Genomic DNA, 54,578 nt, shown 5'->3' with positions numbered 1-54,578 from the left:
GTGAAGGTGTTGGTGCCGAACATGGTGCCGGCCGCCACCGTGCCATGGCGCGTGAACTGCAGGTAGAGCTGCGCATCGCGCGGCTTGTCGCTGACATTGACGATCTGGTGCTTGACGCGGATCGAGTAGTCGCCGCGCTGGAACACGTAGGTCTTGACGTACTTCAGGCCGCCCACGGGCTGCGACTCGAAGGCCACCTCGAGCGTGTTCTGGCCCTCGGCCAGTTCGCGCGGTCCGGGGCGCGCAGTCATCAGGCTCAGGTGATTCGGGAAGCGATCGCCGGTGTCGACGGTGTTCAGCAGGCCGGTCTGGGCCACGTAGCGGGTGGCGGGAGAACCGTTCTCCATCAGCAGCACGGGCCGGACTTCGTTCTGCGGCACCGGCAGGCCGACCAGGCGGCGGAACCACTCGACAAGGCCACCATGGTTGGTTTGGTCGAGGAACTGCAGCAGCTGCAGCTCGGACAGCGTGCCGCCCTCGCCGTCGATGGTGGCCTTGAAGACATCGGTGGAGACCGTGACCTTCTCGCCGATGGCAGGCGCGCTGCCCTGCACCGGCACCGCGCCTGCCGCAGGCGCGGCGGCCGCGGGGACGCCATTGGCGTTCGCGGCGGCGGGCGTCGCCGACGGATCGGCTGGAGCGCTGGTCTTGGTCGAGGGCAGGAAAGTCGGCTTGTGGCCGTTGTAGACCTGCCATTGGTCCCACAGCAACACCAGCGAGAAGCCAAAAATCACCCACAGGATGGTGCGGCGGATATCGTTCATGAAGAAGACTTCTTGTCGTCGGAAGAGAGAAAGGCGAACAGCGATCCTTGCCTTGGCATCGGTCGCTGTGTCTTCGGGGGAACCGGATCGTGGCCGCCCTCGCACCAGGGCTGGCAGCGGGCGATGCGGCGCAGCGTGAGGTAGCTGCCCTTGGCCGCGCCGTGCTGCTCGAGCGCACCGATGGCGTAGACGGAGCAGGTCGGCTCGAAGCGGCAGGACTGGCCGAGCCACGGGCTCAGCAGCAGCCGATAGCCCTTGACGAGACCGATCAGGATGCGCCGCATCATGCGCGCGCCGTCGCGGCCCGCTCCAGCAATTGCTGGAGTTCGGCACGGACGGCGGCCTTGAGCTTGTCGGATGCCGCGCTGACGAATTGCTTGCGATCGAATGCCGCGCGCAGGCGCACCACATGCGCCGCGCGCGGCAGCGAGGCTTCTGTCGCGGCAGCGCTCACGGTGTAGATCTGGCGTTTGATCGCGTTGCGGGTGACCGCGCGGCGGGCCCAGCGCTTCGGAACCATCGCGCCGAGCCATACGTCTTCGATGGCGAACAGCGGCGCAGCCCCGGACGGCGCGTCGAGCGCGCAGCGGTGCAGTGCGAAGTGGGCTGTGCGCGCCACGGTGGCACCTGCGAGGACGGCCTGGAACTGCGCGCGGGTCTTGAGCCGCTGCATGGAAGCCAACCGCGGGACGCCGTCGGACGGTGAAGGCGGCAGCGGGTCGACTGGCAACGGTGCCGGCGAGTCTTAGACGGCCAGGCGCTTGCGGCCCTTGGCGCGGCGTGCGTTGATCACGGCGCGGCCACCGCGGGTCTTCATGCGGACCAGGAAGCCGTGGGTACGGGCGCGGCGGACTTTGGATGCTTGATACGTGCGTTTCATGATGATTTCCTGATTCACCGGCAAGGCCGGCGTGTGAGCCTCCGGGCCCCGAAGGCCGTTGGCAGTTTTTATTACCGGGCGGGGAGGCCCCCACAGATACGAATTCCCCGGATACCCCGAAACACACAAAGAAGGTTTTCAGGGAAACCCGCGATTATCGCAAAGTTTCAGCTGGCCGACAATCTCGGTCGCATCCGCAGGTGATTCGGCGACCGTGGAGACCATGTGGATAAGGTTTTGACAAGTTAGAATCCAGGGCGCATCGCGGGTGCGACTATCCACAATACCAAGACGAGAGAATGGCTGAGGGACAAACCACTTTTCAGAGCGCCCATGCCGGGTGAAGGCATCGGTGACAGCCTCTGGCAGGCCTGTGTCGACCAGCTCGCACAGGAACTGTCCGAACAGCAGTTCAACACCTGGATCAAGCCGCTGACCGCCAAGGTCACGGACGATCTTTCACGCGTCACGGTCTTCGTCGCCAACCGCTTCAAGCTCGACTGGATCCGGGCCCAGTATGCCGGCAAGATCGCCGCGATGGCCGAGAAGCTCTACGGTCAGCCGGTCATCATTGAGTTAGCGCTCGCTCCTCGGGAAATCATTAGCAGGCCAGCCTCGATGGCCATCGTGTCGGAAACCGATGTGCCGCGCGACATGGCGCCGCCGAGCGAGGATCTGGCGGCGGCCGCGTTCAAGAACCGGCTCAACTCGGGGCTCACCTTCGACACCCTGGTGGAGGGCACGGCGAACCGCATGGCGCGCGCCGCGGCGATGCACGTGGCCGGCATGCCGGGCCACCTCTACAACCCGCTTTTCATCTACGGCGGCGTCGGCCTCGGCAAGACCCACCTGATGCACGCCGTGGGCAACCGCCTGCTGGCCGACCGGCCGGACGCCAAAGTTCTCTACATCCATGCCGAGCAGTTCGTCTCGGATGTGGTCAAAGCCTATCAGCGCAAGACCTTCGACGAGTTCAAGGAGCGCTACCACTCGCTCGATCTGCTGCTGATCGACGACGTCCAGTTCTTCGCCAACAAGGACCGGACGCAGGAAGAATTCTTCAACGCCTTCGAAGCCCTGCTGGCCAAGAAGTCGCACATCGTGATGACCAGCGACACCTACCCCAAGGGCCTGGCGGACATCCACGAGCGACTGGTCTCGCGCTTCGACTCGGGCCTCACGGTGGCGATCGAGCCGCCCGAGCTCGAGATGCGCGTGGCCATCCTGATCAACAAGGCCCGCGCCGAGAGCGCCGAGATGCCCGAGGAGGTCGCCTTCTTCGTCGCCAAGAACGTCCGTTCCAACGTGCGCGAGCTCGAAGGCGCGCTGCGCAAGATCCTGGCCTATTCGCGCTTCAACCAGAAAGAGATCTCGATCGCGCTGGCACGCGAGGCACTGCGCGACCTGCTGTCGATCCAGAACCGGCAGATCTCGGTCGAGAACATCCAGAAGACGGTGGCCGACTACTACAAGATCAAGGTCGCCGACATGTACTCGAAGAAGCGGCCGGCCTCGATCGCCCGGCCGCGCCAGATCGCGATGTACCTGGCCAAGGAGCTGACCCAGAAGAGCCTGCCCGAGATCGGCGAGCTGTTCGGCGGCCGCGACCACACCACCGTACTGCACGCGGTGCGCAAGATCTCGGGCGAGCGCCAGCAGCTCACCGAACTGAACCAGCAGCTGCATGTGCTGGAGCAGACGCTGAAGGGATAGCATGCTGCTCATCGATGCTGTCAAAGGACAACCCTGTGGACAGATCCCGCACAAGAAGGCACTTATCCACAGGCTGGGCACGCGGCCCGAAGTTGTGCGCCTTGGCGCGACAGCAACGAAGCGCGGCTGCGCACAGCCGAGCGGCAGCGCCAAGTCCTTGTCGCACAAGCGGAAAACGACGCTGTCCACAGAACAGTGCGTCCCTTATCTACTACTACTAATTTGAATTAAAGAAATAAGGAAGAGGTAAGACAATGATCGTTTTGAAGGCTACACAGGACAAAGTCCTTGCCGCGCTGCAGTCGGTGGCGGGCATCGTCGAGCGGCGCCACACGCTGCCGATCCTGGCCAACGTGCTGATCCGCAAGACCGGCGGCCAGTTGCAGCTGACCACCAGCGACCTCGAGATCCAGATCCGTACCCATGCCGAGCTCGGCGGCGACGAGGGCAACTTCACGACCACCATCGGTGCCCGCAAGCTGATCGACATCCTGCGCACCATGCCGGCCGACCAGACCGTGAGCCTCGAATCGAGTGCCAGCAAGCTGGTGTTGAAGGGCGGCAAGAGCCGTTTCACGCTGCAGTCGCTGCCGGCCGAGGATTTCCCGCTGGTGCAGGAGTCGGCCAACTTCGGTCCCGTGTTCAGCGTGCCGCAGAAGACGCTCAAGGACTTGCTCGGCCAGGTGTCCTTCGCGATGGCGGTGCACGACATCCGCTACTACCTCAATGGCATCCTGTTCGTCGCCGAAGGCAAGCAGCTGAGCCTGGTCGCCACCGACGGCCACCGGCTGGCTTTCGCCTCGGCCACGCTCGACGTCGAGGTGCCGCGCCAGGAAGTGATCCTGCCGCGCAAGACCGTGCTCGAGATGCAGCGCCTGCTGTCCGACGCCGAAGGCGCGATCGAGATGCAATTCGCCAACAACCAGGCCAAGTTCAGCTTCGGCGGCATGGAATTCGTCACCAAGCTGGTCGAGGGCAAGTTCCCCGACTACAACCGCGTGATCCCGAAGACCCACAAGAACACCGTGACCCTGGGCCGCGCGCAGCTGCTGGCCAGCCTGCAGCGCACCGCGATCCTGACCAGCGAGAAGTTCAAGGGCGTGCGGCTCAACATCGAGCCGGGTACGCTGCGCATCGCCTCGAACAACGCCGAGCAGGAAGAGGCGCAGGACGAGCTCGACATCGACTACGGCGGCGACGCCATCGAGATCGGCTTCAACGTGACCTACCTGATCGACGCCCTGGCCAACATGAGCCAGGACATGGTGAAGCTGGACCTGGCCGATTCCAACAGTTCGGTGCTGATGACGATTCCCGAGAACGCATCGTTCAAGTACGTCGTCATGCCGATGAGGATCTAGCACACCCCCAGGTTGGCTCACTTCGTGTAGCCGCCCACCCCCTTGCAGGGGGCGATACCAGCGGCCCGGCAAAGCCGGTTCCGCGGTATCTCCCGAACAGACGGTGCCCAGCCCGGCGCCAGAGAGAAAGACAGTGATGAGCGAAGAAAACAAGCCGGACGTGCCGCACACCGAGCCGGTTTACACCCCTGAAATCGACAGCGCGATTCCGATCGAGGTGACACCGGCCGGCGACACGTCCTATGGCGAAGGCTCCATCACGATCCTCGAAGGGCTCGAGGCGGTGCGCAAGCGGCCGGGCATGTACATCGGCGACACCTCGGACGGCACCGGCCTGCACCACCTGGTGTTCGAGGTGGTCGACAACTCGATCGACGAGGCGCTCGCGGGCTACTGCGACGACATCGTCGTCACGATCCACACCGACAACTCGATCTCCGTCACCGACAACGGCCGCGGCATTCCGACCGGCGTCAAGATGGACGACAAGCACGAGCCCAAGCGCTCGGCGGCCGAGATCGCGCTGACCGAACTGCACGCCGGCGGCAAGTTCAACCAGAACAGCTACAAGGTCTCGGGCGGCCTGCACGGCGTCGGCGTGAGCTGCGTCAACGCGCTGAGCAAGATGCTGCGCCTCACGGTGCGGCGCGAGGGCAAGGTCCACACGCTGGAGTTCAGCAAGGGCTTCGTGCAGAACCGCATCGTCGACGTCGTCAACGGCGTCGAGGTCTCGCCCATGAAAGTCACGGGCGAGACCGAGAAGCGCGGCACCGAGGTGCACTTCCTGCCCGACACCGAGATCTTCAAGGAAAACGCCGACTTCCATTACGAGATCCTGAGCAAGCGGCTGCGCGAGCTGAGCTTCCTCAACAACGGCGTGCGGATCCGGCTGATCGACGAGCGCAGCGGCAAGGAAGACGACTTCTCGGGCGCCGGCGGCGTCAAGGGCTTCGTCGAGTTCATCAACAAGGGCAAGACCGTCCTGCATCCCAACGTGTTCTACGCGATGGGAGAGAAGCCGGCCGACACCTACGGCGGCATTCCCGGCACTCACATCGGCGTCGAGGTCGCGATGCAGTGGAACAGCGGCTACAACGAGCAGGTGCTGTGTTTCACCAACAACATCCCGCAGCGTGACGGCGGCACCCACCTGACCGGCCTGCGCGCCGCGATGACCCGGGTCATCAACAAGTACATCGAAGAAAACGAGTTCGCCAAGAAGGCCAAGGTCGAGGTCACCGGCGACGACATGCGCGAAGGCCTGTGCTGCGTGCTGAGCGTCAAGGTGCCCGAGCCCAAGTTCTCGAGCCAGACCAAGGACAAGCTGGTGTCGAGCGAGGTGCGCGCGCCGGTCGAGGACATCGTCGGCCGCCTGCTGACCGACTACCTGCAGGAGCGCCCGAACGACGCCAAGATCATCTGCGGCAAGATCGTCGACGCGGCGCGTGCGCGCGAAGCGGCCCGCAAGGCGCGCGAGATGACGCGGCGCAAGGGCGTGCTCGACGGCATGGGCCTGCCGGGCAAGCTGGCCGACTGCCAGGAGAAGGATCCGGCGCTGTGCGAGGTCTACCTGGTCGAGGGCGATTCCGCCGGAGGCTCGGCCAAGCAGGGCCGCGACCGGAAGTTCCAGGCCATCCTGCCGCTGCGCGGCAAGATCCTGAACGTCGAGAAGGCGCGCTACGAGAAGCTGCTGACCAGCAACGAAATCCTGACCATGATCACCGCTTTGGGCACCGGCATCGGCCGTGCCGGCGCGACGACCGCGGGCGGCGGCGCCGACGACTTCAACGTCGCCAAGCTGCGCTACCACCGGATCATCATCATGACCGACGCCGACGTCGACGGCGCCCACATCCGCACGCTGCTGCTGACCTTCTTCTATCGGCAGATGCCCGAACTGGTCGAGCGCGGCCACATCTACATCGCGCAGCCGCCGCTGTACAAAGTCAAGGTCGGCAAGGAGGAGCAATACCTCAAGGACGGTCCGGCCCTCGATGCCTTCCTGCTGAAGGTGGCTTTGAAGGATGCGAGCGTGTCCACCGGCGGCGCCAACCCGACGACGCTCGGCGGCGACACGCTGGCCGAGCTGGCGCGCAAGCACCAGCTGGCCGAAGCGGTGATTGCGCGGCTCGGCGTGTTCCTCGATGCGGCGGCGCTGCGCGCCATCGCCGACGGCGTGTCGCTCGACCTCGACACCACGGCCGGCGCCGAGGCCTCGGCCGTGGCGCTGCAGAACAAGCTGCGCGAGCTCAACACCACCGGGGCGCCGGCCGATGTGTCGAGCGAGTTCGACACCCGCAGCGACAAGCCGCTGCTGCGCATCAGCCGCCGCCACCACGGCAACATCAAGAGCAGCGTGCTGACGCAGGACTTCGTCCACGGCGCCGACTATGCCGCCCTGGCCGAGGCCGCCAAGACCTTCCGCGACCTGCTCGGCGAAGGCGCCGTGGTCAAGCGCGGCGAGGGCGAGCGGGCCAAGGAAGAAAAGGTCAATGACTTCCGCGAGGCGATGCGCTGGCTGATCGGACAGGCCGAAAACGCCACCGCGCGCCAGCGCTACAAGGGTCTGGGCGAGATGAATCCCGAGCAGCTGTGGGAGACCACGATGGACCCGGCGGTGCGCCGCTTGCTGCGGGTGCAGATCGATGACGCGATCGAGGCCGACCGCGTGTTCACGATGCTGATGGGCGACGAGGTCGAGCCGCGGCGCGAGTTCATCGAGCAGAACGCGCTGCGGGCGGCGAACATCGACGTCTGAGCGCTCAGCTTCGTTCAGCGTGCCCTCGCTGACCTGCAGACCGGCGCCGATGTCGGTCAGGCGTCCGATCGGCAGAAACTCGGTCGTGACCATCGCGAACGTGCCGACTGCGATGGAAGCGACCGCGAGCCAGGCGGATCGGGAGGTGTCGGGGGTGGCGGCCAGTGCATCGGCGCAGGGAGAGCAGGGTGCGTTCATGGGGCGATTCCGGAACCGGCTGGAGCGCCTCGGAGGCGCCAATTCGCGTAAACGCTATTCCTAGCCCGACTCTTGCTAAGCAGAATGGCCGGCGATGAGTCGCCATCTATGAGCAAGGACAGCACAGCAATGAACCCGATCCGGTTTTGGCGCCCCGCCGCCGCCCTGGCGATCTTCGGCATGTTCAATTCGGCGCAGGCGGTCACCAATCCGCCGATCCGGATGGCCCAGGGCATCGAATACATGTGCGGCGGCAAAAGCAGCGCGGAAGCGGCCTTCATGCAGACGGTGGCGCCGCGCTGGGCCGCCACCCTCGAATTCGCGGTCAGCCGCGGCCGCCCGGGCCAGTTTCCGAGCGATGTCAAAGTGGTGGTGCGCGACCGCTATTCCGGCCGGCTGGTGATGGAGGCAGCCACCGGTTCGCCGTTCATGCTGGCACGGCTCGACCCCGGCGCCTACGAGGTCGAGGCCACGCTGGCCGGGATCACGCTGCAGCAGTCGCTGACGGTGTTCAACGGACTGAGTTCGAAGGCGCAGTTTGTCTGGCCGTCGAATGTCGATTTCGCCGCCGCGATGGGATTGCCGCGGCCCGAGCAGCAAGCTTCGGTGCAAACCGGCCGCTGAGTCGCCCATTTCGGGTGCGCCGGCGATCAGGTTGGCTTAAGTTTCATTGCCGACAGTGTTGGCATGAGGCTTTCCTCATGCCAACCCGAGCAAAGGACTCCGCGATGATTGCACATCGTTCCTGGCGGCCGCAGGTCGCCCTCGCATTGGGCGCCGCGGCGCTTTCCGGTGCGCTGGCGGCGCATGCGGTCTACAACCCGCCCATCCACATGGCGAACGGCGTCGAGTACATGGGCGGCGGCACCAGCAGCGAGGAAGCGGCGCTGATGCAGAGCATCGAGCCCCGGTGGCCGGCCAGTTTCGAGTTCGCGGTCAAGGAGGGCAAGCGGCAGGTCTCGGCCGCCGATGTCGTGCTGACCGTTCGGGACGCATCGGGCCGTACGCTGCTGAGCCAGGTCGCGACCGGCGGCCCGTTCCTGGTGGCGCGGCTGGATCCGGGCCGCTACGAGATCGAGGCCTCGCGCGCGGGCCAGACCCTGACGCAGCAGATCGAAGTGCTGCCGTGGCAGCCGAAGCGGACCGTGTTCGTCTGGCCCGGTGGCGCGGAGCCCGGCACGCGTTCCTGAAACGCGAGGATCCTGCGCCGCTCTTTGAGAAAATGTTCAGTGCGGCGCGAGATGGGGCGTGGGAAAATGCAAAGCTGCCTGTGCATGGCACGCACCTTGAATGTGGAGCGTATCGCTCGCACATGGTGTGTCCGGGCGCTGCCCGTCTTCCTAGGCCCTGATGCCGCTTCGCCCCCTCATTCTTCTCACCACGCTGCTGCACGTCTACATCGGGCTGCGCCTGTTGCCGGCGCTCGCGAGCCTGCCGCTCGCGTGCTCACTGCTGGCGCTGGCGCTGCTGGTGTCAGCCGCAACCATGCCGCTGCCCTTCGTCGGCATGCGGTCCGGGAGGCGGCCGTTCGCCGATGGCTGGAAATGGATCGGGCTCGTCAGCATGGGCTGGTTCTCGTCGCTCATGCTGCTCACGCTGGTGCGCGATGCCGGCCTGCTGCTGGGCTGGCTCGGGGCGTCGGTGTCCGGGGCGACGCTCGACTGGGCGCGCTGGCGTTTCTGGAGCGCCGCCGCCGTGCCGCTGACGGCGAGCGCGACTTCGTTGATCGGCCTGTTGAATGCGCGCCGTACCGCGGGCGTGGTGCGGGTCGATGTGCCGATCCGCGACCTGCCCTCGGCGTTGAGCGGCTTCACGATCGCACAGCTCAGCGACATCCACGTCGGGCCGACCATCAAGCGCGGCTATATCCAGCGCATCGTCAATGCGGTGAATGCGCTGGGCGCCGACATGATCGCGATCACCGGCGACCTGGTCGACGGCACGGTGGCCGAGCTGCGCGAGCACATCGCCCCGCTGGAGCAGCTCAAGGCCCGGCATGGCACTTTCGTGGTGACCGGCAACCACGAGTACTACGCCGGCGCCCATGCGTGGATCGAGGAGCTGCGGCGGCTCGGCCTGCGCGTGCTGCTCAACGAGCACGTGGTGCTGCAGACGCGCAACGTGAAGGGCGCGCAGACCGACGAGGAAGTGCTCGAGAGTGCGCTGCTGGTGGCCGGCGTGACCGACTACACCGGGGGGCACTTCGATGCGGCGCATGCCAGCGACCCCCACGGCGCGCTGGCCGACGCGCCACCGCTGGTGCACACGCGGGTGCTGCTGGCGCACCAGCCGCGCAGCGCGCCCGAGGCCGCCGAGGCGGGCTACCACCTTCAGCTCTCGGGCCACACGCACGGCGGGCAGTTCTTTCCGTGGAACCTGTTCGTGCCACTGCAGCAGCCCTTCACGGCCGGGCTGCACAAGCTGAGCGAGATGTGGGTCTACACCAGCCGCGGCACCGGCTACTGGGGGCCACCGAAGCGCTTCGGCGCACCCTCCGAAATTACTTTGCTGCGACTGATGCCGGAGTGAGTTTCAAGCCGGCTCGGCGTTGTGCGCGCTGCTCACCAAGCGGCGTGGCATCGCGTCAGTCCTGTTCGGTGGACAGCCGGCGCGCGTTCGAGGTGGTCTTCGCATGGATCGGCTTGAGGCCGCGCTGGACGATGCGCGCGCTGGCGCTGGAAAGCTGGCTCACCGTTTCGGCGGAGCGTGCGGCGGCGCTTCCGAAGGCTTCGGCATGGCCGACTGCCTGTGCCGGGGTGGTGCTGGTGGCGAGCGAGAACAGGGCCAAGCCGCTGCCCAGCCAGTGTTTCACCGCACGGTTCACGAGGGCGAACTGGGTGGTGTGCAACTGGTTTGCCATGGCGACGCCGGATTCGCTTGCCGCCGCCAGTTTCTCGTGGCTCATGAGCTGGAATTCGGCCATGTCGACCTCGCTGGGCGAGAGGCCGGCCTTGGCCATGCGCTCGGTGCGCATCTGGATCACCGAGCCGGCCGACAGCAGCATCTCTTGGGTCTTCAACGCCACGTCGACCCACAACATGAGCGGGTTGAAGAAGCGCGGGGAGGAGAGACTGTGGGTCATGGAAGTCTTGGACTTTGTGCGGGGGGACGAAGCAGACTATAGACCTCCCACGGCCTTTTTGCTGCACTGCAACATCACTTTGGGGATGCCGTCCTACCTGGGGGGCGGGGAAGCACCAATCGATGTTTCACACCGCCTTTGAGAAGCTGGGTACGTTCGAATCTGCAACGCGTGCTTACAAAATGTCCAACACACCGCGCCGAGCCCGAATGCTGCTGAGCGCGGCATGCTGTTCGCTTTCCATTGCCGCCACGGCCGCCGGAATGGACAACGCGCCAGGTGCCTACATCGACCTGGGGCAGTCGCTTCAAGGCCCTGGGGACACCGATTCGCTGACTTTCGGCGCGGTGCTCCCGTGGACCCACGGACAGTCGGTTCAAGAGGGCGCGCGCTCCTTCTATTGGGATTTTTTCCTCAGTTGGTGGCGCGCGCCGGCCCCCCCCGACGGCGTGGACCGGCGCAGCTACACGCAACTCGGCGTGGTCGCCAACTGGCGCTACCGTTTCGAGCAGGGCGACTCGCCGTGGTTCGTCGAGGCCGGTTTCGGCGGGACGCTGATGAACAGCATCTACCGCACGCCCGACCGGGAGTTCAGCACGACCTTCCAGTTCACCGAGCAGCTCGGTGTGGGACGCAGCTTCGGCTCCCAGGGCGAGCATGAGCTGTCAGTGCGTCTGCAGCATGTCTCGAACGCGGGCCTCAAAGAGCCGAATCCTGGCGAGAATTTCGTCCGGCTCCGCTATCTCCATCGCTTCTGAACACGGTCCGGGCACGCGTGCGCAGCCTTCTGGCGCGCAGTTCGGTGGCCACGTAGGCCAGCGCAGCGAGCGCGAGGGGCAGCAGGTAGTAGATGACCCGGTAGGCCAGCAGCGCACCCAGCAGCGTGCCTTGCGGCAACCGGTGGCCGAGCAGCGCGAGGAACACGGCCTCGAGCACGCCCAGCCCGCCCGGCACATGGGTGATGACGCCGGCGACCGCGGCGACCCCCATCGCGGCCAGCACCTCGGGATAGGGCAGCCGGCGCAGCAGCAGCATCCAGACCACGCCGCCGATCGCCGACCAGTTGAGCGTCGACATCGCGAGCTGCAGCAAGGCCATGCGCAGCGAGGGCGTGTCCAGTTCATGGCCGCGCAGGCGCCAGGTGTGTTGCCGCGCGATCGCGCACAGCCCGAGGTAGGCTCCGCCCGCCGCCAGCAGCAGGGCGCCGAGGATCCGCAGTCCCTCGCCGTCCATCTTCCAATCCGGCGGCAGCGTCATCGGAAAGAAGCAGAAGACCGCGCCGGCCAGCACCAGGTAGCCGAGCCAGTTGGTCAGCATGCTGAAGCCGAGCACCCGCGTGATCGTCGGGTTGTCCAGGCCCAGCCGGGAATAGAGGCGGTACCTGAAGGCGACGCCCCCGACCAGGGCACCGAGGTTGAGGTTGAAGGCGTAGCTGATGAAGGTGACGCGCATGACAACGCGGGTGCCGAGCCGGTGCCCGGTCATGCGGCGGCCAAGCAGGTCGAAGGTGCTGTAGAGCAGGTGGCTGGAGGCGGCGAGCGCGGTGGCCGCCAGCAGTGCCGGCAGCGGAATGGCGCGCAGCGACGCCAGCACGTCGCGCCAGTCGACCATGCGGGCCTGGCGCACGACCAGCACCAGCACGAGCGCGAAGAAGAGCCATGCGGCCGCGTGTTTCACCCGGGCCCAGCCGCCGGCCCTCACAAGGCAAGCTCCGTGCTGTGCACTGCGGTGCGAGCTTGCCTGGGGCGGCCCGGCGCGGCGCATTCGGATGCCTTCGTGCTTCGCACTACGGTGCGAGCGCCTTCGGGCGGCCGGGCGGCGCTCATGCTGCGTCCGTTCGCGTGGCGCCGCCGGCCTCCGGCTTCGGCGCATGCAGGGGCTCGAGCTTCGGTGCGTGGCGCGGCAGCCAGCCGACCCACGAGGGATACCAGCGCAGCAGGTGGAAGATGATGAAGCTGCGCACCAGCCGCCAGCCGCTCCATTCGCTGAGCTCCGACGCCTCGATTTCCCTGCAACTCTTCTGCATCAGCGTGTCGAGCCGCTCCCACAGCACCTGGTTGAAGGCCTTGTCGCGCACGATCACGTTGGCCTCGAGGTTCAGCGACAGGCTCAGCGGGTCGAGGTTGCTCGAGCCGACGGTGCTCCACTGGTCGTCCGCCAGTGCCACCTTGCCGTGCAGCGGGCGCTCGCAGTATTCGTAGATCCGCACGCCGGCATGCAGCAGGTGGTGATAGAGCATGCTCGCTGCCGTCTTGACGATCGGCATGTCGGGTTCGCCCTGCAGGATCAGGCGCACGTCAACGCCGCGCCGCGCGGCGCGGTGCATTGCGTTGATCAGCCGGTAGCCGGGGAAGAAGTAGGCGTTGGCGATCACGATGCGCCGCCGCGCGCTACGGATGGCGGCCAGGTAGTGGCGCTCGATGTCGTTGGTGTGGTGCCGGTTGTCGCGGGTCACGAACTGCGCGGCGGCATCGCCTGCGGGGGCGTTGTCGACCTGTGCGGAGGCCTTGATCCGGCGCCGGAACCAGCTCGGGCCCTTGCCGCCGACCGCGATCGCCTGCAGCACGAAGCGATGGATCTCCGAGACGATCGGGCCGACCAGCGCGACCGCGTAGTCCTGCTTGGCCTTGGGGCCGAAGTCGAGCAGGTGGTCGGCCGCGTAGTTGATGCCGCCGACGAAGGCCAGCGCGCCGTCGACCACCACGATCTTGCGATGCATGCGCCGGAAGACGTTGAGCCGCTGGCCGAAGAAGCGCTTGCCGGGATCGAACACCCGGACCTTGACGCCGGTGGAGGTCAGCCCCGAGATGAACTCGGGCGAGAGCGAGGGCGAGCCGAAGCCATCGATCATGAGGTCGACCCTCACGCCGCGTGCCGCTGCCGCGCGCAGGGCCGCATGCAACTGCGCGCCGACCTTGTCCTCGAACAGGATGAAGGTCTCGACGATGACTTCGCGCCGGGCCTGGCGGATGGCGTCGAAGACGCGCGGGAAGAACTGATCGCCGTTTTCCAGCAGTTCCACGCGGTTGCCGCCGGTCCAGCGCCCGCCGGCGGCCGGCTCGCCTGCCGTGGTGGCGTCGTTCACAGCGCGATCTCCGCCACCAGCGGCGCGTGGTCGGACAGATGCGACCAGGGCTTGCGCGGCAGCACCATCGGCGAATGCACGCCCGCATTGCGCACGTAGATGCGATCCAGGGGCAGCAGCGGGAAGCGCGAAGGAAAGGTCCGGGCGGCGCTGCCATGGGCCTGCACGAAGACTTCGCGCAGCGACACCCCCTGCTCGAGGATTTCGTGGGCGCGGCCGCGCCAGTCGTTGAAGTCACCGGCCACGATCAGCGGTGCGTCCGCGGGGACCTCGTCGCGCACGATATGGCACAGCAGCTCGAGTTGCTGGAGCCGGTGGTTCTCGGCCAGCCCGAGGTGGGCGCAGATCACGTGGACATCGATCGGCCGCGCCGGCAGCCGCAACACGCAGTGCAGCAGGCCGCGCTTCTCGGGCCCGGCGATCGAGACGTCGTGGTTGCGGTAGTGGACGATCGGGAACTTGGACAGCACCGCGTTGCCGTGGTGCCCCCTCGGGTACACGGCGTTGCGGCCATAGGCGAACTGGGGCCACATGGTGTCGGCCAGGAACTCGTAGTGCGGGGCCTCCGGCCAGTTGTCGATCTTGCGCGAATGGCGCGAGTGGGTGCCCAGCACCTCCTGCAGGAAGACGACGTCGGCCCCGACCGTGCGCACCGCCTCGCGCAGCTCCGGCAGGATGAACTTGCGGTTCAGCGCCGTGAAGCCCTTGTGGGTGTTCACGGTCATGACCTTGAGCGAGGTGGGTGGCGCGGCCACGGCGGTCGAATGCGAAAGAGGCTTCACAGGAAGGGTTGTAAGCCGGGAGGCGCGACCCTGCTGTAGGAACGCACCACCTTCTGCACCCGACCGACAAGTCCGGCACGCCTCGGTGATCGAAGCCGCCCGCACAGCGAAAAGCCCCGGGGCGCGAGCGCCGGGGCCTTTATCCGTGAGGCCTTTCAGCTTTTTGCGGGCGCAGGGGCGGGGTGGTGGTGATGTCCGCCAGGACCGCCAGGGCCGTGGGGTCCGACGCGCGGCATCGACTCGGCGTCGAAGGTCGTCTGCTGCTCCGGCGTCAGCGCAGCGTAGAAGCTGCGGGTGGCGTCGGCGCGCTTGGCGAACATCGCGCTGCGTTCGGCCTGGCGGGCCTGCATGCGGTCGAGGCGCTGCGGCGTGGTCAGCTTGGCGAACTCGGCGCGCTCGGCGTCGGCTTGCCCCGCCGGTCGGGCCGGCGGCTGTTGCGCCGCTGCAAAACTGTTCCACGCGCTTTCCTGCGCCGGGGTCAGCTTGAGCTTCTCCTTCAACGCAGCCAGGCGCTGCGCCCGTTGGGCCTGCATGCGCTCGAAGCGCTCGGCGCGCTGGAGCTGGGGCTTGGCGGGCGCCTGGGCGCCTGGCCGGGCTTCGGCGGCGGGCGGCGGGGGAGCCGTCAGCGGCGCCTGCGCGAAGGCACCGGACGAAGCGAAAGTGGCCGAGGCCAGCAGACCGGCCCAGAGAAGGCTTTTGCGAGACGGGATCATGAGAGTGCTTCCTTTCGAAGAAGCCTGCCACCGAGGGGCAGCAGGTGAGACGAAGTCTGCGGCCGCGATGTATCCCGATCGTGATCCCGGTGTCAGCGCCGGTAAAGAAGAATGAACGGCCCGACGCGCTCGGGACGGGCCGCCTCGGCGGTTCAGCCCAGCTTGCCGTTCTGGAAATCGTGCACCGCCTGCGTGACCTGCTCGTGCGTGTTCATCACGAACGGCCCGTACTGGGCGATCGGCTCGTGCAGCGGCTTGCCGGCGATCAGCAGGGCGCGGGCCGGGCTGTGGTTCGATGCCGGTGCGCGCAGCACGACCCCGTCGCTTCCGGGCTCGTTGGCCAGGATCGCCATGCGCTTGGTCGGAATCTCGGCGCTGCCGATGTAGAGCGACTCGCGGAACACGTAGACGAGGGTGTTGTGGTCGTCCGGCAGCGGCTGCGCGAACTCGGCCCCGGGAGGCAGCGAGACATCGAGGTAGAGCGGCTCGGTGTGCGCGCGCTGCACCGCGCCCTGGACGCCGTGGCTTGCGCCCGCGATCACGCGCACGTGGACGCCGGCCGGGGTGGTGAACTCGGGAATCTCGGGGCTCTGGATGTCGCGGTACGAGGGCTCGCGCATCTTGTCCTTGGCCGGCAGGTTGAGCCACAGCTGGAAGCCTTCCATGAGGCCCTCTTCCTGCTCGGGCAGCTCGCTGTGCACCAGGCCGCGGCCGGCGGTCATCCATTGCACGCCGCCATTCGACAGCAGGCCTTCATGGCCGGCGCTGTCGCGGTGGCGCATGCGTCCGGAGATCATGTAGGTCACGGTTTCGAAGCCACGGTGCGGGTGGCTCGGAAAGCCGCCGATGTAGTCGCCCGGGTTGTCGCTGCCGAAGGCATCGAGCATCAGGTAGGGGTCGAGCCGCTGCTGCAGCGTCTGGTGCAGCACGCGCGTGAGCTTGACGCCGTCGCCGTCGCTGGTCGAGACGCCGGCCACGATCTGGTCGATGCCGCGCGGTTGCGAGAGCGACAGCGGCTCGATGGCGTGGGAGGGATGGGCATGGGAGGGGGTGCTCATGGCGGCATGGTGGCACGGTTGGGGCGACCGCGCTGCCGGTGGGGCTGTCGCAACGGTCAGCCCAGCGCCTCGAGCTCCCAGGAGACGCTCTGCCAGGCGACGCCGAAGCCACTGGCGGCGCCGGCGGGTGCGGCGCTCCGGATCGCCTCGAGCGCCCACTCGCCGCCGGCGCTCACGCTGTCGATCAGCGGCACCGGCACGGCGCCAGCAATGTCGGCGGCCATGCCGGCGAGGGCGGCGCCGCCCAGGATCACGGCCCGAGCCTGGAAGCGCTTCGCCGCTTCCAGGCAGGCATCGGCCAGCAGGCTGCGCGCGCCGACCGGGTCCTGCGCGAGCTGGGCACCGCTGGGCGCCACCGTGTGGATGCCGGCCAGCGAGGCGGAGAAGCCGAGCGAGGCCGCCAGACGCTCGAGCATCGGCCGCCAGCGCTCGCCGCCGGTGACGATGGCGAAGCGGCCATGCCGCGCCGCCGCCGCGAAAGCGGCCTCGGCCAGGCCGCCGACCGGCACGCCGGCGCCGTCGCGCAACGCGAACAGCCCCGGATCGCCGAAGCAGCCGATCAGGACCGCGTCGGGCCGCTCGCCGTGGGCGTAGGCCGTGGCCCAGGCGTCGAGAACCGCGTGCTGTGCCACCGCGTAGGTGGCCTCGCTGGCGATGTAGGGGGCACCGAAGCGGGCGGTGACGGCGTGGACCTCGAGGGCGCCTGCCAGCTGCGCCTGCAGATGCTGCTGCAGCAGCCCGCTCACCGTCGCCGAGGTGTTCGGGTTGATGACGAGCAGCCTGGCCATCATCCTCGGCGCGACGACCGCCGCCGCAGCAGGGCCGCCGACCCCAGCGCGATCGCCATCACCGCGAAGGACACGACGGTGGTCACCGTGCCGAGCGCGTAGATCGATGGCGTGGTCACGGTCGAGGTCAGCGCCTGCAGTTCGAGCGGCAGCGTGTTGACGTCGCCGATGGCCTGCGAGGTGCGCGCGATCTCGTCCCAGCTCAGCGTGAAGCCGAACATGCCGATGCCGACCACCGACGGCCCGATCAGCGGCAGCACCACGTGCAGGAAGCTCTGCCAGGGCGTGGCGCCGAGGTCGCGCGCGGCCTCCTCGTAGGCGGGATTGAAGCGGTTGAAGACCGCGAACATGATCAGCAGGCCGAAGGGCAGCGTCCAGGTCAGGTGGGCGCCGAGTGCCGAAGTGAGGAGGCCGAGCGCCGTGCCGTAGCTCTCGAGCGTGCCGTCGGCGCCCATCGCGCCGAGCGCGCCCTTGATGCCGCTGTCGAGCAGGCGGAACTGCAGCCCGATGCCGAGCGAGACGATGATCGACGGCATGATCAGGCTCGCCACCGTGACGAAGAACAAGGCGTTGCCGCCCTTGAGCCGCTTGCGGAAGGCGAGGCCGGCCAGCACCGACAACACCACGGTGAACCCCATGACCACCGCGCCGAGCATCAGCGAGCGGCCGAAGGCGGCGCCGATGTCGACCGTGCCCAGGCCCTCGGCGAGCTTGCGGAACCAGTGCAGCGAGACGCCGCGCAAGGGGAAGGTGAGTCCACCCTCTGGGCCCTGGAAGCTCAGCACGAAGATCGTGACCATCGGGCCGTAGAGGAAGATCACGAACAGCGCGAAGATGATCGCCAGGGGCCAGTATCCGGGGCTGCGCTGCTCACCGATCATTTTCGCTCCCCCGGCGCGCCCCTGGTCCAGAGTTGCCGTGGAACCGGCTTTGCCGGGCCGCAGGCGACGCCCCCTGCAAGGGGTGGGCGGCTACACGAAGTGAGCCAACCTGGGGGTGTTTCATAGTTCTTTGCGGATGTCGACCAGCCGGGTCAGGCCCCAGATGATCATCAGCACCACCGCCAGCAGGATCATCGCGTTGGCGGCGGCCAGCGGGAACTGCAGGTAGGAGGTCTGGACCTGGATGATCTTGCCGACCGAGGCGATCTGCTGCCCGCCCATCACGCCGATGGTGACGAAATCGCCCATCACGATCGTGATGACGAAGATCGAACCGATCAGGATGCCGGTGCGCGACAGCGGCACGATCACGTTCCACAGCGTCTGCCAGCCCGAGGCGCCGGAGTCGCTGGCGGCTTCGAGCAGCGAGCGGTCGATGCGCATCATCGAGTTGAAGATCGGCACGATCATGAACATCGTGTAGAGGTGCACGAAGGCCAGCACCACCGAGAAGTCCGAGAACAGCAGCCACTCGACCGGCGCGTCGACCAGGCCCATGCCCATCAGCCCCTGGTTGACGAGCCCGTTGCGGCCCAGCAGCGGCACCCACGAGATCATGCGGATCACGTTGGAGGTCCAGAAGGGCACCGTGCACAGCACGAAGAGCAGCGTTTGCATGCCCGGCGAGCGCACGTGGAAGGCCAGGAAGTAGGCCACCGAGAAGCCGATCAGCAGCGTGATGCCCCAGACCAGCAGGCAGAACTTGAGCGTGCTGATGTAGGTCGACAGCGTGACGCAGAAGTCGCCGTTGTCGGTGAGGTGCGAGCAGCCTTCGAAGATGCTCAGGTAGTTGCGCGGCGAGACCGCCGGGATCAGCTCGTACTCGTTGAAGTTCCACAGGCTGACCATCGCGATCAGCGCCAGCGGGATCAGGAAGAACAGCAGGAACACCACCCCGAACGGCGCCGCCTGCCACCAGGCTTTGATGGCTTTGGTGGGCGGCGATGTGGCGTGGCCGGTGGTGGCAGTTGCACTCATGAATGAAGGGGAAGATGGAGTGTTTCCTCAGGCGAGCAACGCGATGCCCGTGGGTGGGACACCGCGGAACCGGCCTTGCCGGGCCGCTGGTGTCGCCCCCCGGCAGGGGGGTGGGCGGCTACACGCAGTGAGCCAACCTGGGGGGCGAGCTCATGCCGCCACAAATTCGTTCCATTTCTTTACCATGTACTCGTTCTCGTCCATGACCGCGTTCCAGCAGGCGATGCCGCCCATGCGTTCTTCGTAGCTGCCGCCGTCGCGCAGCGCGCCGACCTTGGCGATGACGTCGCCCTGCGGGCTCTTGATGTCCTGCGTGGCGGGCTTGCCTTCCATCCAGTAGGCCCATTCGTAGGGCGCCATCTTGGCCTTGGCGGTTTCCAGTACGGCGCTGTAGTAGCCCTGGCGGTTCAGGTAGGCGCCGGCCCAGCCGTCGAGGAACCAGTTGATGAACTCGTAGGCGCCGTCGAGCTTCTTGCCCGACAAGGTGGCCGGCAGGCCGAAGCCCGAGGCCCAGGCGCGGTAGCCTTCCTTGAGCGGCTGGAAGGTGCAGGCGATGCCCTTGCTGCGCACCGCGGTCACGGCCGGCGACCACATCGACTGGATCACCACTTCGCCCGAGGACATCAGGTTGACCGACTCGTTGAAGTCCTTCCACAGCGCCCGAAACTGGCCGGCCTTCTTGGCCTCGATCAGGGTCTTGATCGTCAGGTCGATCTCGGCCTTGGTCATGTTGCCCTTGTCGGCGTACTTGTGGATGCCCTTGGCCTCGACCACCATCGCCGCGTCCATGATGCCGATCGACGGGATGTTGAGGATCGCGGCCTTGCCCTTGAACTCGGGGTTCAGCAGCTCGGCCCAGGAGCCGATCGGGCGCTTGATCAGGTCGGGCCGGATGCCCAGCGTGTCGGCGTTGTAGGTGGTCGGGATCAGCGACATGAACTGCGTCGGCGTCTTCGAGAACACCTTGCTCTTCTCGCCTTCCAGGAAGATCACCTTGATCGGCGCCGTGCCCTGGCTGCCGATCTTCTTGCCCGCGACCTCGCCCTTGGTGAACACGCTGGTGATCTTGTCGGCGTTCTTCACGCGCTGGGTGTCGATGCCCTTGAGGTTGCCCGTCGGCACGATCTTCTTCAGCGAGAAGTACTCGGTGTCGATCAGGTCGAAGCTGTTCGGCGCGGTCACGGCGCGCTTGGTGACGTCGTCGGTGGTGACGGCCACGTACTGGATCTCGATGCCGGTGTCGGCCTTGAACTTCTCGGCGATCGCCTTGTCCTGGTTGACCGCGGTGCCGAGGTAGCGCAGCACGATCTTCTCCTGCGCATGGATGGCCGGGAACACGCCGGCCGCGAGGATGCCCGCGGTGCCCTGCAGCAGCGTGCGGCGCTGCACGCCGGTGGAGGGGGTTTCGATTTTTTTGGACATGGGAGGTCTCCTGGGAGGCGGGTGGTGAAGAAGGGGAGGAAAGGAAGAACCGGATGCGGGACCAGCGCCGAGGGCCCTTTCAGGCCGCCATCGCCGCCAGGGCCGCCAACGGCGCGTTGCGTGGCGCGGGCGTGCCGCCGTCGCGCGCCGCGGGACGTACGGCGCCCGGGCCCAGCGTCCGGGCGTCCGACTCGGCCCAGGAAATGCGCACGCTCTCGCCGACTTCGTAGCTGCGGACGGCGAAGTCCTTTTCCGACAGCAGCACCGAGATGCCGCTGAGTTCGGGGCGCACGCCGGTGAGGCGCAGGCCGAGCAGCACGTAGGTGCCCTGGTATTCGACGTCGGTGACATGGGCCGGGATGCCCGGATCGCCGGCGGCGCCGGTCGCCGGCGCGATCCGCGTGTGGTCGTTGCGCACCGCGACCAGCCCGTCGTTCAGCGCGAACACGTTGTGGCCGCCCATGAAGCGCGCCACGAATTCGCTGGCCGGGTGGTTGTAGACCTGGTGCGGCGAGCCGACCTGCTCGATCAGCCCGTTGTTCATGACCACCATGGTGTCGGCCAGCGCCATCGCCTCTTCCTGCGAGTGCGTGACATGGATGAAGGTCAGGCCGAGCTCCTTCTGCCAGCGCCGCAGCTCGGCGCGCATCTGGATCCGCAGGAAGGGGTCGAGCGCCGACAGCGGCTCGTCGAGCAGCAGTACGCGCGGTTCGGTGATCAGTGCGCGTGCCAGCGCCACCCGCTGCTGCTGGCCGCCCGACAGCTCGCCGGGCTTGCGTTCGGCCAGGTGGCCCATCGCCACCCGCTCGAGCAGGTTGGCGGCGCGCTTGTGGCGCTCGCTCTTCGAGACGCCCTTCATCTTGAGGCTGAAGGCGACGTTGTCGAGCGCCGACAGGTGCGGGAACAGCGCGAAGCTCTGGAACATCATCGCAGTGCCGCGCGCCGCCGCCGGCAGGTTCGTGATGTTGCGGTTGTCGAGCAGGATGTCGCCGCCGGAAGCCGACTCGTGGCCGGCGACCATCCGCAGCGTGGTGCTCTTGCCGCAGCCCGAGGGTCCGAGCAGGCAGCAGTAGCTGCCGCTGGCGATGCGCAGGTCGATCTGGTCGACGGCAGGGGGCGTGCCGGCGGCGTAGCGCTTGCTCAGCGCGACGATTTCAACGGCTGCGGGCGGGGGGGCGGTGACAGCATCCATTGGGGATGCCATCGCAAGACATGTGCCAGCGGCCCGGCCCGCGGCCGGTCGTCCGATGCGCCGGGTTGGTGCGCGCGCCGGCCTGCGTCAAGGTGGTGCGAAGCGCGCGGCCGCGACATTGCGCAGCAGGGCGTCGCGCTGCGGCTTGCTGATGCCGCGCACGCCTTCGGCGACCCACTTGGCCCGTTCGACGTTGATGTTGCCGTCCTGCTGCCACTTGCGCACCGCGGCGGCCGGGTTGTTGAGCATGGCGGCCAGCCAGACCGCCTGCGCCGGCTCGAGGTTGCGGGCCGAGCGCTTGAAATAGGTGCGCGCCGCGGCTTCGGCGCCGCAAATCTGGGCGCCCCAGGGCGCGTTGTCCAGGTAGAGCTGCAGGATGCGCGCCTTGCCCAGCGTCTGCTCCATCTCGACCGCGTAGAGCAGTTCGCGCAGCTTGCGGTCGGCGCTCTGCTCGGCGCCGGTGACCAGCATCTTGGCGAGCTGCTGGCTCAGGGTGCTGCCGCCACGCTCGGCCTTGGCCGCCTTCTGGTTGACTTCGAGCGAAGCGCCCAGTTCGGCGATGTCGTAGCCCGGATGGGTGAAGAAGCGCTGGTCTTCGGCCGCGATCACGGCGCGCGCCAGCCAGCTGTCGCTGCCGAGGCGGCTCGGTGCGCCGCAGCGGCTGCGCGCATTGGTGAACGCCTCGGTGCCCAGCCCGTCGACGGAGAAGTCGGCGATGCGCGGCTGCAGCGCGAAAGTGCCGGCTGGCAGCGCCGCCTGGGCGTTGAGTGCCAGCGTGCCGCCGATGCGGGCGCGCTGCAGTTCCGGCAGGCCGGGCGACAACACCGCGTACCAGCGCGTGATGGGCGTCTCGGGCACGCGGATGTCGATGTGCAGCGCTTGTTGCGAGAGCCGGCCGGTCCAGCGCCCGCGCAGGATCCCGTCGTCGCTACGGCCTTCCGCCAGCAGCGGCCGGGCGGGCGGCGCGGCTTCGAGCGCGCCGCTCAGCGTGCCGGCGTCGCGGCGCACCGTGGCGCGCAGGCTGTCGAGCCGGATCGGTGCAGTGCCCAGCGCCGGCACGGGCGCGCTGCAGGGTGCGCACCGGAGTTCCAGGGTCTCGGTCGCGGCGTCCCAGCCGAACTGCACTGGTCCATGGGCGGTCTCCATCGTGCGGCCGGCGAGCCAGGGGGCGAACCAGGAGGAGGTGGCCAGCCGGATCGCGGTCGGAACACCGACATCGATCGCCACCGGGCCGGCCTGGATGCGCGCCGGCCATTCGTCTCGACCGGGCGCCAGCGCCAGCTTCAGGATCAGGAACACCGCAACTGCCGCCGTCAGGAGCAGGGCCAGGGTCGCGAAAAGCAGGTAGACCAGCGCTTTCTTCAGCAAATCACTCTCACTCTGTCAATGTTCCATCACGCCATCGTGTGACCCGCGATGCATAAAACCGGCGTCTCCCGATGTCAGGGATACCGCGGAACCGGCTTTGCCGGGCCGCTGGTATCGCCCCCTCGAGGGGGCGGCGCCGCAGGCGCTTCGGGGGTGTTTCCATGCGCGTCACTCGATCTCTCTTGCCAGGGTCACAGCTTGCCATGGCCCGCGCGAGCGGCCGCTGCCCGCCGCCCAGTACCAGGCTGAAGTGTCGGTGAAAGCGTCGCCCCCGGCGTCGACGATGCGCTCGCAGACCCGGATTTTTTTCCTGTTGTCGCGTTCGGCGACGAAACAGCGCCACAGTCGCTCGTGCAGGTCGCGCTCGAGGCGGGCCTGGGCGATGCCGTAACCCAGTGCGCGGTAGCAGTCGGCGGCCGGGTGCAGCATGCGGGTCGGCGCGTTCACCTGGCGCAGCACCAGCACCTGTTCGCCGTCGGTGAGGCGCGCGATGGCGCCGGGGAACTGCTCGGCGAAGCGGCGCTCGACGGCGCTCATCGCCAGGGGCCGCAGCGGCGCACCGTCCCACTCGCTGGGCCATTCGGTGGAGGCGGCAGCCGCAGCGGCGGTCGGCGGCCGCTGCAGCGCCGCGCTGCCCGACCAGGCCAGGCAGAGCAGCATGGCGAGCGCGAACAGCGCCTTGTGCAGCATGCGATGCACGAAGCGGTTGGCGAAGCAGCGGTCAAGCAGCGCGATGGCCACGCCGTTCTCCCTGGTTCATCACCCATGCGATGCCACCGCAGACCGCCGCCAGCAGTGCCAGGCCGAAGGCGTCGTGCAGCCACGGTGCCGGCGCGAGCCCGACGGCCTCCAGGGCGATCAGCAGGCTGTTGCGCACGATGTTGCCCAGCAGCACCAGTGCGCCGACGGCCGGCAGCCGGGCGAGGAAGCCGCGGTCGTCGCGGCGGGCCCAGAGCGCGACCACGCAAGCCGTGAAGTAGCCGAGCCAGACCATCTGCACGCCCGAGCAGGGCGCGTCGACGATCACCAGCTGGCCGCCGACCCGGAGGCTGCTGCCCTCGCGCGCGATCTCGAAGCCCGGCGCCAGCAGCCAGCGGCTGGCCTCGGCGGTGGCCACACGCAGCGGATAGCCGGCGTAGAACTGCAGCGAGGACAGGAGCGGCAGCGCCAGCACCGCCAGCCCGGCGACCGGCCCCGCGGCCACCTGGCGCGGCAGGAAGGCCAGCAAGCCGCAGGCCTCTGCGAGCATGGCCACGAGCGCCGCGGCCAGCGGCGGCAGCGCGGGCAGGGCGCCGACGCCGGTGCGTGCCAGCGTGGCGGCCACCGTTGCCAGGGCGGCGAGCGCCAGCCAGCCGAGGCGCGGCGCCGCGCGCAGTTCGCCGCGCAAGGCCATCACGAGCACGGCCAGCGCCGCGAGCGCCAGCAGGCCGAGCGGATCGTCGGAGCGGTCCAGCATCCGCCGCCCCATCCAGAGCCAGGTCGGCGCCAGCGCGGCGGCCTGCAGCGCGAGCCAGCCCAGGGCCGGTGCGCGGTCGAGCCGGATCCCGGCCTCGAACAGGCGCGGATGGCGGCTGGCGAGAGTGTCGAGGGTCATGGTCATGGTCATGGTTTCTTTTGGTCTTCTTGAGCAGTCTTTCTGATCAGTTGAGGACAGAGCAAAAACTGCTTCGCAGTTTCTTGGTCTGTCCCGCAAGGTCTCAGGAAGTCATCCGGCGCGTGTCGGTTCGGCGGGCACGGCGGCGCAGCATCGCCAGCATCGAGAGCAGCACCGCGATCGCGCCCAGCATCTCCGGCTCGGGCGTGCTCGGCACCTCGACGCCCAGGCTTTGGCCGAGCGCGAGCTCGCCGACGCCCTGCGGCAGCGGCAGCGGCTGGTCGACGCCGGCTGCGTTTTGCGGCGCCGGGTTGCGCACCACGCGGTCGATGGCGATGAAGCTGGTGTATTGCGTGAGCAGGCCGTAGCGCAGGCCCAGGTCGGTGATGCGCTGGCGCAAGTCGTCGCCGCCCTCCAGCGCTTCCTGGTCGGAGAGGCTCGCGATGCGATGCCGCGCCCACAGGCTGCGCAGCGCGGCCGCGTCCCGGCGCGCCTGCGGGTCCACCTTCAGCGTCTGCCGGTACGGACCCTCGGCGCCGCGGCCTTCGATCACGAGCCGGCCCTTGGCCTCGCCGCGCCACTTGCCGAACAGGATCACCGGGCGCTCGCCGAGCACGTCGGGCAGCGACATCGGCTCCACCTCGTAGACATCGAGATCCTCGAAGCGCGCCTTGACCTGCGTCAGCACCGGCGACTCGACCAGGCGGCGGAAACGCGCGGCCTGCTCGGGTGCCTGGACCGGATCGGTGATCACGAAGGGCTCGCCCATGCCGGCGCGCGCCAGGCCCTCGATCAGGTGCCGGTTGACCGAGGAGCCGATGCCGAAGGCGAACAGGTTGGCCCGGCCGAGGTTCCGGCGCACCAGTTCGAAGGCTTCGCGCTCGACGGTGACGTAGCCGTCCGTGACCACCACCAGCGTGCGCGAGACGCCCTCGGCCTTCGGCTCGGCATAGGCCCGCTTCAGCGCCGGGATCAGTTCGGTGCTGCCGCCGCCGCCGTGGTTCTGGATCGTCGCCAGCGCCTGCGCGATGTTGGCGCGGGTGGCCGGCACCGAGTGCGGCGACAGCATGCGGTTGCTGCCCGAGAACAGCAGCACGTTGAAGGTGTCGCTGGGCCGCAGGCCGCCGATCAGCCGCTCCAGCATGGCGCGGGTGGTGTCGAGCGGGAAGCCGTGCATCGAGCCCGAGATGTCGACCACGAAGAGGTAGTCGCGCGGCGAAATGGCGTTCGCGGCCACCGATTTCGGCGGCTCGACCATCGCGAGGAAGAAGTTCTCGGAACCGTCGCCGTGGCCTTGGTAGAGCATCAGCCCGGACTGGATCCGCTCGCCCGCGAGCCGCCAGTCGAGCACGAAGTCGCGGTTGTCGGCCGGCCCGGCGCTGCGGGCCAGCGTGACGTCGGCATGGGCATCGCCATCGCGCCGGGCGAGCTCGATCGCATGGCTTTGCGAGCGCACTTCCTGCAGCGCCATCGGCATGTCGAGCGCGACCTTGAGCTTGAAGGCGGTGCCCGGTGCGACCGCCGCGCGCAATGTGGGCTGCGCCACCCAGCGGGCCTGCGCGTTCTCCGACTGCGGGCTGTTGTAGCGCGGCCCGACCACCGTCGGATAGACGAACTGGTAGTTGCCGCCCTGCGGCACCAGCAGCTCGGTGTAGCGCAGCGTCACCCGGACCTCGTCGCCCGGCAGGATGTTGGCGACGTTCATCTGGAACACGTTGGGCAGGTGCTGCTCGAGCAGCGCCGCGGTCTTGCCTTCCTTCTTCGCGGCGTCGTAATCGATGCGGGCCTGTGCCTTTTCGCGGATCTGCGCCGTGATCAGGCGCTCGCCGATCCGCATGTCGAGGGCGCCGACTGCGGCGCGGGTCGAGCCCGGGAACACGTAGCGGGCCTCGATCGCCCGCTGCCCCTCGTTGCGGTAGGTCTGCGTGACCGTGACGTCGGCGATCACGCCGGAGATCTTCACGTCGACCTCGGTGCCCTTGAGCGGCAGGCGGTCGAGCTCGGGGTCGTCGCTCTTGACGAAGAAGTACGGGCTCTCGGTCTTCGCGCGCGGGCCCGGCGCTTCCTGCGCATGAAGCGGGCGCAGGCTCAGCGCGAGGAAGCTCGCGGCGGCCAGCGCCACGGTGACCAGCCAGAGCCGGCGGCCGGGGCGACAAGGGGTGGCGGTGGTGTCCATGGTGTTGTTCCTTCTCCTTCTTCTTGTGCGAACTTGCACGGTGCCCAATGTCGACAGCGTCCAAGAAGGGAGTTGGAAGGCTTCTTGAAGTCCGGCGCGGCCGACGCAGGCTTGTGTGAAGTCCGTGTGAAGTCCCGGGCCAAGGGACTTCACACGGGCATCGCCCGGATCGGGAACCATCGCTGCCTGTTCCTGCTCCCTCCCTGCCATGACCTCTCCCTGCGCAACTCCCTCCCGCGCGCCGACCTGGCGCCGTACGGCCGCCTGGCTCGCGGCGCTGTCGACCGGCACCGTGGTGGTGCTGGCGATCGCCGGCGGCATTGCGGTGGCCACGATCTACCCGCGCCTTCCCGACCTGTCCGCGCTCCTGGACTACCAGCCCAAGCAGCCGCTGCGGGTCTATTCGGCCGAAGGCACCCTGATCGGCGAGTTCGGCGAGGAGCGCCGCAACCTGACGCCCTTCGCGCAGATTCCCCAGGTCATGAAGGACGCAGTGCTGGCGGTGGAGGACGCGCGCTTCTACGAACACGGCGGCGTCGACTACAAGGGCTTCGTGCGGGCCGCGGTGGCCAGCCTGCAGGGCGGCCGCAAGCAGGGGGCTTCCACCATCACGATGCAGGTCGCGCGCAACGTCTACCTGAGCTCCGAGCGCACGGTGCAGCGCAAGACCTGGGAGATCCTGCTGGCGCTGCGCATGGAGCGCCAGCTCACGAAGGATCAGATCCTCGAGATCTACCTGAACCAGATCTACCTGGGCAACCGTGCCTACGGTTTCGCCGCTGCGGCCGAGACCTATTTCGGCAAGCCGCTGCAGGACATCACGATCGCCCAGGCGGCGATGCTGGCCGGCCTGCCGAAGGCGCCGGGCACCAACAACCCGGTGGCGAATCCGCGCCGCGCGCGCGCCCGCCAGCTCTACGTGATCGATCGCATGCAGGAAACCGGCTTCATCACCGCAGCACAGGCCGAGGCTGCGCGCAAGGAACCGCTGCAGCTGCGCGACGCCGCCGACCCGTCGCGGCTGCATGCCGAATACGTGGCCGAGACCGTGCGCCAGATGATGCATGCGCAGTACGGCGACAGCATCTACACCAGCGGGCTCAAGGTCTCGACTTCGCTGGTCGCGGCCGAGCAGCAGGCGGCCTATCGCTCGCTGCGCAAGGGCATCATGGACTACGAGCGGCGCCAGGCCTATCGCGGTCCCGAGGCTTTCGTCGATCTGCCGGAGGACCCGAAGGCGCTCGACGACGCGGTGGACGACGCCCTGGCCGAGCACCCGGACAACGGCGACCTGGTGGCCGCGGTGGTGCTGCAGGCCAGCGCCAGGGAAGTCAGCGCGCTACGTGCGAACGGCGAGGCGCTGCAGATCAGCGGCGAAGGCCTGAAGCCCGCGCAGTCGGGCCTGGCGGAGAAGGCGCCCCGCGACATCCGGATCCGCCGCGGCGCGGTGATCCGGGTCGCACGCACGCCGAAGAACAGCTGGGAGATCACGCAGCTGCCCGAGGTCGAAGGCGCCTTCGTCGCGCTCGATCCGAGGAGCGGCGCGATCCAGGCGCTGGTCGGCGGCTTCGACTTTGGCAAGAACAAGTTCAACCATGCGACACAGGCCTGGCGCCAGCCCGGCTCGAGCTTCAAGCCCTTCATCTATTCGGCGGCGCTCGAGAAGGGCTTCGCGCCGGCCACCGTGATCAACGACGCCCCGCTGCACTTCGAGGCCGGTGCCGGCGGCACCGCCTGGGAGCCGAAGAACTACGACGGCGGCTACGACGGCCCGATCACGCTGCGCCGCGCGCTGCAGCAGTCGAAGAACCTGGTCACGCTGCGCGTGATGCAGTCGATCGGCGCCGACTACGCGCAGGACTGGGTGACGCGCTTCGGCTTCGAGCGCGACAAGCAGCCGGCCAACCTGCCGATGGCGCTGGGCGCCGGCTCGGTGACGCCGATGCAGATGGCCGCCGGCTATGCGGTGTTCGCCAACGGCGGCTACCGCGTCAACCCCTACCTCGTGACGCGCGTCACCGACGCCCGCGGCAAGGTGCTGATGGAGACCGAGCCACCGGTGCTGGACGAGGCCCGGCGCGCGATTCCCGAGCGCAACGCCTTCGTCATGGATTCGCTGCTGCAGAGCGTGGTGAAGGGCGGCACCGCGTCGCGGGCCTACCAGGCGTTGCGGCGCGACGACCTGTACGGCAAGACCGGCACCACCAACGACTCCTTCGACACCTGGTTCGCCGGCTTCCAGCCGACGCGCGTGGGCATCGCCTGGGTCGGCTACGACACGCCGCGCCAGCTCGGCGTGCGCGGCGAGACCGGCGGCAGCCTGAGCCTGCCGATCTGGACCGGCTACATGCAGTCGGCGCTCAAGGGCGTGCCGGTGGCCGCGCTGAAGGCGCCCGATGGCGTGCTGCAGGTCGATGGCGAGTGGTACTTCGACGACTACGCGCCGGGCCGCGGCGTGGCCAGCCTGGGCCTGGACCCCGCGCTGGCGCCGCTGTCGGCCGAGGACCTGGCCGGCGTGCCGGTGAGCCCGCCCGCGGCGCCGGAGCAGCGAAGCCGCATCCTCGATTTCTTCAGGTAGCTGTTGCTCGCCCCCAGGTTGCCCCGCACTTCGTGTCGGGGCGCCTCGAGTCGCTGCCAGAGGCAGCGGCTCTTCGGGCCGTCCAAGCCTGCCAGTGCAGGCTTGGAGCCGCGGCCCTCAGCCCCCTGCCGGGGGCAACACCAGCGGCCCGGCAAAGCCGGTTCCGCGGTGTTTCACGAACGGGCCGCGCTTCGCCGGCCGCGCGGCAAGCCACAGTGCCTACACTCCGGGCTGCCCAACGCCTGTTCTTGCCTTGAAGCTCCATGGAAACTCTCACCCTGGTGACGCTGATCGTCATCGGCGCCTACCTCGTCAAGTCCCAGCACCAGCGACAGCGCATCGCGCTGCTGGGCAGCCACCTCGGCCACTATCAGATCGAGAAGCTGATGGAGAACCTCACCGAAGGCTATCTTCGCTGCCTCGGCGAGGACGACCCCGAGCGCCGGGCGCAGATCTGGCGCCTGCTCGACAGCACCGAAGAAAAGCTGTCGGCCCAGTTCGACAGCTTCGCGGCCGAGTTCGCGCGCATCGGCGAGAAGGAGGCGCGGGTCAGCAAGCTGCCGCTCGCGCTGCCCTTCGCGCCGCAGTTGTTCCCTGGCGCGACCTTCGACCTGCGCCAGGCCTTCGCGATCCATGCCCGCGGCATCGCCGCCGTGATGCGCAACGAGCGGCATCGCGCACCGAAGGCCAAGGCCTTCATGATGTCGGCCGAGCTGTTCCTGATGCAGCACAGCTGCCACTGGTACTGCAAGTCGAAGGCCGTCGCTTCTGCGCGCCTGCTGGCACGCCACCAGACCTCCTACCAGCAGGTGCTCGACGCGGTGAGCCCCGAGACCCGCAAGGCCTATGGAGAGCTCACCGGTCAGTGATGTGACAGCAGCGGCAGCGTGAGCGTGGCCAGCGCGCCGCCGCGCGGCGCATTGGCGAGCTCGACCCGGCCGCGGTGCAGGGTGGCGATCTCCTTCACGAAGGCCAGGCCGAGGCCGGTGCTCTTCTTCTGGCTGTGCGGCCGCGCGAGCGAGTAGAACTTCTCGAACACCTTGTCCTTGGCGTAGTCCGGGATGCCCTCGCCGCGGTCGCGCACGCTGACGATGGCACGGCGCGAGCTGGCTTCCAGAGCCAGCAGCACCTCGGCGCCCGGAGGCGAGAAGTCGATCGCGTTGTCGAGCAGGTTGCTGACCGCGCGGCGCAGCAGGAATGGGTCGCCCTCGACGCGCGCCTCGGCATGGATCGCCACCTGCACGCGGACATCGCGCCGCGCCGCCGCGGCCTGGGCGCTGGCCGCCACCTCGCGCAGCAGCGGTCCCAGCGCCACCGGCTCGCTGCGGTCCAGCGCGCGCCGGGTCTCGAGCGCGGTGAGCTCCATCATGCGGTCGACGATCTCCTGGATGCGCTGCGTCTCGTGCGCGATGTTGCCGAGGAAGCGCTCGCGCTCGGCCTGCGGCATCGAAGGCTCCTGGATCAGCTCGGCGGCGCCGCGGATCGCCGACAGCGGGCTCTTGATCTCGTGCGTGAAGGTCTGCACGTAGTCGGCGACGTAGTTGCGGCCGGTGAAGGCGTCGCGCATTTCCCCGAAGCCGCGGCGCAGCGTGTCGACCGCGCGGCGCAGCATGCGCCCGAGGCTCGGGCTGCGCTGCGCGCGCAGCCAGCCCACGTAGTCCGAGATCAGTCCGAAGGGGCGCACCAGCCAGATCGAGACGATGATCGCGCCCACCAGCAGCGCCAGCGCCGAGCCGCCGCCGACCCACAGCGTGCGCGCCCGCGCGTCCTCGACGAACTGGCCGAAGCTCTGCACCGGCTTGCCGACGCTGACCACGCCGACGATCTCGTTGCCCCAGCGCACCGGTGCGCCCACGTACATCACCGAGCTCAGCGGATCGCCCGCGATGTCGCGCGTGGTGCGGGCGCCGTAGGTGCCGGCCAGCGATCGCTTGACGTCGCTCCACTGCGAGAAGTCGGCGCCCAGGTTGCGGCCCTGCGAGTCGAACAGCACGCGGCCGTTGCGGTCGGTGACGTACATCCGCAGCTCGACGTGGCGCTTGTGCAGGTTGTAGATCTGGGCCGAGAACTGGCGCGCATAGACCGATCGGAACAGCGGCTCGAGCCGCGCGGTGTTGATCGCGCCGGCGATCACGTCCTGCTCGACCAGGCTGGCCATCAGCTGCGAGGCCTCGACCAGCGACTCCTCGGCCGACTCGCGATAGCGCGGGTCGATGTCGATCACCACGCGGTAGAGCAGGAAGGCAATGCCTGCCGTGTAGATCAGCAGGATGCCGAGGAAGATGCGTGTCCTGCTCGTCATGTCGTGGCCCCCACGCTCCCCACTTCGTGTGGTCGCTGCCCCCCGAGGGGGCCGCAGGCCGCCTTGGGGCGGCCCGGCGCCGGCCTGGATGGCCCCCACGCTCCCCCACTGCGTGTGGGTCGCTGCCCCCCGAGGGGGCCGCAGGCCGCCTTGGGGCGGCCCGGCGCCGGCCTGGTACTCATGGGGTGGGCGGCAGGTCTTCGTTCAACGCGTAGCCCGTCCCGCGCAGCGTGCGGATCGGGTCGACCTCGGGCGCGATCGCCTTGAGCTTGGCGCGCAGGGTTTTCACGTGCGCGTCCACGGTGCGGTCGAAGCTGTCGCTGGCCTCGTCCCAGACCAGGCGCAGCAGGTCGTCGCGCGTATAGACGCGGCCGGGCCGCTGCACCAGCAGCCGCAGCACGCCGTACTCGTAGCGCGAGAGCTCGAGCAGGCGGCCGTAGTAGCGGATCTGCATGCGCTCGAGATCGAGCGCGAACGGCGTGGACGGTGTCGCCGCAGCCGCTGCCGGTGTCGGCGCTGCGGGCGCCGGCGCCCCTTGCGCGCCCCGGCCGCTGCGGCGCAGGATGGTCCGCACCCGCGCCACCAGCTCGCGCGGCGAGAAGGGCTTCGCGATGTAGTCGTCGGCGCCGAGCTCGAGGCCGACCACGCGGTCGATCTCGTCACTGCGCGCGGTCAGGAACAGCATCGGCACCTGCGCCCCCCCGGGCAGGGCCTGCAGCCGCTTGAAGAGTTCGAAGCCGTTCATGTCGGGCAGGCCGACATCCAGGATCGCGAGGGCCGGCGGCTCGGCCGTGAACTGGGCGATGGCCTGCTCCGCGGTGGCGCACCAGACCGGCACGAAACCATCGGTGCGCAGCACGTACTGCAGGGTGTCGGCGATGCCGGACTCGTCTTCGGCAATCAGGATCCGCGGGTTGAAAGGCATGGGCCGGATGGTAGCGGGCGCCGGCCGGCTTCCCGGCAGCGCGGCTCAGCGCAGGTCGAAGCAGCAGCCGGAGCAGAAGGCCTTGTCACCGCCCTCGACGAACGGGATCATTTCCGAGATCCGCTGCCGGATGGCGAACGCCCGCCCGGTCTGGACGACGCTGGGCAGCAATGCCGCCCCCCTTGGCGAGGCCACGATGGCTATTTGGCTTGGTAGCCGGCGTTCTCGATCGCCACGATGATGTCCTGCCGTGGGTGCTGGCTGACCACATCGACGTGCCCGGTCTCGAGGTCCACCGTGACCTGCGCACTGGGATCGATGGTCTGGACGGCGCTCTGCACCACGCCGGCACAATGACCGCAACTCATGCCCGTGACCTGGAATTTCTGGCTCATCGTGTTTGCTCCTTCATGTGAACGAATGGGCAAGTTTGAACCTTTCCCCCATGTCAATGTCCAGCGAGGGGGTGCTCTGTGCGGTACAAACGGGAAGTTTCCTTTCATCACGTCCCATGCGAATTCTCCTGGTCGAAGACGATGCGGTGCTGCGCGGCGTGATGCTGCGCAGCCTGGGTGACGCGGGCCACCGCGTCGATGTGGCAACCAGCGTCGAGGACGCCGATCACCTCTGGCGGGTGCAGTCCTTCGACGCCGTGCTGCTGGACTTGAACCTGCCGGCGACCGCCAGTCCGACCAGCGGCCTGGCGAGCGGCCTCGTGGCGCTGCGCCACGCGCGCGCCCGCGGCGACCGCACGCCGGTGCTGGTGCTGACCGCGCGCGACCGCACCGACGAGCGTATCGCGGGCCTGGATGCCGGTGCCGACGACTATCTCGGCAAGCCCTTCGACCTGGCCGAGGTCGAGGCCCGCTTGCGGGCGCTGGTGCGCCGGGCCCAGGGCACCGAGGACATCGCGCTGCTCGGGCAGTTGCGGCTCGATCGGCGGGCGCGCCGTTTTGCGGTGGGGGGGGTGCCGCTCGACCTGCCGGCGCGCGAGTTCGAGGTGCTGTGGGAGCTGATGAGTCCACCGGGCCGCACGGTCAGCAAGCGCGAGCTGTCGGACAAGCTGTCGACCTTCGACGAGTCCCTGGGCGACAACGCGCTCGAGGCCTTCATCTCGCGGCTGCGCAAGAAGCTGGTCGCCAGCGGCGCGGCCATTCGCACGCTGCGCGGCATCGGCTATCTGATGGAAGCCGAGACGTGAATTCCGGCGCGGCGGCGGCAGCGCCGTCGCTGACCGCGCGGGTCCTGCGCCGCGTGCTGGTGCCATTGGGCCTGACATGGCTGCTGGGCACCGCGGTGGCCGTGGTGGTCGCCAGCTATTTCACCGAGCAGGCCTTCGACCGCGCGATGCTGGACGACGCCTACTCGGTGTCGGCGAACGTGCGGGCGGGCGAGCGCGGCGCCGAGCTCCTGCTGTCGCCGCGCGAGGTCGGCAACCTGCTGTTCGACCAGTCGGAGACGGTCTTCTTCGCGGTGCTGCGGCCCGACGGCTCGCTGCTCGCCGGCGACGCCGGGCTCGACGCGCCACCACCGGGCGAAGGCGCGCGCCACCGCTTCTCGCGCATCGACTATCGGGGCCAGGCGCTGCGCGCGGTGGTGCTGGAACCGGGAGCGCCGGCCGGCTACCGGGTGATCATCGCGCAGACCACGCGGGCCCGGGCGCTGCTGATCGAGCAGCTTCTGGCGTACTCGCTGGCACCGCAACTGGTGCTGCTCGCCCTGCTGGCAGGCTGGCTCTGGCGTGGCATCGGGCGCGAACTGAATCCACTGGGCGAACTGCGCCGGACGCTCGAGACGCGCGACGCCCAGGACCTCGCCCCGGTGCCCGTGGCGCGCAGTTCGCGCGAACTCGAGCAGCTCGGCGATACGCTCAATGCACTGCTCGAGCGGCTGGCCCACAGCGCCGCGGCGCAGCGCGAGTTCGCCGGCAACGTGGCGCACGAACTGCGCACGCCACTGGCGGGCATCCGCGCGCTGGCCGACTATGGCCTGGCGCAGCGGAATCCTGCGATCTGGCGCGAGCAGCTGCAGCAGATCGCGACGAGCCAGGCGCGCGCCAGCCGCCTGGTGGACCAGTTGCTGGGCTTGGCGCTGGCCGACGAAGGGCGGACCCGCCTGCAGCGCGAGACCCTGCGCCTGGACCAGCTGGGGCAGCAAGCCGTGCTGCGGCACCTGGCACGTGCCGATGCCAAGGGCGTGGACCTGGGCGGGCTCGGGCTGGAAGATGCGGTGTCGGTGCAGGGCAATGCCGCGCTGGTCGAGGGCATCCTCGACAACCTGATCGACAACGCGCTGCGCTACGGCGGCCGCACCATCACCGTGGAGCTCGATGGCCTGACGCTGAGCGTGGCGGACGATGGTCCCGGCATCCCGGCCGAGGCCCAGCCCGACCTGCTGCAGCGCTGGGCGCAGGGCCCGGCGGGCCAGAAGCTCGGCCAGGGCGCGGGGCTGGGCCTGGCGATCGTGGCCCGCTACGCGAAGCTGCTGGGCGCCGAACTCCGCTTCGCCCGGGCTTCGGAAGAGGGCGGGCTGCGCGTCAGCGTGGCCTTCGCCCCCGACGCTCAGGCCAGTGCCGGATAGTCGATGTAGCCGGCCTCGCCGCCGCCGTAGAAAGTGGTCTTGTCCCACGGGTTCAGCGCTGCGCCTTCGCGCAGGCGGCGTACCAGGTCCGGATTCGAGATGAAGGGCCGGCCGAAGGCGACCAGGTCGTCGCCCTCCTTCAGCGCCTCGTCGGCCAGTGGCTTGTCGTAGCCGTTGTTGACCATCCACGCGCCTTTGCCGCCGGCCTCGCGATAGGCGGCTTTCAGGGCCTCGTAGTCGAAGGGCCGGTCGTCCAGCTCGCGCGGGCCGCCGGTGGCGCCCTCGATGACGTGGATGTAGGCCAGGCCGAGCGGCGCCAGCTGCCGGACCACGTAGTCGAACAGCGGCTGCGGGTCGGCGTCATGCACGTCGTTGGCGGGCGTGACCGGCGACAGGCGGATACCGGTGCGGCCGCCGCCGACGGCGTCGACCACCGCGCGCGTCGCCTCCAGCAGCAGGCGGGCACGGTTCGGGATGCTGCCGCCGTAGTCGTCGCTGCGCTTGTTGCTGCCGGTCTTCAGGAACTGGTCGAGCAGGTAGCCGTTGGCGCCATGCAGTTCGACGCCGTCGAAGCCGGCAGTCTCGACCGCGCTGCGCGCCGCGGCGGCGTACGCGTGCACGATGCCGGGCAGCTCGGCGGCATCGAGCGCGCGCGGTTCGGAGGTTTCGACGAAGGTCGGCACGCCGTCCTTGATCAGCACGGTCTTGGTCTTGGCCGTGATCGCGGAGGGCGCCACCGGCTTGCCGTTGTCGGGTTGCAGTTCGGTGTGCGAGACGCGGCCGACATGCCACAGCTGCACCACGATCTTGCCGCCCTCGGCGTGCACGGCGTCGGTCACGCGCTTCCAGGCGTCCAGCTGCTCGGTGCCGTAGAGGCCGGGCACGTCGGCATAGCCTTGGCCCTGCTGGCTGATCGCGGTGGCTTCGGTGATCAGCAGGCCGGCGGAGGCGCGTTGCGCATAGTAGGTGGCCGTGATGTCGCGCGGCACCGCGTTGGGTGCACGGTTGCGCGTCAGCGGCGCCATCACGATGCGGTTGGCGAGCGCCAGGTCGCCGGCCTGGACGGGGTCGAAAAGAGAAGACATGAAAGAAGTGCCTGTTGTTGTCGATGAAAGAAGGAAGACGGCCAAAGGGTAAACCCCAGATCGCAACCTTGCTGTCACGGGGTTGTCCCTTTGCTGCTATGGGCTGCAGCAGAATGGGTGCGCCCCATGTCCTTGCCTGCCGCCACGCTCACGTCTTCCCAAGCCCTCCGTCTCGCACTGGCCCTGTCGCTGGGGGCGGCCGTCTCGCTCGGCATCACCCGCTTCTCGTACGGCCTGCTGTTGCCGCCGATGCGCGCCGATCTGGGTTGGAGCTATGCGTTGGCTGGCAGCATGAACACCGCCAACGCCGCCGGCTACCTGTTGGGCGCGCTGCTGACGCCGGCCCTGATGCGGCGTGCGGGCCCGGTGCGGCTGCTGGTCGGCGGCGCGGTCGCGGCCAGTGCCTTCATGGCGGCCAGCGGCTTCTTCAGCTCGGCGCCGGCGCTGTTGCTGCAGCGCCTGCTGGCGGGGTTGGCGAGCGCCTGGGTGTTCGTCTCCGGCGGCTTGCTGGCGGCGCGGCTCGGCGCTTCGCAGCCGTCGCGTGCGGGCTTCCTGCTGGGCCTCTACTACGGTGGCACCGGCTTCGGCATCACGCTGTCGGCACTGCTGGTGCCGGCGGTGCTGCAGGCCGCCGCGGGAGCACCGCAGGGCTGGGCCTGGGCCTGGTGGGCGCTGGCGCTCGCCAGCTTCGCTGGCACCGCCGTGCTGGCGCTGGCCGTGCGGGCCATGCCGGGGGAGGGCGCTGCCTCTGCGTCGATGACGCCCTCACCTGCGCGGGGAACGGCAACCGCTTCCTCCTGGCCGGTGATGCGCTTCGGCTGGGCCCTTGCGGGCTACGCGCTGTTCGGTGCCGGCTACATCGGCTACATGACCTTCGTGATCGCGCTGCTGCGCGAGCAGGGTGCGAGTCCTGCCGACATCACGCGCTTCTACGCCCTGCTGGGCATGGCCTGCGTCGCGTCGTCGAGGCTCTGGGCCGGGCTGCTGGACCGCTACCGCGGCGGCGGCCCGCAGGCGCTTCTGAATGCCTTGCTGGGGGTGGCGACCCTGCTGCCGGTGCTGAGTCCGGCGTGGCCGGTGACGATGGCTTCCGGCCTGATGTTCGGCGCTGTCTTCCTGTCGGTGGTGGCGTCGACCACGGCGCTGGTGCGGCACAACCTGCCGTCCGCGCAGTGGGCCGCCGGCATCAGCGTCTTCACGATCGTCTTCGCGCTCGGCCAGATCGTCGGCCCCGCGGTCACCGGCTGGATCTCCGACGGCCGGGGCGGCCTGGCCGGCGGCCTCGTGGCCTCGGCCCTCACGCTGTGGGTCGGCGCCCTCCTGGCCTGGCGCCAACGCCCGGGCCAAAGCGGCGAAGCGACCCCGGTGCCCCACGGCCGGCGTAGCCAGGCCCGTTGGTGAAACACCGCGTGGGGGCGAGCTATTTCATGCCTTCGACTTTCAGTGCTTCCTGGACGGCCGGACGCGCTGCGATCCGCGCATGCCAGGCATTCACGTTTGCCAGATCGGAAAGATCGACACCGGTGGGCTTGGCCCAGTTGGTGACCGTGAACAGGTAGCCATCGGCGACGCTGAAGCTGTTGCCCATCAGGAACTCCTTCTCTGCGAGCTGGCTGTCGAGCCACTCGTAGCGCGACCGCAGCCGGGTCTTGAAAACGGTCTTGGCTTCTTCCGGCATGTTCGGATTGAACAGCGGCGAGAAGCCCTTGTGGATCTCGGTGCCGATGAAGGTGAGCCATTCCTGCAACCGGTAGCGCGGCATCGTGCCGTTGGCCGGAGCCAGGTTCTTGGCCGGTGCCAGGTCGGCGATGTACTGCAAGATGGCCGGACCTTCGCGCAGGCGTGTACCGTCGTCGAGTTCGAGCATCGGCACGTAGCCCAGCGGGTTGATGCCGTAGTAGTCGGTGCCGTCCTGCAGCTTGTGGCTCTTGGTGCTCGCGAGCACGGGCTCGAAAGCCAGGCCGGCTTCGCGCAACGCGATGTGGGGCGACAGCGAGCAGGCGCCCGGCGAGTAGTACAGCTTCATTCGAAAAACTCCAGTGAATAGGCAAAACGCGTTCTTGGCGACGCGAGCGCGATGCTAGCGGTTTCACGGTGCGCGCGTTGTTGTCCTACGGTGCCTTGGGCGTCCCGACGATGCCGTCGCCGGCCGCGCGTTTCTAAGCTTCCGCCCACTGCGGCGGGAGTCCGCCCTGCAAGGAGTTCTTTCATCATGTTGAAGTACGCCATCGTCTTCGCGGTCATCTCGCTGATCGCCGGTGCCCTGGGCTTCGGCGGCGTGGCGGCGGGCGCAGCCGGCATCGCCAAATTGCTGTTCGGCCTGTTCCTGATCCTGGCAGTCGTCTTCGTGGTGCTCGCGGCCTTGGGCGTGGGCGCGGTGAAGAAGGCGCTCGACTGATGCCGTCCCCTTGGCAGCGCTGGCCGCGCGTGCGGCCGCTGGTGCGCCTGCTTCAGAGTCCTGCGCATTGCGTGATGCGCGTGCTTCACGTCACCCGCTCGAATTGGCAACGGCAACAGTCACCCGACGGATCTCGCGGAGCTGCCGTTGAATGCCGTGCCTATGTCGCTTGCGGGGCGCGACGCTTCGGCTCACGAGCGCTCGGTTGGCGGCTGAGGACATGGCGTTGCTATCAAAATCATAGCAATCGGCCCAATGCCGATGGCCTGTGAGCGGTGGCTGCGGCCGAGTCGGCTTGTCCTCGAGGCAGCACGGAAACACGGCGGCGATTAAAATTGCCGCCCCTTTCCGAGAGCGCACGCTTGCTGCGCCCCATTCCATGCTGTACCCCGAAGAATTCGATGTGATCGTCGTCGGCGGCGGCCATGCCGGCACCGAAGCTGCGCTGGCCTCCGCCCGCATGGGCGCTCGCACGCTGCTGCTCACCCACAACATCGAGACGCTGGGTCAAATGAGCTGCAACCCCTCGATCGGCGGCATCGGGAAGGGCCATCTCGTGAAGGAAGTCGACGCCCTCGGCGGCGCCATGGCAATCGCGACCGACGAGGGCGGGATCCAGTTCCGCGTCCTCAATTCGAGCAAGGGACCGGCCGTGCGTGCGACGCGGGCCCAGGCCGACCGCGTCTTGTACAAGGCGGCCATCCGCCGCCGGCTGGAGAACCAGCCGAAGCTGTCGCTGTTCCAGCAGGCGGTGGACGACCTCATGATCGAGGGCGACCGCGTGGTGGGGGCGATCACGCAGGTGGGCATTTCCTTCCGCGCACGCGCGGTGGTGCTGACGGCCGGGACTTTCCTGGACGGCCGCATTCACGTCGGCCTGGACAACTACCAGGCCGGGCGCGCGGGCGACCCGCCGGCAGTGAGCCTGTCGGCCCGGCTCAAGGAACTCAAGCTGCCGCAGGGGCGCCTGAAGACCGGGACACCGCCGCGGCTCGATGGCCGGACCATCGACTTTTCGAAGTGCACCGAGCAGCCCGGCGACGGCATGCCGGGCGGGGCTGGCCCGATGCCGGTGTTCAGCTTCATGGGCCGCAAGGAAATGCATCCGCAGCAGATGCCTTGCTGGATCACGAACACCAACGCCCGCACCCACGACATCATCCGCTCGGGCTTCGACCGCAGTCCGATGTTCACGGGCAAGATCGACGGCATCGGGCCGCGCTACTGCCCGAGCGTCGAGGACAAGATCAATCGCTTCGCCGACAAGGAAAGCCATCAGATCTTCCTCGAGCCCGAAGGCCTGACCACCCACGAGTACTACCCGAACGGGATCTCGACCAGCCTGCCTTTCGACATCCAGTACCAGCTGGTGCGTTCGATGGTCGGACTGGAGAACGCCCATATCCTGCGGCCCGGCTACGCGATCGAATACGACTACTTCGACCCGCGCGAGCTCAAGAGCAATTTCGAGACGCGAGCGATCCAGGGCCTGTTCTTTGCCGGGCAGATCAATGGCACGACCGGCTACGAGGAGGCCGCGGCGCAGGGCTTGTTCGCCGGCGTCAATGCTGCACTGCAATGCAGGGGCGAGGACGCGTGGCTGCCGCGCCGCGACGAGGCCTACCTCGGCGTGCTGGTAGACGACCTGATCACCAAGGGCGTGACCGAGCCCTACCGCATGTTCACGAGTCGTGCCGAGTTCCGGCTGCAACTGCGCGAAGACAACGCCGACATGCGCCTGACCGAGACCGGTCGCAAGCTGGGGTTGGTCGATGATGCTCGCTGGGACGCCTTCTCGCGCAAGCGCGATGTTGTTTCACGTGAAACAGAACGGTTGCGTTCGATCTGGGTGAATCCGCGCAACCTGCCTGCCGCCGAATCCGAGCGGGTGCTGGGCAAAGCCATCGACCACGAGTACAACCTCGGCGACCTGCTGCGGCGCCCGAATGTCAGCTACGAGTCCTTGATGTCGCTGGACGGTGGGAAGTACAGCCCTTCGGTCGTGCCGGGGCCGGTGGAGATCGAGCAGATCGAGATTGCCGCCAAGTATTCCGGCTATATCGATCGCCAGCATGACGAGGTCGAACGCGCGGCGCATTTCGAAAACCTCAAGCTGCCCGCTTCCTTCGACTATGGGCAGGTCAAGGCCCTGAGTTTCGAAGTGCGGCAAAAGCTGTCGAAACATCGGCCCGAGACCCTGGGAATGGCGTCTCGCATTTCAGGTGTGACCCCGGCGGCGATCTCGCTGCTGATGATTCATCTTCGCAAGGGCGGGCACCAGGCCTTCGTGCGCGACACGGCTGAGGCTGCGGAATCGCCGTCCGCCGAATGAGCCAGGAACAACAACTGCGGGAAGGCGCGCGCGCCTTGGGCCTGCGCCTGAGCGATCTGCAATGCGAGCGCCTGCTGGCCTACGGCGCTCTCATCTTGAAGTGGAACAAGGCCTACAACCTGACCGCACTGAGGGATCCGGCGACGGTACTGACGCACCATCTGCTCGACAGCCTCTCGGTGATCGAGCCGCTTCGGCGTGAGTGTCCAGGCGGAGCGAATCTTCTGGACGTTGGGGCAGGGGCAGGATTGCCTGGCGTGGTGATCGCGATCCTGCGGGACGACATCCAGGTCACCTGCCTCGACGCGGTGGCGAAGAAGGCGGCCTTTGTCCAGCAAGTGGCCTCGGAACTGCGCCTGAAGAATCTTCGAGGCCTGCACGCGCGCGTCGAGACGCTGTCGGGCCGTTACGAGCTGATCAGCTCCCGTGCGTTCGCCTCACTGGCTGATTTCGTCCAGGGCTCGCATCACTTGCTGGCGCCGAAGGGCATCTGGATGGCCATGAAGGGCAGGGCGCCGGACGATGAAATCGCCCAACTCCCTGCGGATGGCGAGGTGTTTCACGTGGAACAACTGACGGTCCCCGGTCTGGATGCCGAGCGATGCATCGTCTGGATGCGAAAACCCGACGCCTGATTGGCGCTCTGCGCGTCGACCTCGCTTAGACTCGACGCACTCCCTTTTGAGGCACTTCCCATGTTCGGCATCGCTGACTACGGCGCATTCGTCGCGGCCATCATTCTTTTTCTTGCGATTCCCGGGCCTGGCAACCTCGCACTGATCACCTCGACCGGCAAAGGCGGGGTTCGCGGCGGACTGGCCGCCACCTTCGGTGTGATTGCCGGCGACCAGGTGCTGATGTGGGCCGCCGTGGCCGGCGTCGCCGCCATGCTGGCCGCCTACCCGGCCGCCTTCAGCGCGGTGCAATGGCTGGGTGCCGCCTACCTGGCCTGGCTCGGCTACAAGATGATCCGGGCCAAGCCCGGCGCGGCGCCCATCCTGAATATCCGGCCCCGACAGTACTTCCAGCAAGCCGTCACGATCACGCTGTTGAACCCGAAGGCCATCGTGTTCTACATGGCCTTCTTCCCGTTGTTCATCGATCCCACCCGCCACCAGGGCCTCGCGACCTTCGGCGCCATGGCCGCCACGATTGCTTTCCTGACCTTCTTGTACGGGCTGATCGTGACGCTTCTGACCTACTTTCTCGCGGAGCGGCTTCGTGCCAATCCACGAATCTCCGGTGCGCTGGGCAAGCTGGCCGGCGTCTTCCTGATCGCCTTCGGCTTCAAGCTGGCCATTTCCAGATAAACATGGCCAAGATTTTTTGCATCGCGAACCAGAAGGGCGGCGTCGGCAAGACCACGACCACCGTGAACCTGGCGGCCGGCCTGGCCAAGGTCGGCCAGCGGGTCCTGATGATCGACCTCGATCCGCAGGGCAATGCCACCATGGGCTCGGGCGTCGACAAGCGCCAGCTGGAAACCACGGTGTACGACGTCCTTCTCGAGTCGGCGTCCGTGGCGGAAGCGCGTGTCAACTCCGAAAAATGCGGCTACGACATCCTGGGTGCCAATCGCGAACTGGCCGGCGCCGAGGTCGAGATGGTGGCGCTCGACCGGCGCGAGAAGCGCCTGCGCACGGCCCTGGCTGCGGTCGGTGCCGAGTACGACTTCATCCTGATCGATTGCCCGCCCAGTCTGAGCCTGCTCACCCTCAATGGCCTGTGCGCTGCCCACGGTGTGATCGTCCCGATGCAGTGCGAGTACTTTGCACTCGAAGGCCTCACCGACCTGGTCAACACCATCAAGCAGGTGCACGCCAACCTCAACAAGAACCTGCAGATCATCGGCTTGCTGCGCGTGATGTTCGACCCCCGCATTACGCTGCAGCAGCAGGTGAGCGAGCAGCTCAAGGCCCATTTTGGCGACAAGGTGTTCGACACCGTGATCCCGCGCAACGTGCGGTTGGCCGAAGCACCGAGCTACGGACTGCCGGGCGTGGTGTTCGACCCGCTGGCCAAGGGCAGCCTGGCGTTTGTCGCCTTCGCGCAAGAACTGGTCGAAAAGATGCCCCCGGCCAGCGCACTGGCGTCCGAGGCGGCCGCACCGCCGGTGCCGGCCCCGATGGACGCTCCGCCCGTGGCGGTTCAGATGCCGGACGGCCTTTGAGCGCGCCAAAGATCCTGCTGCTGCCCGGTTGGCAGAACAGCGACCCAGACCACTGGCAAAGCCGCTGGGAGGCGGCCCACGGCGATCATCGGGTCGACCAGCACGACTGGATGCGGCCGCTGCGGGGCGACTGGTGCGCCCGGCTCGAGGAAGAAATCCTGGCGGCGCCAGGCCCGGTCGCACTCGCGGCGCACAGCCTCGGGTGCATCCTGGTGGCGGCCTGGGCCGCCCACTCCGGTCACACGCACCGGGTGCGGGCGGCGCTGCTGGTGGCGCCCGGCGACGTCGAGCGCGACGACCTTCGGCAGATGATCCCGGGTTGGGCGCCGATCGTGCGCCGCCCGCTGCCATTCCCGGCGCTGATGATTGCCGCCCAGGACGACCCGTACTGCGAGGCCGGGCGTTCCCGCCAGATGGCGGCTGATTGGGGGGCACGCTTCATCGATGCCGGTGCCCGCGGACACATCAACAGCGAATCCGGCCTGGGCGGCTGGCCCGAAGGCCGCGAACTGCTGAACGACCTACTGAAAGACGAATGACCTCCATGGCGACCAAAAAACCCAAGGGCCTCGGCCGCGGCCTCGAGGCCCTGCTGGGCCCGACCTTCAATGGCGCGGACAACGCGGTCAACGACGACTCGGCGTGGCCGAACCCGACCACGCTCCTGCTCGACCAGATGGTGCCGGGCATCTACCAGCCGCGTACGCGGATGGACGAGGGTGCGCTTTACGAGCTGGCCGAGAGCATCAAGGCGCAGGGCATCATGCAGCCGATCCTGGTGCGCCGGCTGGATGCCGATGCGGCGCGCGAGAAGAAGGCCGAATTCGAGATCATCGCGGGCGAGCGCCGCTTCCGCGCGGCCGGCCTGGCCGGCCTCGACAGCGTGCCGGTGCTGGTGCGCGACGTGCCCGACGAGGCCGCCGCGGCCATGTCCCTGATCGAGAACATCCAGCGCGAGGACCTCAATCCGCTCGAAGAAGCCCATGGCCTGCAAAGACTGGTGCAAGAGTTTGGGCTTACTCACGAATCTGCGGCCCAGGCCGTGGGACGCTCCCGCAGCGCCGCCAGCAACCTGCTGCGCCTGTTGAACCTGGCCGAACCCGCCCAAGCCATGCTGATGGCCGGCGACATCGACATGGGCCACGCCCGCGCGCTGCTGTCGCTCGACAAGGGCACGCAGATCACCGCGGCCAACCAGATCGCGGCCAAGAAGATGTCGGTCCGCGAGGCCGAGGCCCTGGTCAAGAAGCTGGCGGCCGAGTTCAGCCTCACGCCGTCGCCGCGGCGCGGCAACGCCGAGAAGTCGCGCGACCTGCTGCGCGTCGAGGAAGAGCTCGCCGACCTGCTGGCGGCCGAGGTCGAAGTCCGCATCAAGAAGCGCACCCGGCGCGGCGGGAAGGTGGAGGAGCGCGGCGAGCTCGCGATCCACTTCGGATCGCTCGATGCGCTCAACGGGCTGATCGATCGGATCCGCCAAACGGCCTAGGCCACGCCGCCCGCGGCCCATGCTTCTGGTTGAATTGATTCAACCAGTTACCGGCCCTATGCTCCCGCTACAACTTTTAATGTAAAAGTTCTAAGAGGGAAATCATATGGCACACCTCAGTTGGCCTCTGGCCGCCATGGCCGCGGGCGCGGTGCTGATCAGCGGCTGCGAAACCACCGATATGCAGATGGGCAGCCAGAGCGCCAAGACCGTGGCCACCGGCAGCGCTGCCGGCAGTGCCAGCGCCAACACCAGCGGCGCACTCGAGAAGTGCGACTCTCCGCTGGGCACGGTGTCCCTGATCGAGAACCAGTCGGCGGGTTGGTACACGATCCTGCGCAATGAATACAAGCTGCCACCGACCGCCAACTTGCTGCGGCTGTTGATCCAGCAATCGAACTGCTTCGTGGTGGTCGAACGCGGCGCGGCGGGGATGAACGCCATGTCGCGCGAGCGCCAGTTGTCGCAGTCGGGCGAGATGCGCCAGGGCAGCAACTTCGGCGCCGGCCAGATGGTCGCCTCCGACTACGGCATGTCGCCCGAGATCGTCTTCAGCAACCAGAACGCCGGCGGTGTCGGCGGTGCGCTCGGTGGGCTGGTCGGCGGCCGCTACAGCGGCGTGCTGTCGGCGGTCGGCGGCAACATGCAGACGAAGGAGGCGAGCGCGTTGTTGACCCTGATCGACAACCGGTCCGGGGTGCAGGTCGCGGCCTCGGAGGGCAGCGCCTCGAAGACCGATTTCGGCGCCTTCGGCTCGGTCTTCGGCGGCAGCGGCGGGGCCGCACTGGGCGGCTACACCAACACGGCCCAGGGCAAGGTGATCAGCGCCGCCTTCATGGATGCCTTCAACCAGATGGTGATCTCGCTGCGCAACTACAAGGCGCAAACGGTGAAGGGCCAGGGCCTCGGCGGCGGCGGCCGCCTGGGCGTCGATGGCGCCGCCCCGCCGTCGCAGACCTCCGCACCGAAAAAGAAGTAGTAGCTCGCCCCCAGGTTGCCCGGCACTTCGTGTCCGGGCGCCCACCCCCTACCGGGGGCGCAGTCAGCGGCCCGGCGAAGCCGGTTCCGCGACTGCCCACGAACGGGCGCGCTACGCGCGGCCGAAAAACGAGCACGGCGCCGGCTTTTCCTTCCCCGGCCGGCGCAGCCAGGCCCGTTGGTGAGACACCGCGGAACCGGCTTCGCCGGGCCGCTGGTGTTGCCCCCGGTAGGGGGTGGGCGGGCGACACGAAGTGCGCCCAACCTGGGGGCGAGTCACACCGTGAATATCTTGCCCGGATTCATGATGTTCTTGGGGTCGAGCGCGCGCTTGATGGTGCGCATCATCTCGACCGCGCCGGTGCCGGCCTCGGTCACCAGGAAGCCCATCTTGTGCAGGCCGACGCCGTGCTCGCCGGTGCAGGTGCCTTCGAGTGCCAGGGCGCGCGACACCAGCGCGTGGTTCAGCTGCTCGGCGGTCACGCGCTCTTCCGGAATGTTGGGGTCGAGCAGATAGCCGAAGTGGAAGTTGCCGTCGCCCACGTGGCCGACCAGGAAGTAGGGGATGCCGCTGGCATCGGCCTCGGCCACCGATTCGAGCAGGCAGTCGGCCAGCCGCGAGATCGGCACACAGGTGTCGGTGGAGATCACGCGGCAGCCCGGGCGAGACTGCACGGCCGCGAAGTAGCTGTTGTGCCGCGCGGTCCAGAGGCGGGTGCGCTCCTCCGGCGTGCTGGCCCATTCGAAGGCCTTGCCGCCGTGGCCGCTGGCCAGTTCCTGCACCGTCTCGGCCTGCTCCTTGACGCCGGCCGGCGACCCGTGGAACTCCATCAGCAGCATGGGCTCCTCGCGCAGGCCCAGCTTGGCGTAGGCGTTGACCATGCGCACCGTGTTGACGTCGATCAGCTCGACGCGCGCGATCGGCACGCCGAGCTGGATGATCTCGATCGTCGTGCGCACCGCGGCCTCGATGCTCGGGAACGAGCAGATCGCGGCCGACACCGCCTCGGGCAGCGGATAGATCCGCAGCGTGACTTCGGTGATCACGCCCAGCGTGCCCTCGCTGCCGACCATGAGCCGGGTCAGGTCGTAGCCGGCCGAGGACTTCTTGGCCCGGGTGCCGGTGCGGATCGCTTCGCCGTCGGCCGTCACCACCTCGAGCGCCAGCACGTTCTCGCGCATGGTGCCGTAGCGAACGGCGTTGGTGCCGCTGGCGCGCGTGGCCGCCATGCCGCCGATCGAGGCGTCGGCGCCCGGGTCGATCGGGAAGAACAGGCCGGTGCTCTTGATCTCCTCGTTGAGCTGCTTGCGCGTGACGCCGGGCTGCACCGTCACCGTGAGGTCGTCGGCGTTGATCGAGAGCACGCGGTTCATGCGGCTGACGTCGATGCTGATGCCGCCCTGCACCGCCAGCAGGTGGCCTTCGAGCGAGGAGCCGACGCCGAAGGGGATCACCGGCACGCTGTACGCGCCGGCGAGCTTCACCGCATCGGCCACGTCCTGCGTGCTCTCGGCGAAGACCACGGCCGAAGGCGGCGGCGCGTCGAAGGAGGATTCGTCGCGGCCGTGCTGCGTGCGCACGGCCAGTGCGGTCGAGCAGCGCTCGCCGAAGCGGGCCTTCAGGGACGCGATCAGTGCCTCCGGCACCGCGCGCAGCGCGATCTCGGGCGTGAGATGGGAGGGGGCGGTGGGGGCGTTCATGGGGCGCGGTCTCCTGAAGGGTCTAACATTCTACGAACCGCATCCTCAACCCGCACCAGAGAGACATCATGGGCAACCGCCTGACACAGATCGCAACGCGCACCGGCGACGACGGCAGCACCGGCCTCGGCGACAACACCCGCGTCCCCAAGGACCACCTGCGCGTGCAGGCGATGGGCGACGTCGACGAACTCAACTCGCAGATCGGCGTGCTGCTCTGCGAGCCGATGCCGGCCGCCGTGCGCGAGCTGCTGGTCGACGTGCAGCACCAGCTCTTCAACCTGGGCGGCGAGCTCTCGATGCCAGGCTACACCCTGCTCAAGGCCGAGGCGGTGCTGCAGCTCGACCATGCGCTGGCCGAGCACAACGCAGCCCTGCCGCGGCTGGCCGAATTCATCCTGCCCGCGGGCACCCGTGCCGCTGCGCAGGCCCATGTCTGCCGCACGGTGGCGCGGCGCGCCGAGCGCGCGGTGGTGGCGCTGGGCGCGCAGGCGGAGATCAACGCCGCGCTGCGGCACTATCTCAACCGCCTGAGCGACTTGCTGTTCGTGCTGGCGCGGGTGCTCAACCGGGTCGACGGCGGCGACGATGTCTACTGGAAGAGCGAGCGCATGGCCCGGGCCGCCGCCGAGCGCCAGGACTGAACCCGAAACCGCGAAGGAGAGCCAACGAATGTCCTTGATCCAATCCCCCCGCGCCCGCCTCGCTGGCGCGGCCTGCGCCTTGATGGGCGCCCTCGCGGTGCTGCCGTTCTCGGCACAGGGCGCGGACAACAAGGCGCAAGTGAAAGACAGCAAGGTGCTGAGCGGCATCGGGCGTGGAGCCGATGCCGCCGGCCGCGGCATTGCGCACGGCGCCGATGCGACCCGGCGCGGCGTCGATCACACGGCGGAGCGCGCCAGCGCGCCGGTGCGCCGCTGGGGCGAGGCCCTGGGCCGCAAGATCACGCCGAAGGGCAGCCAGCATCCGGCCGCACCGGTCATCGGGCCTCAAGGCAACGCGCCCTGACACGGGGCCGAGCCGCTTTCGGCCCGCAAGCAGCGAGGCTCAGGCCGCGGAAGGTGCGAGCTGGGCGCAGACGTTGCGCCCGGTGATCGTGAGCCGCAGCCCGCCGCCATGCCATTCGAGCCAGTTGAGCCGGACGTAGGCGTCGATGTCGCTGTCGTCGATGCGGTCGGCCTGGTGGTTCTGCAGGTGGCCGACGGTGCCAGGCAGGGCCTGCCGAAGTCGTTCGCGGGAAGCGGCTTCGTCGGCCGCCCTGGCGGAGATGCGCGTCTGAGAATTCGATGCCATGCGGTTTCGTTCCAATCGCTGAGGAATCGCTCCAATGTACGCTTCCTGCGCAATCAGTCACGGACCTATTTCGCGATATCGCGCAGGACAAACACCCATTCCGCCCAACGGGGCGCCCTATTTGCGCGGCTGCAGCAGCTTGCTGACCTCGTCGACGTTGTCACGAATCCGCTGCCGCACGACCTCGAAGGCGTCGGCCTGCGACTTGGCCGCCATCTCCGACAACTCGCGGATGTCGTCCAGCGCCTGCTTGAAGGCCGCCTTGCCCATGGCGTCGAGCTTGGCGAAGCCCTCGCGCGGGTCGTTGCCCGACAGCCCCTTCACGGTGCCCTGCCAGTCCTCGATCGAGGACTTGAGCATCTCGGTCTGGCGCTGCACCACGGCCTGCAGCCCCTGGTAGGACTTCTCGTTGGCCTTCACCAGCGCCTGCAGGTCCTTGCGCCCGCTCTCGACGATGGCGCCGGCGGCTCCGGCCAGCGGCAGGTCCTGCAGCCGCTCGGCCATGCCCTTGAGCGGCTTGATGAAGGCATCCTGGACATCGGCCGGCGTGGGGATGCCCCCGGCGCGGGGCTTCTTGGCGGCGGTGGTGCTCGACTTGCTGGTGGCCATGTGCGCTATCTCCAGTATTTGAGGGTGGGCTGCCACGATACGCCCTGAAGGGGGTTTCGTGAAAGCCCCGCGGCTACTTGACGAGCTTGAGCGTGCCCTTCATGAGCGCGGAGTGGCCGGGGAAGGAGCAGAAGTAGGTGTAGCTGTCGCCGGCCGCGAGCTTGGCCGGCGAGAAGCCGACGCTGGCGCTCTCGCCGCCGCCGACGATCTTCGTATGGGCCACGACGCGCGCATCGCCGGCCTTGACGTAGTCCTGCGGCAGGCCGGCGGCAATGCCGTCGGCGGCGACCGCCTGGACATCGGCGGTCTTGGCCAGCACCCAGTTGTGGCCCATGGCCTGCTTGGGCATCTTGCCGCTGTGCTTGAGCTTGACCGTGAACTCCTTGCAGCTCTGGCTGACCTCGATCACGGCTTTGTTGAACTGCATGGCATCGTTGCCTTCGATCTCGACCGCGCAATCGGCGGCGAAGACGGGAGCGCAGGCGAGGGCCAGCACGGCGAGTGCGGTGAGACGGTGATGAAGCATGGAAGGGTTCCCCAGGGAAAGAAACAGAAACAGGCGAGCCGCGCACCTTGCGCAACGCGGACTTTATTGTCGAGGGTGTTCGCCGCTGTTCAATGACCTGCGTCAACATCGTCGCAGTGAGCCTGCACTTCCCGCTTGGGCGGCGACCGTCGTGTTGCCCTGGATCAAGGACGCCGCGGCGAGCCGCGGCCGACACTGCCTTCAGCGCCGACTTTCGTGTGTCGGCCATCACTGGAGAAGCAGAAAGAAATGGTTAGCAGCAATCTCACGCGCGCACTGATCTGCGCCGCCCTCGGCACCCTGTGCGTCCTCCCTGCAGCGGCGCAGGAAGCGCAGGGCAACTGGCTCGTGCGCGCCCGCGCCGTGCGCATCGACACGGCCAACAAGTCCGATCCGATTCCTTCGCTGGCCGTGCCGGCCGATGCGATCACGGTCAACGACAAGACCATTCCCGAAGTCGACATCACCTACTTCTTCACGCCGAACATCGCCGCCGAACTGGTGCTGACCGTGCCGCAGAAAATGACGGTGACGGTGCAGCAGAGCGCGCTGGGCGGCCCGGTCGACATCGGCACCTTCAAGCAGTTGCCGCCGACACTGATGCTGCAATACCACTTCCAGCCCGACGCGACGATTCGTCCCTATGTCGGCGCCGGCCTGAACTACACGCGCATCAGCTCGGTGAAGCTGGCGGTGCCCACCGTGGGCCGCCTCGACCTCGAAAACAGCAGCTTCGGCCTCGCCGTCGGCGGCGGCGTGGACATCGCGGTCGCCAAGAACGTGTTCCTGAACTTCGACGTCAAGAAGGTGCAGATGCGCTCCGACGTGAGCCGCCTGGGCCAGACGCTCTCCACGGTGAAGATCGACCCCTGGTTGTTCGGCGTCGGCGTGGGGTACCGTTTCTGACCCTCCCTTGATTTGCGTCAATCTCCCGCCGGCTGCGCCGGCTAGCCTCGGGGCATGGAAGCTGTGCTCTCTCGCGCCCCGGCCTTGCCTGCCGCGCCGCAGTCGGCCTGGTCGGTGCTGGACGATCCGGCCGAATGGCCGGGCTTCGGGCGCGCGCTGGACGACGGCGATGCCACCGCGGCCCGCTGGGAGTCGCAGGTCGTGGTCGAGGGCATGCATTGCGCGGCCTGTGGGTTCACGGTCGAGGCCGCGCTGAGGCAGGTGCCGGGCGTGCTCTCGGCCGAGGTCAACGCGGCCAGCCGGCGAGCCCGTGTGGTCTGGTCGGCGGCGACCGTCAAGCCCTCGCGCTGGTTCTCGGCCTCCGAATTGGCGGGCTACCGTCTGGTGCCGGCTGCCGACATGCTGGCGAGCGCGCGGCGGGCGCGCGAGTCGCGGCTCGCGCTCTGGCGCTGGCTGGTGGCGGGCTTCTGCATGATGCAGGTGATGATGTACGCCTACCCGGCCTACATCGCGCAGCCCGGCGACATGACGCCCGACGCCGCCCAGCTGCTGCGCTGGGCCTCGTGGGTGCTGACGCTGCCGGTGCTGATCTTTTCCTGCGGCCCCTTCTTCCGCAGCGCCTGGCGCGACCTGCGGCAGCGTCGCATCGGCATGGACCTGCCGGTGGCGCTCGGCATCGCGATCACCTTCATCGTCAGCACTTCGGCCACCTTCGATCCCGAGGGGCCGCTGGGCCGCGAGCTCTATTTCGATTCGCTCACGATGTTCGTCTTTTTCCTGCTGACCGGCCGCTGGCTCGAGGCGCGGCTGCGCGACCGCACCGCCGGCGCCCTCGACGCCTTGATGAACCGGCTGCCCGACAGCGTGCTGCGGCGCGATGCCGATGGCGCGTTCGAGCGCGTCGCGGTGCGGCGGCTGGCGGTCGGCGACATCCTGCGGGTGCTGCCCGGCGAAGCCTTTCCGGCCGATGGCCGCGTGGTCGCCGGCGACACCTCGGCCGACGAGGCGCTGATCACGGGCGAGTCCCGGCCGGTCGCGCGTCCGTGTGGCGCACGGGTGCTGGCGGGCAGCCACAACGTCGGCGCGACGGTCGAGGTGCGGGTCGAGGCGCTCGGCCCGGACACCCGCTTCGCCCAGATCGTCGCCTTGATGGAGAGCGCCTCGCTGCAGAAGCCGCGGCTCGCAAAGCTGGCCGATCGTGCCGCCCGTCCCTTCCTGCTCGCGGTGCTGGCTGCGGCGGCAGCGGCCGCCGCCTTCTGGTGGCAGGTCGACCCGGGCAAGGCACTGATGGTCGCCGTGGCGGTGCTGATCGTGACCTGTCCCTGTGCGCTGTCGCTGGCCACGCCGGCGGCGATGCTCGCGAGCGCCGGCACGCTGGCGCGCGGCGGGGTGCTGGTGCGCAACCTGCAGGCGCTGGAGGCCCTGGCCGCGGTCGACACGGTGGTGTTCGACAAGACCGGCACGCTGACGCGCGACACGCCGCGCCTCGAGCGCGTCTACAGCCGCAAGGGCGTGCGGCCCGGCGATGCGGTCGAACTGGCGGCCGCGCTGGCGGCGCAGTCGCTGCATCCGGCGTCGCGGGCGCTGGTCCGGGCCTGGCACGAGCAGCACCGGACGGCACCGGACTGGACGCTGCTGCGGCTCGCGGAACGCGCGGGGGAAGGCCTCGAAGGCGCGCTGAGCCGTGGCGCCGGTGCCCCCGAGCGCCACCTGCGCCTGGGCTCCGCCGCGCACTGCGGCGTGGCGCCGCTGCAGGTGGAGGCGGCCCAGGTCCATCTCTGCGACGACGAGGGTTGGGTGGCGAGCTTCGTGCTTGCCGAGGACCTGCGCGAGGACGCCGCTGCCGCGGTCTCGGCGCTGCACGCACAGGGCCAGTCGGTGCGGCTGCTGTCGGGCGACAGCGGTGCCGCGGCGCGCGAGGTGGCGCAGCGCGCCGGCATCGCCCAGGCGCTCGGCGGTTGCACGCCCGAGGACAAGCTGCGCCGATTGAAGGACCTGCAGGCCGAGGGGCGGGCGGTCGCGATGGTGGGCGACGGACTCAACGACGGGCCGGTGCTGGCCCATGCGCATGCGTCCTTCGCCTTCGGCCGGGCCGTGCCGCTGGCGCGTGCGAACGCCGACTTCGTCGTCCTCGGCGATTCGCTCGGTGTCATTCCGGGCGCCATCGCCCAGGCGCGCAGAACCCTGCAGGTGGTGCGGCAGAACCTGTGGTGGGCGGCCGGCTACAACGCGGTGTGCGTGCCGCTCGCGATCGCCGGCTGGTTGCCGCCATGGCTCGCGGGACTCGGCATGGCTGCAAGCTCGCTGATGGTGGTGCTGAACGCGGCGCGGCTGGCCGGCCGTCCGCTTGGCGCGGAGACCGCCTGATGGACATCCTGTTCCTGCTGATCCCGTTCTCGGTGGTGCTGGTGCTGTTCATCCTCGCCGGCCTCTGGTGGGCCGTGGACCGTGGTCAATTCGACGACGTCGAGGGCGAAGGCGAGCGAATTCTGCGCAACGATTGACTTGCATCAAGCGCGCGCGCGCGTGGCGCCGGGACACTGGGCTCGTTTCATAAATGAAGGCTCTGCGATGCATGCTCCAACTCCTTCCGCGCCCGTCTACAGCGACACGGTGGTGCGTCAGTTCGCTCTCATGTCGGTGGTCTGGGGCGTGGTCGGCATGCTGGTGGGCGTCATCATCGCCTCGCAGCTGGCCTGGCCTGACCTCAACTTCGGCATCCCCTGGCTCAGCTACGGGCGGCTGCGGCCGTTGCACACCAACGCGGTGATCTTCGCCTTCGGCGGCTGCGCGCTGATGGCCACCAGCTTCCACGTGGTGCAGCGCACCTGCCAGGTCCGGCTGTTCGCGCCGGCGCTGGCCTCGTTCGTGTTCTGGGGCTGGCAGGCGGTGATCGTGGCCGCCGCCATCAGCCTGCCGCTGGGCTACACCAGCGGCAAGGAATACGCCGAGCTCGAGTGGCCGATCGACATCCTGATCGCGCTCGTGTGGGTGGCCTATGCGATCGTCTTCTTCGGCACCATCGGCATCCGCAAGGTGCGCCACATCTACGTGGCCAACTGGTTCTACGGCGCCTTCATCATCGCGGTGGCCCTGCTGCACATCGTCAACAGCGCGGAGATGCCTGCGGGCTGGATGAAGAGCTACTCGGCCTACGCCGGCGTGCAGGACGCGATGGTGCAGTGGTGGTACGGCCACAACGCGGTCGGCTTCTTCCTCACCGCCGGCTTCCTCGGGATGATGTACTACTACGTGCCCAAGCAGGCGGGCCGCCCGGTGTACTCGTACCGGCTCTCGATCGTGCACTTCTGGGCGCTGATCTTCACCTACATGTGGGCCGGCCCGCACCATCTGCACTACACGGCGCTGCCCGACTGGACCCAGTCGATCGGCATGGTGTTCTCGCTGATCCTGCTGGCGCCCAGCTGGGGCGGCATGATCAACGGCGTGATGACGCTCTCGGGCGCCTGGCACAAGCTGCGCACCGACCCGATCCTGCGCTTCCTGATCGTCTCGCTGTCCTTCTACGGCATGTCGACCTTCGAGGGCCCGATGATGTCGATCAAGACCGTCAACGCGCTCTCGCACTACACCGACTGGACCGTCGGCCACGTGCACTCCGGCGCGCTCGGCTGGGTCGGCCTGATCTCGATGGGCTCGCTCTACTACCTGATCCCGCGCATGTACGGCCGCACCGAGATGTTCAGCGTGAAGGCGATCGAGCTGCACTTCTGGATGGCGACCATCGGCATCGTGCTGTACATCGCCGCGATGTGGATCGCCGGCGTGATGCAGGGCCTGATGTGGCGCGCCGTCAATACCGACGGCACGTTGACCTACACCTTCGTCGAAGGCG

Annotated in this window: 57 protein-coding genes (2 of these 57 running past the window's edge); 28 read left to right on the top strand and 29 right to left on the bottom strand. The window is 68.3% G+C overall.

Features of this window, described 5'->3' with window-relative positions; genetic code table 11:
* The 4 genes from yidC to rpmH form a co-directional block, all read right to left on the bottom strand.
* Nucleotides 1-764 carry the beginning of a membrane protein insertase YidC gene (gene yidC, locus AC1DYD_RS03240; RefSeq protein WP_478171301.1) on the bottom strand. The gene continues 1,024 nt to the left of window position 1, outside the view, so only the first 764 of its 1,788 coding nucleotides appear in the window; the start codon lies at nt 762-764; its stop codon lies off the left edge, out of view.
* The gene (gene yidD, locus AC1DYD_RS03235; protein WP_478171300.1) at nt 761-1,051 is read right to left on the bottom strand and encodes a membrane protein insertion efficiency factor YidD; all 291 of its coding nucleotides are present in this window, start codon (nt 1,049-1,051) and stop codon (nt 761-763) included. The genes yidC and yidD overlap by 4 nt, the downstream gene beginning before the upstream one ends.
* Nucleotides 1,048-1,437: a ribonuclease P protein component gene (locus AC1DYD_RS03230; RefSeq protein WP_478171299.1), complete on the bottom strand. Its 390-nt coding sequence runs from the start codon at nt 1,435-1,437 to the stop codon at nt 1,048-1,050. Before AC1DYD_RS03230 ends, yidD begins: the two co-directional genes overlap by 4 nt.
* 72 nt (nt 1,438-1,509) lie before the next feature.
* On the bottom strand, nt 1,510-1,644 hold the full coding sequence (gene rpmH, locus AC1DYD_RS03225) for a 50S ribosomal protein L34 (RefSeq protein WP_007834827.1): 135 nt from the start codon (nt 1,642-1,644) through the stop codon (nt 1,510-1,512).
* 333 nt (nt 1,645-1,977) lie between these two features.
* Between rpmH and dnaA the strand changes: the two genes are divergently transcribed.
* The 8 genes from dnaA to AC1DYD_RS03185 all read left to right on the top strand — a co-directional run bounded on the left by dnaA (nt 1,978) and on the right by AC1DYD_RS03185 (nt 10,203).
* Entirely contained in the window at nt 1,978-3,357 is a 1,380-nt protein-coding gene (gene dnaA / locus AC1DYD_RS03220; protein WP_478171298.1) for a chromosomal replication initiator protein DnaA, read from the top strand.
* A gap of 1 nt (nt 3,358) precedes the next feature.
* Complete coding sequence (locus AC1DYD_RS03215; protein ID WP_478171297.1) at nt 3,359-3,583, top strand: hypothetical protein; 225 nt, start codon at nt 3,359-3,361, stop codon at nt 3,581-3,583.
* Between the two features lie 28 nt (nt 3,584-3,611).
* Nucleotides 3,612-4,718, top strand: a complete 1,107-nt coding sequence (gene dnaN, locus AC1DYD_RS03210; protein WP_478171296.1) for a DNA polymerase III subunit beta — start codon at nt 3,612-3,614, stop codon at nt 4,716-4,718.
* Between the two features lie 133 nt (nt 4,719-4,851).
* A complete protein-coding gene (gyrB, locus tag AC1DYD_RS03205; protein WP_478171295.1) occupies nt 4,852-7,476 on the top strand; it encodes a DNA topoisomerase (ATP-hydrolyzing) subunit B in 2,625 nt (874 codons plus the stop codon).
* An 85-nt stretch (nt 7,477-7,561) separates the two neighbouring features.
* Nucleotides 7,562-7,738 (top strand): hypothetical protein, encoded by a 177-nt coding sequence (locus AC1DYD_RS03200; RefSeq protein ID WP_478171294.1) that lies wholly within the window; start codon nt 7,562-7,564, stop codon nt 7,736-7,738.
* 44 nt (nt 7,739-7,782) lie between these two features.
* Nucleotides 7,783-8,298, top strand: coding sequence for a hypothetical protein (locus AC1DYD_RS03195; protein ID WP_478171293.1), 516 nt, complete (start codon nt 7,783-7,785; stop codon nt 8,296-8,298).
* 104 nt (nt 8,299-8,402) lie between these two features.
* On the top strand, nt 8,403-8,864 hold the full coding sequence (locus AC1DYD_RS03190; RefSeq protein WP_478171292.1) for a tudor domain-containing protein: 462 nt from the start codon (nt 8,403-8,405) through the stop codon (nt 8,862-8,864).
* A gap of 160 nt (nt 8,865-9,024) precedes the next feature.
* Nucleotides 9,025-10,203, top strand: a complete 1,179-nt coding sequence (locus AC1DYD_RS03185; protein WP_478171291.1) for a metallophosphoesterase — start codon at nt 9,025-9,027, stop codon at nt 10,201-10,203.
* 55 nt (nt 10,204-10,258) lie between these two features.
* On the opposite strand, the gene AC1DYD_RS03180 is transcribed toward AC1DYD_RS03185, so the two are convergent.
* Nucleotides 10,259-10,756, bottom strand: a complete 498-nt coding sequence (locus AC1DYD_RS03180; protein ID WP_478171290.1) for a polyhydroxyalkanoate granule-associated phasin — start codon at nt 10,754-10,756, stop codon at nt 10,259-10,261.
* Between the two features lie 209 nt (nt 10,757-10,965).
* Here AC1DYD_RS03180 and AC1DYD_RS03175 point away from each other — a divergent pair, with 209 nt between their 5' ends.
* Entirely contained in the window at nt 10,966-11,514 is a 549-nt protein-coding gene (locus tag AC1DYD_RS03175; RefSeq protein ID WP_478171289.1) for an acyloxyacyl hydrolase, read from the top strand.
* Here the strand turns inward: AC1DYD_RS03175 and AC1DYD_RS03170 are convergent.
* From AC1DYD_RS03170 to AC1DYD_RS03105, 14 genes are all read right to left on the bottom strand, one after another.
* Nucleotides 11,456-12,433, bottom strand: a complete 978-nt coding sequence (locus tag AC1DYD_RS03170) for a lysylphosphatidylglycerol synthase domain-containing protein (RefSeq protein WP_478171288.1) — start codon at nt 12,431-12,433, stop codon at nt 11,456-11,458. The two genes, AC1DYD_RS03175 and AC1DYD_RS03170, sit on opposite strands and share 59 nt — an antisense overlap.
* A 145-nt stretch (nt 12,434-12,578) precedes the next feature.
* Entirely contained in the window at nt 12,579-13,841 is a 1,263-nt protein-coding gene (gene clsB, locus AC1DYD_RS03165; protein WP_478171287.1) for a cardiolipin synthase ClsB, read from the bottom strand.
* Complete coding sequence (locus AC1DYD_RS03160; RefSeq protein WP_478171438.1) at nt 13,838-14,566, bottom strand: endonuclease/exonuclease/phosphatase family protein; 729 nt, start codon at nt 14,564-14,566, stop codon at nt 13,838-13,840. Before AC1DYD_RS03160 ends, clsB begins: the two co-directional genes overlap by 4 nt.
* 212 nt (nt 14,567-14,778) lie before the next feature.
* Nucleotides 14,779-15,336 carry a Spy/CpxP family protein refolding chaperone gene (locus AC1DYD_RS03155; protein ID WP_478171286.1) on the bottom strand — a complete coding sequence of 186 codons (558 nt, stop codon included), beginning with the start codon at nt 15,334-15,336 and terminating at the stop codon, nt 14,779-14,781.
* A 152-nt stretch (nt 15,337-15,488) separates the two neighbouring features.
* Nucleotides 15,489-16,394, bottom strand: a complete 906-nt coding sequence (locus AC1DYD_RS03150; protein ID WP_478171285.1) for a pirin family protein — start codon at nt 16,392-16,394, stop codon at nt 15,489-15,491.
* 56 nt (nt 16,395-16,450) lie between these two features.
* Complete coding sequence (locus tag AC1DYD_RS03145) at nt 16,451-17,182, bottom strand: aspartate/glutamate racemase family protein (RefSeq protein WP_478171437.1); 732 nt, start codon at nt 17,180-17,182, stop codon at nt 16,451-16,453.
* Nucleotides 17,182-18,063 carry an ABC transporter permease gene (locus AC1DYD_RS03140; protein ID WP_478171284.1) on the bottom strand — a complete coding sequence of 294 codons (882 nt, stop codon included), beginning with the start codon at nt 18,061-18,063 and terminating at the stop codon, nt 17,182-17,184. The genes AC1DYD_RS03145 and AC1DYD_RS03140 overlap by 1 nt, the downstream gene beginning before the upstream one ends.
* 120 nt (nt 18,064-18,183) lie before the next feature.
* Nucleotides 18,184-19,101: an ABC transporter permease gene (locus AC1DYD_RS03135; protein ID WP_478171283.1), complete on the bottom strand. Its 918-nt coding sequence runs from the start codon at nt 19,099-19,101 to the stop codon at nt 18,184-18,186.
* A gap of 150 nt (nt 19,102-19,251) precedes the next feature.
* Nucleotides 19,252-20,523, bottom strand: a complete 1,272-nt coding sequence (locus AC1DYD_RS03130; RefSeq protein ID WP_478171282.1) for an ABC transporter substrate-binding protein — start codon at nt 20,521-20,523, stop codon at nt 19,252-19,254.
* A gap of 79 nt (nt 20,524-20,602) precedes the next feature.
* Nucleotides 20,603-21,715, bottom strand: coding sequence for an ABC transporter ATP-binding protein (locus tag AC1DYD_RS03125; protein WP_478171281.1), 1,113 nt, complete (start codon nt 21,713-21,715; stop codon nt 20,603-20,605).
* An 87-nt stretch (nt 21,716-21,802) separates the two neighbouring features.
* Nucleotides 21,803-23,083, bottom strand: a complete 1,281-nt coding sequence (locus AC1DYD_RS03120; protein ID WP_478171280.1) for a biosynthetic peptidoglycan transglycosylase — start codon at nt 23,081-23,083, stop codon at nt 21,803-21,805.
* Nucleotides 23,084-23,251: 168 nt separating this feature from the next.
* Complete coding sequence (locus tag AC1DYD_RS03115) at nt 23,252-23,824, bottom strand: hypothetical protein (RefSeq protein ID WP_478171279.1); 573 nt, start codon at nt 23,822-23,824, stop codon at nt 23,252-23,254.
* Nucleotides 23,805-24,677 (bottom strand): exosortase Q, encoded by an 873-nt coding sequence (xrtQ, locus tag AC1DYD_RS03110; RefSeq protein WP_478171436.1) that lies wholly within the window; start codon nt 24,675-24,677, stop codon nt 23,805-23,807. The genes AC1DYD_RS03115 and xrtQ overlap by 20 nt, the downstream gene beginning before the upstream one ends.
* A 103-nt stretch (nt 24,678-24,780) precedes the next feature.
* The gene (locus AC1DYD_RS03105; protein ID WP_478171278.1) at nt 24,781-26,853 is read right to left on the bottom strand and encodes a VIT and vWA domain-containing protein; all 2,073 of its coding nucleotides are present in this window, start codon (nt 26,851-26,853) and stop codon (nt 24,781-24,783) included.
* 208 nt (nt 26,854-27,061) lie between these two features.
* Here AC1DYD_RS03105 and AC1DYD_RS03100 point away from each other — a divergent pair, with 208 nt between their 5' ends.
* Both AC1DYD_RS03100 and AC1DYD_RS03095 read left to right on the top strand, forming a co-directional pair.
* Nucleotides 27,062-29,431 carry a penicillin-binding protein 1A gene (locus AC1DYD_RS03100; RefSeq protein ID WP_478171277.1) on the top strand — a complete coding sequence of 790 codons (2,370 nt, stop codon included), beginning with the start codon at nt 27,062-27,064 and terminating at the stop codon, nt 29,429-29,431.
* A 263-nt stretch (nt 29,432-29,694) separates the two neighbouring features.
* Nucleotides 29,695-30,300 carry a hypothetical protein gene (locus tag AC1DYD_RS03095; protein ID WP_478171276.1) on the top strand — a complete coding sequence of 202 codons (606 nt, stop codon included), beginning with the start codon at nt 29,695-29,697 and terminating at the stop codon, nt 30,298-30,300.
* Here AC1DYD_RS03095 and creC read toward each other — a convergent pair.
* The 4 genes from creC to AC1DYD_RS03075 form a co-directional block, all read right to left on the bottom strand.
* On the bottom strand, nt 30,294-31,733 hold the full coding sequence (gene creC, locus AC1DYD_RS03090) for a two-component system sensor histidine kinase CreC (RefSeq protein ID WP_478171275.1): 1,440 nt from the start codon (nt 31,731-31,733) through the stop codon (nt 30,294-30,296). The two genes, AC1DYD_RS03095 and creC, sit on opposite strands and share 7 nt — an antisense overlap.
* A 178-nt stretch (nt 31,734-31,911) precedes the next feature.
* Entirely contained in the window at nt 31,912-32,658 is a 747-nt protein-coding gene (gene creB / locus AC1DYD_RS03085; protein WP_478171274.1) for a two-component system response regulator CreB, read from the bottom strand.
* Nucleotides 32,659-32,703: 45 nt separating this feature from the next.
* Entirely contained in the window at nt 32,704-32,829 is a 126-nt protein-coding gene (locus AC1DYD_RS03080; protein WP_478171273.1) for a hypothetical protein, read from the bottom strand.
* Between the two features lie 29 nt (nt 32,830-32,858).
* Nucleotides 32,859-33,053: a heavy-metal-associated domain-containing protein gene (locus tag AC1DYD_RS03075; protein WP_478171272.1), complete on the bottom strand. Its 195-nt coding sequence runs from the start codon at nt 33,051-33,053 to the stop codon at nt 32,859-32,861.
* Between the two features lie 116 nt (nt 33,054-33,169).
* Here AC1DYD_RS03075 and AC1DYD_RS03070 point away from each other — a divergent pair, with 116 nt between their 5' ends.
* Both AC1DYD_RS03070 and AC1DYD_RS03065 read left to right on the top strand, forming a co-directional pair.
* The gene (locus tag AC1DYD_RS03070; protein ID WP_478171271.1) at nt 33,170-33,859 is read left to right on the top strand and encodes a response regulator transcription factor; all 690 of its coding nucleotides are present in this window, start codon (nt 33,170-33,172) and stop codon (nt 33,857-33,859) included.
* Nucleotides 33,856-35,238 carry a sensor histidine kinase gene (locus AC1DYD_RS03065; RefSeq protein WP_478171270.1) on the top strand — a complete coding sequence of 461 codons (1,383 nt, stop codon included), beginning with the start codon at nt 33,856-33,858 and terminating at the stop codon, nt 35,236-35,238. The genes AC1DYD_RS03070 and AC1DYD_RS03065 overlap by 4 nt, the downstream gene beginning before the upstream one ends.
* Here AC1DYD_RS03065 and AC1DYD_RS03060 read toward each other — a convergent pair.
* Nucleotides 35,220-36,323, bottom strand: coding sequence for an alkene reductase (locus tag AC1DYD_RS03060; RefSeq protein ID WP_478171269.1), 1,104 nt, complete (start codon nt 36,321-36,323; stop codon nt 35,220-35,222). The two genes, AC1DYD_RS03065 and AC1DYD_RS03060, sit on opposite strands and share 19 nt — an antisense overlap.
* A 126-nt stretch (nt 36,324-36,449) precedes the next feature.
* On the opposite strand from AC1DYD_RS03060, the gene AC1DYD_RS03055 reads away from it, so the two are divergent.
* Nucleotides 36,450-37,724 carry a YbfB/YjiJ family MFS transporter gene (locus AC1DYD_RS03055; RefSeq protein WP_478171268.1) on the top strand — a complete coding sequence of 425 codons (1,275 nt, stop codon included), beginning with the start codon at nt 36,450-36,452 and terminating at the stop codon, nt 37,722-37,724.
* Between the two features lie 19 nt (nt 37,725-37,743).
* On the opposite strand, the gene gstA is transcribed toward AC1DYD_RS03055, so the two are convergent.
* Nucleotides 37,744-38,349: a glutathione transferase GstA gene (gene gstA, locus AC1DYD_RS03050; protein WP_478171267.1), complete on the bottom strand. Its 606-nt coding sequence runs from the start codon at nt 38,347-38,349 to the stop codon at nt 37,744-37,746.
* Between the two features lie 186 nt (nt 38,350-38,535).
* Here gstA and AC1DYD_RS03045 point away from each other — a divergent pair, with 186 nt between their 5' ends.
* The 8 genes from AC1DYD_RS03045 (at nt 38,536) to AC1DYD_RS03010 (ending at nt 45,688) form a co-directional block, all read left to right on the top strand.
* Nucleotides 38,536-38,721 (top strand): DUF1328 family protein, encoded by a 186-nt coding sequence (locus AC1DYD_RS03045; protein ID WP_478171266.1) that lies wholly within the window; start codon nt 38,536-38,538, stop codon nt 38,719-38,721.
* Nucleotides 38,722-39,100: 379 nt separating this feature from the next.
* A complete protein-coding gene (mnmG, locus tag AC1DYD_RS03040) occupies nt 39,101-41,053 on the top strand; it encodes a tRNA uridine-5-carboxymethylaminomethyl(34) synthesis enzyme MnmG (protein ID WP_478171265.1) in 1,953 nt (650 codons plus the stop codon).
* Nucleotides 41,050-41,688, top strand: coding sequence for a 16S rRNA (guanine(527)-N(7))-methyltransferase RsmG (gene rsmG / locus AC1DYD_RS03035; RefSeq protein ID WP_478171264.1), 639 nt, complete (start codon nt 41,050-41,052; stop codon nt 41,686-41,688). Before mnmG ends, rsmG begins: the two co-directional genes overlap by 4 nt.
* A 60-nt stretch (nt 41,689-41,748) precedes the next feature.
* Nucleotides 41,749-42,363 carry a LysE family transporter gene (locus AC1DYD_RS03030; protein WP_478171263.1) on the top strand — a complete coding sequence of 205 codons (615 nt, stop codon included), beginning with the start codon at nt 41,749-41,751 and terminating at the stop codon, nt 42,361-42,363.
* Between the two features lie 2 nt (nt 42,364-42,365).
* Nucleotides 42,366-43,223 (top strand): ParA family protein, encoded by an 858-nt coding sequence (locus AC1DYD_RS03025; protein ID WP_478171262.1) that lies wholly within the window; start codon nt 42,366-42,368, stop codon nt 43,221-43,223.
* Nucleotides 43,220-43,762: an RBBP9/YdeN family alpha/beta hydrolase gene (locus tag AC1DYD_RS03020; RefSeq protein ID WP_478171261.1), complete on the top strand. Its 543-nt coding sequence runs from the start codon at nt 43,220-43,222 to the stop codon at nt 43,760-43,762. Before AC1DYD_RS03025 ends, AC1DYD_RS03020 begins: the two co-directional genes overlap by 4 nt.
* Before the next feature lie 5 nt (nt 43,763-43,767).
* A complete protein-coding gene (locus tag AC1DYD_RS03015) occupies nt 43,768-44,709 on the top strand; it encodes a ParB/RepB/Spo0J family partition protein (RefSeq protein ID WP_478171260.1) in 942 nt (313 codons plus the stop codon).
* 106 nt (nt 44,710-44,815) lie between these two features.
* Nucleotides 44,816-45,688 carry a CsgG/HfaB family protein gene (locus AC1DYD_RS03010; RefSeq protein ID WP_478171259.1) on the top strand — a complete coding sequence of 291 codons (873 nt, stop codon included), beginning with the start codon at nt 44,816-44,818 and terminating at the stop codon, nt 45,686-45,688.
* Between the two features lie 275 nt (nt 45,689-45,963).
* Here AC1DYD_RS03010 and AC1DYD_RS03005 read toward each other — a convergent pair whose 3' ends face one another.
* Nucleotides 45,964-47,388, bottom strand: coding sequence for an FAD-binding oxidoreductase (locus tag AC1DYD_RS03005; RefSeq protein ID WP_478171258.1), 1,425 nt, complete (start codon nt 47,386-47,388; stop codon nt 45,964-45,966).
* A gap of 68 nt (nt 47,389-47,456) precedes the next feature.
* Between AC1DYD_RS03005 and AC1DYD_RS03000 the strand changes: the two genes are divergently transcribed.
* Together AC1DYD_RS03000 and AC1DYD_RS02995 are read left to right on the top strand one after the other, a co-directional pair.
* Nucleotides 47,457-48,032 carry a cob(I)yrinic acid a,c-diamide adenosyltransferase gene (locus tag AC1DYD_RS03000; protein ID WP_478171257.1) on the top strand — a complete coding sequence of 192 codons (576 nt, stop codon included), beginning with the start codon at nt 47,457-47,459 and terminating at the stop codon, nt 48,030-48,032.
* Between the two features lie 28 nt (nt 48,033-48,060).
* Nucleotides 48,061-48,396 carry a hypothetical protein gene (locus tag AC1DYD_RS02995; RefSeq protein ID WP_478171256.1) on the top strand — a complete coding sequence of 112 codons (336 nt, stop codon included), beginning with the start codon at nt 48,061-48,063 and terminating at the stop codon, nt 48,394-48,396.
* Between the two features lie 39 nt (nt 48,397-48,435).
* Here AC1DYD_RS02995 and AC1DYD_RS02990 read toward each other — a convergent pair whose 3' ends face one another.
* From AC1DYD_RS02990 to azu, 3 genes are all read right to left on the bottom strand, one after another.
* Nucleotides 48,436-48,681 (bottom strand): hypothetical protein, encoded by a 246-nt coding sequence (locus tag AC1DYD_RS02990; RefSeq protein WP_478171255.1) that lies wholly within the window; start codon nt 48,679-48,681, stop codon nt 48,436-48,438.
* A 117-nt stretch (nt 48,682-48,798) separates the two neighbouring features.
* Entirely contained in the window at nt 48,799-49,290 is a 492-nt protein-coding gene (gene phaP / locus AC1DYD_RS02985) for a TIGR01841 family phasin (protein WP_478171254.1), read from the bottom strand.
* 73 nt (nt 49,291-49,363) lie between these two features.
* Nucleotides 49,364-49,816 carry an azurin gene (gene azu, locus AC1DYD_RS02980; protein ID WP_478171253.1) on the bottom strand — a complete coding sequence of 151 codons (453 nt, stop codon included), beginning with the start codon at nt 49,814-49,816 and terminating at the stop codon, nt 49,364-49,366.
* Between the two features lie 249 nt (nt 49,817-50,065).
* On the opposite strand from azu, the gene AC1DYD_RS02975 reads away from it, so the two are divergent.
* The 4 genes from AC1DYD_RS02975 to ccoN form a co-directional block, all read left to right on the top strand.
* Entirely contained in the window at nt 50,066-50,722 is a 657-nt protein-coding gene (locus AC1DYD_RS02975; RefSeq protein WP_478171252.1) for an OmpW/AlkL family protein, read from the top strand.
* A gap of 54 nt (nt 50,723-50,776) precedes the next feature.
* Complete coding sequence (locus AC1DYD_RS02970; RefSeq protein ID WP_478171251.1) at nt 50,777-53,089, top strand: heavy metal translocating P-type ATPase; 2,313 nt, start codon at nt 50,777-50,779, stop codon at nt 53,087-53,089.
* Entirely contained in the window at nt 53,089-53,226 is a 138-nt protein-coding gene (gene ccoS, locus AC1DYD_RS02965; protein WP_286372281.1) for a cbb3-type cytochrome oxidase assembly protein CcoS, read from the top strand. The genes AC1DYD_RS02970 and ccoS overlap by 1 nt, the downstream gene beginning before the upstream one ends.
* Nucleotides 53,227-53,293: 67 nt before the next feature.
* On the top strand, nt 53,294-54,578 hold the 5' portion of the coding sequence (gene ccoN / locus AC1DYD_RS02960) for a cytochrome-c oxidase, cbb3-type subunit I (protein ID WP_478171250.1). The gene runs 155 nt beyond the window's last position; only the first 1,285 of its 1,440 coding nucleotides appear in the window; the start codon lies at nt 53,294-53,296; its stop codon lies off the right edge, out of view.

The organism is Variovorax sp. P4_B11 (genome assembly GCF_056402355.1).
Note: the sequence above shows the minus strand (reverse complement) of the source record. Positions and strands in the feature narration are given on the sequence as shown.

What these genes read in the sequence shown, in the direction of transcription:
- yidD (WP_478171300.1), bottom strand. Translation starts at nt 1,051, where the DNA reads ATGATGCGGCGCATCCTGATCGGTCTCGTCAAGGGCTATCGGCTGCTG.
- AC1DYD_RS03230 (WP_478171299.1), bottom strand. Translation starts at nt 1,437, where the DNA reads ATGCAGCGGCTCAAGACCCGCGCGCAGTTCCAGGCCGTCCTCGCAGGT.
- rpmH (WP_007834827.1), bottom strand. Translation starts at nt 1,644, where the DNA reads ATGAAACGCACGTATCAAGCATCCAAAGTCCGCCGCGCCCGTACCCAC.
- dnaA (WP_478171298.1), top strand. Translation starts at nt 1,978, where the DNA reads ATGCCGGGTGAAGGCATCGGTGACAGCCTCTGGCAGGCCTGTGTCGAC.
- AC1DYD_RS03215 (WP_478171297.1), top strand. Translation starts at nt 3,359, where the DNA reads ATGCTGCTCATCGATGCTGTCAAAGGACAACCCTGTGGACAGATCCCG.
- dnaN (WP_478171296.1), top strand. Translation starts at nt 3,612, where the DNA reads ATGATCGTTTTGAAGGCTACACAGGACAAAGTCCTTGCCGCGCTGCAG.
- AC1DYD_RS03195 (WP_478171293.1), top strand. Translation starts at nt 7,783, where the DNA reads ATGAGCAAGGACAGCACAGCAATGAACCCGATCCGGTTTTGGCGCCCC.
- AC1DYD_RS03190 (WP_478171292.1), top strand. Translation starts at nt 8,403, where the DNA reads ATGATTGCACATCGTTCCTGGCGGCCGCAGGTCGCCCTCGCATTGGGC.
- AC1DYD_RS03185 (WP_478171291.1), top strand. Translation starts at nt 9,025, where the DNA reads ATGCCGCTTCGCCCCCTCATTCTTCTCACCACGCTGCTGCACGTCTAC.
- AC1DYD_RS03180 (WP_478171290.1), bottom strand. Translation starts at nt 10,756, where the DNA reads ATGACCCACAGTCTCTCCTCCCCGCGCTTCTTCAACCCGCTCATGTTG.
- AC1DYD_RS03175 (WP_478171289.1), top strand. Translation starts at nt 10,966, where the DNA reads ATGCTGCTGAGCGCGGCATGCTGTTCGCTTTCCATTGCCGCCACGGCC.
- AC1DYD_RS03160 (WP_478171438.1), bottom strand. Translation starts at nt 14,566, where the DNA reads ATGACCGTGAACACCCACAAGGGCTTCACGGCGCTGAACCGCAAGTTC.
- AC1DYD_RS03155 (WP_478171286.1), bottom strand. Translation starts at nt 15,336, where the DNA reads ATGATCCCGTCTCGCAAAAGCCTTCTCTGGGCCGGTCTGCTGGCCTCG.
- AC1DYD_RS03150 (WP_478171285.1), bottom strand. Translation starts at nt 16,394, where the DNA reads ATGAGCACCCCCTCCCATGCCCATCCCTCCCACGCCATCGAGCCGCTG.
- AC1DYD_RS03145 (WP_478171437.1), bottom strand. Translation starts at nt 17,182, where the DNA reads ATGGCCAGGCTGCTCGTCATCAACCCGAACACCTCGGCGACGGTGAGC.
- AC1DYD_RS03140 (WP_478171284.1), bottom strand. Translation starts at nt 18,063, where the DNA reads ATGATCGGTGAGCAGCGCAGCCCCGGATACTGGCCCCTGGCGATCATC.
- AC1DYD_RS03135 (WP_478171283.1), bottom strand. Translation starts at nt 19,101, where the DNA reads ATGAGTGCAACTGCCACCACCGGCCACGCCACATCGCCGCCCACCAAA.
- AC1DYD_RS03130 (WP_478171282.1), bottom strand. Translation starts at nt 20,523, where the DNA reads ATGTCCAAAAAAATCGAAACCCCCTCCACCGGCGTGCAGCGCCGCACG.
- AC1DYD_RS03125 (WP_478171281.1), bottom strand. Translation starts at nt 21,715, where the DNA reads ATGGATGCTGTCACCGCCCCCCCGCCCGCAGCCGTTGAAATCGTCGCG.
- xrtQ (WP_478171436.1), bottom strand. Translation starts at nt 24,677, where the DNA reads ATGACCCTCGACACTCTCGCCAGCCGCCATCCGCGCCTGTTCGAGGCC.
- AC1DYD_RS03105 (WP_478171278.1), bottom strand. Translation starts at nt 26,853, where the DNA reads ATGGACACCACCGCCACCCCTTGTCGCCCCGGCCGCCGGCTCTGGCTG.
- AC1DYD_RS03100 (WP_478171277.1), top strand. Translation starts at nt 27,062, where the DNA reads ATGACCTCTCCCTGCGCAACTCCCTCCCGCGCGCCGACCTGGCGCCGT.
- AC1DYD_RS03095 (WP_478171276.1), top strand. Translation starts at nt 29,695, where the DNA reads ATGGAAACTCTCACCCTGGTGACGCTGATCGTCATCGGCGCCTACCTC.
- creC (WP_478171275.1), bottom strand. Translation starts at nt 31,733, where the DNA reads ATGACGAGCAGGACACGCATCTTCCTCGGCATCCTGCTGATCTACACG.
- creB (WP_478171274.1), bottom strand. Translation starts at nt 32,658, where the DNA reads ATGCCTTTCAACCCGCGGATCCTGATTGCCGAAGACGAGTCCGGCATC.
- AC1DYD_RS03075 (WP_478171272.1), bottom strand. Translation starts at nt 33,053, where the DNA reads ATGAGCCAGAAATTCCAGGTCACGGGCATGAGTTGCGGTCATTGTGCC.
- AC1DYD_RS03070 (WP_478171271.1), top strand. Translation starts at nt 33,170, where the DNA reads ATGCGAATTCTCCTGGTCGAAGACGATGCGGTGCTGCGCGGCGTGATG.
- AC1DYD_RS03060 (WP_478171269.1), bottom strand. Translation starts at nt 36,323, where the DNA reads ATGTCTTCTCTTTTCGACCCCGTCCAGGCCGGCGACCTGGCGCTCGCC.
- AC1DYD_RS03055 (WP_478171268.1), top strand. Translation starts at nt 36,450, where the DNA reads ATGTCCTTGCCTGCCGCCACGCTCACGTCTTCCCAAGCCCTCCGTCTC.
- gstA (WP_478171267.1), bottom strand. Translation starts at nt 38,349, where the DNA reads ATGAAGCTGTACTACTCGCCGGGCGCCTGCTCGCTGTCGCCCCACATC.
- AC1DYD_RS03045 (WP_478171266.1), top strand. Translation starts at nt 38,536, where the DNA reads ATGTTGAAGTACGCCATCGTCTTCGCGGTCATCTCGCTGATCGCCGGT.
- mnmG (WP_478171265.1), top strand. Translation starts at nt 39,101, where the DNA reads ATGCTGTACCCCGAAGAATTCGATGTGATCGTCGTCGGCGGCGGCCAT.
- rsmG (WP_478171264.1), top strand. Translation starts at nt 41,050, where the DNA reads ATGAGCCAGGAACAACAACTGCGGGAAGGCGCGCGCGCCTTGGGCCTG.
- AC1DYD_RS03030 (WP_478171263.1), top strand. Translation starts at nt 41,749, where the DNA reads ATGTTCGGCATCGCTGACTACGGCGCATTCGTCGCGGCCATCATTCTT.
- AC1DYD_RS03025 (WP_478171262.1), top strand. Translation starts at nt 42,366, where the DNA reads ATGGCCAAGATTTTTTGCATCGCGAACCAGAAGGGCGGCGTCGGCAAG.
- AC1DYD_RS03015 (WP_478171260.1), top strand. Translation starts at nt 43,768, where the DNA reads ATGGCGACCAAAAAACCCAAGGGCCTCGGCCGCGGCCTCGAGGCCCTG.
- AC1DYD_RS03010 (WP_478171259.1), top strand. Translation starts at nt 44,816, where the DNA reads ATGGCACACCTCAGTTGGCCTCTGGCCGCCATGGCCGCGGGCGCGGTG.
- AC1DYD_RS03005 (WP_478171258.1), bottom strand. Translation starts at nt 47,388, where the DNA reads ATGAACGCCCCCACCGCCCCCTCCCATCTCACGCCCGAGATCGCGCTG.
- AC1DYD_RS03000 (WP_478171257.1), top strand. Translation starts at nt 47,457, where the DNA reads ATGGGCAACCGCCTGACACAGATCGCAACGCGCACCGGCGACGACGGC.
- AC1DYD_RS02995 (WP_478171256.1), top strand. Translation starts at nt 48,061, where the DNA reads ATGTCCTTGATCCAATCCCCCCGCGCCCGCCTCGCTGGCGCGGCCTGC.
- AC1DYD_RS02990 (WP_478171255.1), bottom strand. Translation starts at nt 48,681, where the DNA reads ATGGCATCGAATTCTCAGACGCGCATCTCCGCCAGGGCGGCCGACGAA.
- phaP (WP_478171254.1), bottom strand. Translation starts at nt 49,290, where the DNA reads ATGGCCACCAGCAAGTCGAGCACCACCGCCGCCAAGAAGCCCCGCGCC.
- azu (WP_478171253.1), bottom strand. Translation starts at nt 49,816, where the DNA reads ATGCTTCATCACCGTCTCACCGCACTCGCCGTGCTGGCCCTCGCCTGC.
- AC1DYD_RS02975 (WP_478171252.1), top strand. Translation starts at nt 50,066, where the DNA reads ATGGTTAGCAGCAATCTCACGCGCGCACTGATCTGCGCCGCCCTCGGC.
- AC1DYD_RS02970 (WP_478171251.1), top strand. Translation starts at nt 50,777, where the DNA reads ATGGAAGCTGTGCTCTCTCGCGCCCCGGCCTTGCCTGCCGCGCCGCAG.
- ccoS (WP_286372281.1), top strand. Translation starts at nt 53,089, where the DNA reads ATGGACATCCTGTTCCTGCTGATCCCGTTCTCGGTGGTGCTGGTGCTG.